Source organism: Thermus kawarayensis JCM 12314 (assembly GCF_055393575.1).
Genome location: NZ_AP043757.1, coordinates 57672 through 112171 on the forward strand (window position 1 = coordinate 57672; position 54500 = coordinate 112171).

The 54500-nt window shown below is 68.5% G+C and carries 54 protein-coding genes, 5 pseudogenes, 2 CRISPR repeat arrays and 1 riboswitch (2 of these 62 cut by a window edge); of the genes and pseudogenes, 23 read left to right on the forward strand and 36 right to left on the reverse strand.

Annotated elements, in window-relative coordinates; translation table 11 throughout:
• The 4 genes in view from csm3 to cas2 are tightly spaced (each overlapping or abutting the next) and all read right to left on the reverse strand, a layout consistent with a single transcriptional unit that may run on beyond the window.
• On the reverse strand, window positions 1-685 hold the 5' portion of the coding sequence (gene csm3 / locus ACZ5RK_RS11520) for a type III-A CRISPR-associated RAMP protein Csm3 (RefSeq protein WP_464910143.1). Its footprint begins 41 nt before the window's first position; the window shows 685 of its 726 coding nt (coding positions 1-685); its start codon is at window positions 683-685; its stop codon lies off the left edge, out of view.
• Window positions 682-1098 (reverse strand): type III-A CRISPR-associated protein Csm2, encoded by a 417-nt coding sequence (gene csm2, locus ACZ5RK_RS11525; protein WP_054647607.1) that lies wholly within the window; start codon window positions 1096-1098, stop codon window positions 682-684. Before csm2 ends, csm3 begins: the two co-directional genes overlap by 4 nt.
• Entirely contained in the window at window positions 1099-2169 is a 1071-nt protein-coding gene (cas10, locus tag ACZ5RK_RS11530) for a type III-A CRISPR-associated protein Cas10/Csm1 (RefSeq protein WP_464910144.1), read from the reverse strand.
• Window positions 2166-2438 carry a CRISPR-associated endonuclease Cas2 gene (cas2, locus tag ACZ5RK_RS11535; RefSeq protein ID WP_054647608.1) on the reverse strand — a complete coding sequence of 91 codons (273 nt, stop codon included), beginning with the start codon at window positions 2436-2438 and terminating at the stop codon, window positions 2166-2168. The genes cas10 and cas2 overlap by 4 nt, the downstream gene beginning before the upstream one ends.
• A gap of 28 nt (window positions 2439-2466) precedes the next feature.
• Window positions 2467-3106: direct repeats of the CRISPR family, unit length 37 nt; unit sequence AGTCGCAATCCCCTTACGGGGCTAAGTGGTTTGCAAC.
• A 51-nt stretch (window positions 3107-3157) separates the two neighbouring features.
• On the opposite strand from cas2, the gene ACZ5RK_RS11540 reads away from it, so the two are divergent.
• Window positions 3158-3457 (forward strand): hypothetical protein, encoded by a 300-nt coding sequence (locus tag ACZ5RK_RS11540; RefSeq protein ID WP_464910145.1) that lies wholly within the window; start codon window positions 3158-3160, stop codon window positions 3455-3457.
• Between the two features lie 78 nt (window positions 3458-3535).
• On the opposite strand, the pseudogene cas6 reads toward ACZ5RK_RS11540, so the two are convergent.
• Window positions 3536-4280, reverse strand: a pseudogene (gene cas6, locus ACZ5RK_RS11545) (CRISPR system precrRNA processing endoribonuclease RAMP protein Cas6).
• The gene (locus ACZ5RK_RS11550; RefSeq protein WP_464910146.1) at window positions 4280-5701 is read right to left on the reverse strand and encodes a TIGR02710 family CRISPR-associated CARF protein; all 1422 of its coding nucleotides are present in this window, start codon (window positions 5699-5701) and stop codon (window positions 4280-4282) included. Before ACZ5RK_RS11550 ends, cas6 begins: the two are co-directional and overlap by 1 nt.
• A gap of 454 nt (window positions 5702-6155) precedes the next feature.
• On the opposite strand from ACZ5RK_RS11550, the gene ACZ5RK_RS11555 reads away from it, so the two are divergent.
• The 4 genes and pseudogenes from ACZ5RK_RS11555 (at window position 6156) to ACZ5RK_RS11570 (ending at window position 9843) form a co-directional block, all read left to right on the forward strand.
• The gene (locus ACZ5RK_RS11555; RefSeq protein WP_464910147.1) at window positions 6156-7274 is read left to right on the forward strand and encodes a metallophosphoesterase family protein; all 1119 of its coding nucleotides are present in this window, start codon (window positions 6156-6158) and stop codon (window positions 7272-7274) included.
• Window positions 7255-7632, forward strand: coding sequence for an AAA family ATPase (locus tag ACZ5RK_RS11560; RefSeq protein WP_464910148.1), 378 nt, complete (start codon window positions 7255-7257; stop codon window positions 7630-7632). The genes ACZ5RK_RS11555 and ACZ5RK_RS11560 overlap by 20 nt, the downstream gene beginning before the upstream one ends.
• A gap of 27 nt (window positions 7633-7659) precedes the next feature.
• A pseudogene (locus tag ACZ5RK_RS11565) lies at window positions 7660-8312 on the forward strand (IS607 family transposase).
• Window positions 8284-9843 carry an IS200/IS605 family accessory protein TnpB-related protein gene (locus ACZ5RK_RS11570; RefSeq protein WP_464910149.1) on the forward strand — a complete coding sequence of 520 codons (1560 nt, stop codon included), beginning with the start codon at window positions 8284-8286 and terminating at the stop codon, window positions 9841-9843. The pseudogene ACZ5RK_RS11565 and the gene ACZ5RK_RS11570 overlap by 29 nt, the downstream one beginning before the upstream one ends.
• Window positions 9844-9974: 131 nt before the next feature.
• Here the strand turns inward: ACZ5RK_RS11570 and ACZ5RK_RS11575 are convergent.
• The 3 genes and pseudogenes from ACZ5RK_RS11575 to ACZ5RK_RS11585 form a co-directional block, all read right to left on the reverse strand.
• A pseudogene (locus ACZ5RK_RS11575) lies at window positions 9975-10295 on the reverse strand (helix-turn-helix domain-containing protein); the annotation flags it as partial.
• A gap of 43 nt (window positions 10296-10338) precedes the next feature.
• Complete coding sequence (locus ACZ5RK_RS11580; protein WP_054647661.1) at window positions 10339-10686, reverse strand: DUF5615 family PIN-like protein; 348 nt, start codon at window positions 10684-10686, stop codon at window positions 10339-10341.
• Window positions 10683-10988: a DUF433 domain-containing protein gene (locus ACZ5RK_RS11585; RefSeq protein WP_464910150.1), complete on the reverse strand. Its 306-nt coding sequence runs from the start codon at window positions 10986-10988 to the stop codon at window positions 10683-10685. Before ACZ5RK_RS11585 ends, ACZ5RK_RS11580 begins: the two co-directional genes overlap by 4 nt.
• Before the next feature lie 146 nt (window positions 10989-11134).
• On the opposite strand from ACZ5RK_RS11585, the gene ACZ5RK_RS11590 reads away from it, so the two are divergent.
• The 5 genes from ACZ5RK_RS11590 (at window position 11135) to ACZ5RK_RS11610 (ending at window position 13783) form a co-directional block, all read left to right on the forward strand.
• Complete coding sequence (locus ACZ5RK_RS11590) at window positions 11135-11287, forward strand: hypothetical protein (protein ID WP_464910151.1); 153 nt, start codon at window positions 11135-11137, stop codon at window positions 11285-11287.
• Between the two features lie 125 nt (window positions 11288-11412).
• Window positions 11413-11664 carry an AbrB/MazE/SpoVT family DNA-binding domain-containing protein gene (locus ACZ5RK_RS11595; RefSeq protein WP_054647660.1) on the forward strand — a complete coding sequence of 84 codons (252 nt, stop codon included), beginning with the start codon at window positions 11413-11415 and terminating at the stop codon, window positions 11662-11664.
• Between the two features lie 8 nt (window positions 11665-11672).
• The gene (locus ACZ5RK_RS11600) at window positions 11673-12056 is read left to right on the forward strand and encodes a PIN domain-containing protein (RefSeq protein WP_464910152.1); all 384 of its coding nucleotides are present in this window, start codon (window positions 11673-11675) and stop codon (window positions 12054-12056) included.
• A gap of 158 nt (window positions 12057-12214) precedes the next feature.
• On the forward strand, window positions 12215-12769 hold the full coding sequence (locus ACZ5RK_RS11605; RefSeq protein WP_464910153.1) for a CAP domain-containing protein: 555 nt from the start codon (window positions 12215-12217) through the stop codon (window positions 12767-12769).
• Window positions 12770-13078: 309 nt separating this feature from the next.
• Window positions 13079-13783 carry a hypothetical protein gene (locus ACZ5RK_RS11610; protein ID WP_464910154.1) on the forward strand — a complete coding sequence of 235 codons (705 nt, stop codon included), beginning with the start codon at window positions 13079-13081 and terminating at the stop codon, window positions 13781-13783.
• A gap of 577 nt (window positions 13784-14360) precedes the next feature.
• Here the strand turns inward: ACZ5RK_RS11610 and ACZ5RK_RS11615 are convergent.
• A complete protein-coding gene (locus ACZ5RK_RS11615) occupies window positions 14361-15584 on the reverse strand; it encodes an ATP-binding protein (protein ID WP_464910155.1) in 1224 nt (407 codons plus the stop codon).
• A 105-nt stretch (window positions 15585-15689) separates the two neighbouring features.
• On the opposite strand from ACZ5RK_RS11615, the gene ACZ5RK_RS11620 reads away from it, so the two are divergent.
• Together ACZ5RK_RS11620 and ACZ5RK_RS11625 are read left to right on the forward strand one after the other, a co-directional pair.
• A complete protein-coding gene (locus tag ACZ5RK_RS11620) occupies window positions 15690-16286 on the forward strand; it encodes a PD-(D/E)XK nuclease family protein (protein WP_464910156.1) in 597 nt (198 codons plus the stop codon).
• Window positions 16283-16906 (forward strand): hypothetical protein, encoded by a 624-nt coding sequence (locus ACZ5RK_RS11625; protein ID WP_464910157.1) that lies wholly within the window; start codon window positions 16283-16285, stop codon window positions 16904-16906. The genes ACZ5RK_RS11620 and ACZ5RK_RS11625 overlap by 4 nt, the downstream gene beginning before the upstream one ends.
• Before the next feature lie 232 nt (window positions 16907-17138).
• Window positions 17139-19614: a CRISPR direct-repeat array (repeat unit 29 nt; unit sequence CGGTCCATCCCCACGTGCGTGGGGACTAC).
• A 60-nt stretch (window positions 19615-19674) separates the two neighbouring features.
• On the opposite strand, the gene cas2e is transcribed toward ACZ5RK_RS11625, so the two are convergent.
• The 23 genes and pseudogenes from cas2e to ACZ5RK_RS11740 all read right to left on the reverse strand — a co-directional run bounded on the left by cas2e (window position 19675) and on the right by ACZ5RK_RS11740 (window position 41982).
• Window positions 19675-20052: a type I-E CRISPR-associated endoribonuclease Cas2e gene (gene cas2e, locus ACZ5RK_RS11630; RefSeq protein ID WP_464910158.1), complete on the reverse strand. Its 378-nt coding sequence runs from the start codon at window positions 20050-20052 to the stop codon at window positions 19675-19677.
• Window positions 20012-20983 carry a type I-E CRISPR-associated endonuclease Cas1e gene (gene cas1e / locus ACZ5RK_RS11635; protein ID WP_054647151.1) on the reverse strand — a complete coding sequence of 324 codons (972 nt, stop codon included), beginning with the start codon at window positions 20981-20983 and terminating at the stop codon, window positions 20012-20014. The genes cas2e and cas1e overlap by 41 nt, the downstream gene beginning before the upstream one ends.
• 8 nt (window positions 20984-20991) lie before the next feature.
• A complete protein-coding gene (gene cas6e, locus ACZ5RK_RS11640; protein ID WP_054647152.1) occupies window positions 20992-21627 on the reverse strand; it encodes a type I-E CRISPR-associated protein Cas6/Cse3/CasE in 636 nt (211 codons plus the stop codon).
• The gene (gene cas5e, locus ACZ5RK_RS11645) at window positions 21617-22288 is read right to left on the reverse strand and encodes a type I-E CRISPR-associated protein Cas5/CasD (RefSeq protein ID WP_464910159.1); all 672 of its coding nucleotides are present in this window, start codon (window positions 22286-22288) and stop codon (window positions 21617-21619) included. The genes cas6e and cas5e overlap by 11 nt, the downstream gene beginning before the upstream one ends.
• 1 nt (window position 22289) lies before the next feature.
• Window positions 22290-23405: a type I-E CRISPR-associated protein Cas7/Cse4/CasC gene (cas7e, locus tag ACZ5RK_RS11650; RefSeq protein ID WP_464910160.1), complete on the reverse strand. Its 1116-nt coding sequence runs from the start codon at window positions 23403-23405 to the stop codon at window positions 22290-22292.
• Window positions 23402-23902 (reverse strand): type I-E CRISPR-associated protein Cse2/CasB, encoded by a 501-nt coding sequence (gene casB, locus ACZ5RK_RS11655; protein ID WP_054647153.1) that lies wholly within the window; start codon window positions 23900-23902, stop codon window positions 23402-23404. The genes cas7e and casB overlap by 4 nt, the downstream gene beginning before the upstream one ends.
• Window positions 23899-25383: a type I-E CRISPR-associated protein Cse1/CasA gene (gene casA, locus ACZ5RK_RS11660; protein WP_464910161.1), complete on the reverse strand. Its 1485-nt coding sequence runs from the start codon at window positions 25381-25383 to the stop codon at window positions 23899-23901. The genes casB and casA overlap by 4 nt, the downstream gene beginning before the upstream one ends.
• Window positions 25384-25432: 49 nt before the next feature.
• Window positions 25433-28228 (reverse strand): CRISPR-associated helicase Cas3', encoded by a 2796-nt coding sequence (gene cas3 / locus ACZ5RK_RS11665; protein WP_464910162.1) that lies wholly within the window; start codon window positions 28226-28228, stop codon window positions 25433-25435.
• Window positions 28225-29214: a helix-turn-helix transcriptional regulator gene (locus ACZ5RK_RS11670; RefSeq protein ID WP_464910163.1), complete on the reverse strand. Its 990-nt coding sequence runs from the start codon at window positions 29212-29214 to the stop codon at window positions 28225-28227. The genes cas3 and ACZ5RK_RS11670 overlap by 4 nt, the downstream gene beginning before the upstream one ends.
• Window positions 29215-29947: 733 nt before the next feature.
• Window positions 29948-30190 (reverse strand): AbrB/MazE/SpoVT family DNA-binding domain-containing protein, encoded by a 243-nt coding sequence (locus ACZ5RK_RS11675; RefSeq protein WP_054647449.1) that lies wholly within the window; start codon window positions 30188-30190, stop codon window positions 29948-29950.
• A gap of 94 nt (window positions 30191-30284) precedes the next feature.
• Window positions 30285-30698, reverse strand: a complete 414-nt coding sequence (locus ACZ5RK_RS11680) for a type II toxin-antitoxin system VapC family toxin (RefSeq protein WP_464910164.1) — start codon at window positions 30696-30698, stop codon at window positions 30285-30287.
• On the reverse strand, window positions 30695-30910 hold the full coding sequence (locus ACZ5RK_RS11685; protein ID WP_464910165.1) for a ribbon-helix-helix protein, CopG family: 216 nt from the start codon (window positions 30908-30910) through the stop codon (window positions 30695-30697). The genes ACZ5RK_RS11680 and ACZ5RK_RS11685 overlap by 4 nt, the downstream gene beginning before the upstream one ends.
• Before the next feature lie 230 nt (window positions 30911-31140).
• Complete coding sequence (locus ACZ5RK_RS11690) at window positions 31141-32610, reverse strand: MFS transporter (RefSeq protein WP_464910166.1); 1470 nt, start codon at window positions 32608-32610, stop codon at window positions 31141-31143.
• Window positions 32607-33182, reverse strand: coding sequence for a LolA family protein (locus ACZ5RK_RS11695; protein WP_464910167.1), 576 nt, complete (start codon window positions 33180-33182; stop codon window positions 32607-32609). The genes ACZ5RK_RS11690 and ACZ5RK_RS11695 overlap by 4 nt, the downstream gene beginning before the upstream one ends.
• Window positions 33179-33721, reverse strand: coding sequence for a TetR/AcrR family transcriptional regulator (locus tag ACZ5RK_RS11700; RefSeq protein ID WP_464910168.1), 543 nt, complete (start codon window positions 33719-33721; stop codon window positions 33179-33181). Before ACZ5RK_RS11700 ends, ACZ5RK_RS11695 begins: the two co-directional genes overlap by 4 nt.
• Window positions 33722-34036: 315 nt before the next feature.
• Window positions 34037-34911 (reverse strand): annotated as a pseudogene (locus tag ACZ5RK_RS11705) (IS110 family transposase).
• Between the two features lie 421 nt (window positions 34912-35332).
• The gene (locus ACZ5RK_RS11710; protein ID WP_464910169.1) at window positions 35333-36487 is read right to left on the reverse strand and encodes a hypothetical protein; all 1155 of its coding nucleotides are present in this window, start codon (window positions 36485-36487) and stop codon (window positions 35333-35335) included.
• Between the two features lie 136 nt (window positions 36488-36623).
• Window positions 36624-37400: an ABC transporter ATP-binding protein gene (locus ACZ5RK_RS11715; RefSeq protein WP_464910170.1), complete on the reverse strand. Its 777-nt coding sequence runs from the start codon at window positions 37398-37400 to the stop codon at window positions 36624-36626.
• The gene (locus ACZ5RK_RS11720) at window positions 37393-38418 is read right to left on the reverse strand and encodes a FecCD family ABC transporter permease (protein WP_464910171.1); all 1026 of its coding nucleotides are present in this window, start codon (window positions 38416-38418) and stop codon (window positions 37393-37395) included. Before ACZ5RK_RS11720 ends, ACZ5RK_RS11715 begins: the two co-directional genes overlap by 8 nt.
• A 103-nt stretch (window positions 38419-38521) precedes the next feature.
• Window positions 38522-39427, reverse strand: coding sequence for a heme/hemin ABC transporter substrate-binding protein (locus tag ACZ5RK_RS11725; RefSeq protein ID WP_464910172.1), 906 nt, complete (start codon window positions 39425-39427; stop codon window positions 38522-38524).
• On the reverse strand, window positions 39424-40044 hold the full coding sequence (locus ACZ5RK_RS11730; protein WP_464910173.1) for a DUF3386 family protein: 621 nt from the start codon (window positions 40042-40044) through the stop codon (window positions 39424-39426). The genes ACZ5RK_RS11725 and ACZ5RK_RS11730 overlap by 4 nt, the downstream gene beginning before the upstream one ends.
• Window positions 40037-40357 (reverse strand): antibiotic biosynthesis monooxygenase family protein, encoded by a 321-nt coding sequence (locus ACZ5RK_RS11735; RefSeq protein ID WP_054647666.1) that lies wholly within the window; start codon window positions 40355-40357, stop codon window positions 40037-40039. The genes ACZ5RK_RS11730 and ACZ5RK_RS11735 overlap by 8 nt, the downstream gene beginning before the upstream one ends.
• Before the next feature lie 170 nt (window positions 40358-40527).
• Window positions 40528-41982 (reverse strand): hypothetical protein, encoded by a 1455-nt coding sequence (locus ACZ5RK_RS11740; RefSeq protein WP_464910174.1) that lies wholly within the window; start codon window positions 41980-41982, stop codon window positions 40528-40530.
• A gap of 218 nt (window positions 41983-42200) precedes the next feature.
• Window positions 42201-42318, forward strand: a riboswitch (cobalamin riboswitch).
• Window positions 42319-42470: 152 nt separating this feature from the next.
• On the opposite strand from ACZ5RK_RS11740, the gene ACZ5RK_RS11745 reads away from it, so the two are divergent.
• The 9 genes from ACZ5RK_RS11745 to ACZ5RK_RS11785 all read left to right on the forward strand — a co-directional run bounded on the left by ACZ5RK_RS11745 (window position 42471) and on the right by ACZ5RK_RS11785 (window position 50687).
• Window positions 42471-42872: an acyl-CoA thioesterase gene (locus ACZ5RK_RS11745; protein ID WP_464910175.1), complete on the forward strand. Its 402-nt coding sequence runs from the start codon at window positions 42471-42473 to the stop codon at window positions 42870-42872.
• Complete coding sequence (locus ACZ5RK_RS11750) at window positions 42853-43827, forward strand: ribonucleotide-diphosphate reductase subunit beta (RefSeq protein WP_054647513.1); 975 nt, start codon at window positions 42853-42855, stop codon at window positions 43825-43827. Before ACZ5RK_RS11745 ends, ACZ5RK_RS11750 begins: the two co-directional genes overlap by 20 nt.
• Window positions 43828-43836: 9 nt before the next feature.
• Complete coding sequence (locus ACZ5RK_RS11755; RefSeq protein WP_464910176.1) at window positions 43837-45516, forward strand: ribonucleoside-diphosphate reductase subunit alpha; 1680 nt, start codon at window positions 43837-43839, stop codon at window positions 45514-45516.
• Window positions 45517-45602: 86 nt separating this feature from the next.
• A complete protein-coding gene (locus ACZ5RK_RS11760; protein WP_054647512.1) occupies window positions 45603-46793 on the forward strand; it encodes a YncE family protein in 1191 nt (396 codons plus the stop codon).
• Entirely contained in the window at window positions 46790-47218 is a 429-nt protein-coding gene (locus tag ACZ5RK_RS11765) for a hypothetical protein (RefSeq protein WP_464910177.1), read from the forward strand. The genes ACZ5RK_RS11760 and ACZ5RK_RS11765 overlap by 4 nt, the downstream gene beginning before the upstream one ends.
• On the forward strand, window positions 47215-48087 hold the full coding sequence (locus ACZ5RK_RS11770; RefSeq protein ID WP_464910178.1) for a metal ABC transporter substrate-binding protein: 873 nt from the start codon (window positions 47215-47217) through the stop codon (window positions 48085-48087). Before ACZ5RK_RS11765 ends, ACZ5RK_RS11770 begins: the two co-directional genes overlap by 4 nt.
• Before the next feature lie 5 nt (window positions 48088-48092).
• Window positions 48093-49262: a hypothetical protein gene (locus tag ACZ5RK_RS11775; protein ID WP_464910179.1), complete on the forward strand. Its 1170-nt coding sequence runs from the start codon at window positions 48093-48095 to the stop codon at window positions 49260-49262.
• 84 nt (window positions 49263-49346) lie between these two features.
• On the forward strand, window positions 49347-49748 hold the full coding sequence (locus ACZ5RK_RS11780; protein WP_464910180.1) for a SaoD/DsrE family protein: 402 nt from the start codon (window positions 49347-49349) through the stop codon (window positions 49746-49748).
• 12 nt (window positions 49749-49760) lie between these two features.
• Window positions 49761-50687, forward strand: a complete 927-nt coding sequence (locus ACZ5RK_RS11785) for a CobW family GTP-binding protein (protein WP_464910181.1) — start codon at window positions 49761-49763, stop codon at window positions 50685-50687.
• Here the strand turns inward: ACZ5RK_RS11785 and ACZ5RK_RS11790 are convergent.
• On the reverse strand, window positions 50668-52227 hold the full coding sequence (locus tag ACZ5RK_RS11790) for an IS200/IS605 family accessory protein TnpB-related protein (RefSeq protein WP_464910182.1): 1560 nt from the start codon (window positions 52225-52227) through the stop codon (window positions 50668-50670). The two genes, ACZ5RK_RS11785 and ACZ5RK_RS11790, sit on opposite strands and share 20 nt — an antisense overlap.
• A pseudogene (locus tag ACZ5RK_RS11795) lies at window positions 52199-52605 on the reverse strand (IS607 family transposase). The gene ACZ5RK_RS11790 and the pseudogene ACZ5RK_RS11795 overlap by 29 nt, the downstream one beginning before the upstream one ends.
• Window positions 52606-52647: 42 nt before the next feature.
• Here ACZ5RK_RS11795 and ACZ5RK_RS11800 point away from each other — a divergent pair.
• A complete protein-coding gene (locus ACZ5RK_RS11800; protein WP_464910183.1) occupies window positions 52648-53277 on the forward strand; it encodes a CobW family GTP-binding protein in 630 nt (209 codons plus the stop codon).
• Entirely contained in the window at window positions 53274-53738 is a 465-nt protein-coding gene (gene mog / locus ACZ5RK_RS11805; RefSeq protein WP_464910184.1) for a molybdopterin adenylyltransferase, read from the forward strand. The genes ACZ5RK_RS11800 and mog overlap by 4 nt, the downstream gene beginning before the upstream one ends.
• A 120-nt stretch (window positions 53739-53858) precedes the next feature.
• Here mog and ACZ5RK_RS11810 read toward each other — a convergent pair whose 3' ends face one another.
• Window positions 53859-54500, reverse strand: partial view of a hypothetical protein gene (locus tag ACZ5RK_RS11810; RefSeq protein ID WP_464910185.1) — the 3' portion only. 540 nt of this gene lie beyond the right edge of the window; 642 of the gene's 1182 nt are visible here — the last part of the coding sequence; its start codon lies off the right edge, out of view; its stop codon occupies window positions 53859-53861.

A 54500-nucleotide genomic window follows, 5' to 3' on the forward strand; every position in this document is an offset into this window, starting at 1 on the left:
GCAGACCCTCCTGGTCCTCCCCGAGCCTGTCCGGGTGGAGGAAGTAGACCTGGCCGTACCCCCGGCTGACGTGCCCGCCCAGGCCGTCCAGCTCCAGAAGCTCCAGGGCCCGGAGGAGGTACTTCCCGAAGTACTGCTCGTCCAGCTCGTCCAGCACCCGGTAGGTCATCTCCACCAGGAAGTGGGCCCCGGCGGGGACCCTTTCCGTGGTGCGGGGGTTGGCGTTCCCCCCCAGGCGGGGGATGAAGACCTCCTGCTTGATCTCGGTGTAGAGGCCGCCCCGGGCCGTGGCCCGCTCCAACCCCCGCTTGGACTCCTCGGTGAGGTAGGCGTCCCGCACGAGAAGCCGGGTGGGGCCCCGCTCCCGGGCCACCTTTAGGGAGGCCTCGTCGTTCTCCGGGGCGAGGCCGAAGATGCGGGCCACGGGGTCTTGGGGGTCGGGGGAGGCGTAGACGTGCTTCTCCTTGGCCTTCAGGATGTAGTCCCCCCCAAGGCTCCACTCCAGGAGGTAGCGGAGCTTCCCCTTGAGGCTGGAGCCCGGGATGTAGGGCTCGTCGGTGAGGGGGTTGCGGACCACGGGGTTGTCCAGGTCGCCGATGGCCATCTGGTCCCGGCTCATGCCGATCCTGAGGCCCGTCTTGGCCAGGAGCACCGAGCGGATGCGGATCAGCTTCCTAAGCCTCATCTCCGTCCTCCCGCTTCTCCAAAGGCGTAGAAGTAGGCCAGCACCGCCTCCACGTACTTCATCATGGCTTCAAAGTCCTTGGGGCTCCGCTTGCCCGCCTCGAGGGCCTCCTCCATGAAGGCCACAAACTCCTTCGCGTCCTTTAAGGGGCCCTGGGGGCGGGTGTTGTAGAAGAGCTTGGCCTTGAGGAGCTCCAGCTGGGGCACGAGCCGGGCGAAGGCCAGACCCTCATCTTCCTTGCGCTCCCGCTCAAAGCGGTTCTCCAGGGCCCTGAGCTCGGCGAAGTAGTTGCGGAACTGGCTGGACTTGAGCTTGCCCCTGGCGAGCCCCTCCGCCACCTCCCGCGCCCGCTCGAAGACCCTGGGGTCCAGGACCCCCCGCTCCCTGTCCTTGAAAAACTCCAAAACCGGCATTCACGCCCTCCTTTCCCGGTAAAGCGCCCACTGGACCCAGACCGGGAGGTAGGTCCAGGCCGGGTCCTGGTGGTCAAGAAGCCTCAGGTACCTTTTCCACGCCCCCTCGTCCCGCTCCCGCACGCGCCTCAGGGCGTAGGCCAGAAGGGGCTTGTAGCCCACCTTCTCCCCCGGGTCTTCCAGGAGGAAGAACCTGCGCCAGAGGAAGAGCCAGCGGTAGGCCTGAGCCCGGGAGACCTTCCCCTGGCGCAGGTCCTGGACGAGGCCCTCGGCCCAGCCCCTAAGCGCGGCCAGGCCCTCCCAGGGCACGGCCAGGCCGAAGAGGGAAAGCCTGCCCCGTCCCGCCTCCTTGGCCTTCTTCTCCGCTTCCCCCAGGACTCGAGCCAGCTCCGGCACGGGCAGGCTTGGCCCCGAAAGGACGAAGCCCCCGGAGAGGGTGAGGGCCTCGTGGCCGGTGAAGAGGCGGTAGAGCCTTTCCAGGTCCAGGGCGAAGTCCAAGAGCGCGTCCCACGGACCGATGAGGAAAAGGTCGTCGCCCCCGGAGTAGACGCTGTAGAGGAGAGGGTAGCGGCCCTGCTTCCTCTGGGCCTCGAGGTCATCCCACCCGAGCCTCGTCCGGTAGCGCTCGGGGGTCTCTATGAGGGAAAGGACCTCGGTGGAGAAGAAGACCTCCAGGGTGCGGGAGAGGGCGGCCATGCGGCTCGGGGTGGCGAGGTCCCGCCCTCCCTGCCGGTACCCCGTGGCGAAGGCCTCCCCCATGCGGTCGGCGTCCAGCAGGAGGGCCCCCAGGTAGGGGGCCCCCTCCGAGAGGGCGGCGAGCTCGGCGAAGGTGAGCACCTTCCCGGGGTGGGCCTCCTCCTCCTCCTCCAAAAGCCCCTCCTCCCCCGCCCAGGCCCGGTAGTCCTCCAGGACCCACCCCTTGGCCCGCAGGGCGTGCTCCACCAGGGGCAGGTGGCCCAGGAGGGGCTTGGCCTCGGAGGGGGTCTCCCAGGGAGAAAAATGGAGCCGGGCCCGGTAGAGAGCATAAAGGGGCCCACCCGGGGCCCGTGTGAAGTATGCACACCGGCTCAAACCACCCGCACCTCCCGAAGCTCCGGCAAAGGCCCCAGCCCCAGGACCTCCACCCGGCCCGCCACGGGGTAGATGCGCAGGGCGTCCTGGCTTAGGTCCAGGAGCCTGCGGGCCCTCCGGCGCAGGTCTTCCAGCAGGTCCTCGTCCAGGTAGCACTCAAACACGGAGAGCTGGACCCGCTCCCCGTAGCTTTTCAGGAGATTAGCCAGCTTCACGCGGCGGGTGTCGTCCGGGATGTCGTACACCACGGCGTAAAGGCGCTTTCCCATGGGAAGAGCTTAGCGAAGGGACCAGGGGCTTGGCAATCCCCTTACGGGGCTAAGTGGTTTGCAACCTGGTTACCGGGGTGTCACCCGGTGGGACCCGCTCGAGTCGCAATCCCCTTACGGGGCTAAGTGGTTTGCAACCGGGATAGGCCCACCATCATCTTCGCGGCCGGCGTTGAGCAGTCGCAATCCCCTTACGGGGCTAAGTGGTTTGCAACTTCCCCATTTGGGGGGCCGCGGCGGTCATTCATGCGATGTCGCAATCCCCTTACGGGGCTAAGTGGTTTGCAACTGGAAAGTCTTTGAGGAAACAGGAGAAAAGTTGGAGGTCGCAATCCCCTTACGGGGCTAAGTGGTTTGCAACTTCCAATCCATCTCTAGGCTGGTTCGGGCGCATCGTCCAGAGTCGCAATCCCCTTACGGGGCTAAGTGGTTTGCAACAGGAACGGGGGCATAATTGCCCCTGGGGACCTCCCCGCGTCGCAATCCCCTTACGGGGCTAAGTGGTTTGCAACACGGGGAGGTGGGGGAAGCTCTGGCGGCCCGGATAGACCTGGTCGCAATCCCCTTACGGGGCTAAGTGGTTTGCAACGCCCCCTCTTCTGGGTCATATGGATGGGGCGGTTTGAGTGGCGGTCGCAATCCCCTTACGGGGCTAAGTGGTTTGCAACTCTACCCCCCTGAGAACTCCGTCCTGGACGGTGCCCTCAGAGGGGGGGTTTGTGAGAAAGATGAAGTCTGGAATATGCATGGGGCGAATAACGGGGGTTTTTGGGGGTTTCTGCCGTCCAGAACTCACAGCAAAAGGGGTGATGAGAAGGAGAAAACGCATACTGCCCATCCCCAAGGGAAGAACTGGCTTTCAAGGTCCCCACCTGGAGGCCCAGGTCAGGGGAAGTATAGCACACACAGCAACCTTGGAGCGGGTCAAAGTTTATAGGAAGAACGCCGTCCAGGAGATAGCTATGCTTTTCAAAGCTCAAGGAATGGCTTTTGCGCCGCAATTTTGCGCACAGGTATAGCGTGGCCTATCGCCAGAGGTAGAAGGGCGTGTACTCCCCCCTCCCCAGAAGGGCCGCCCTCGGGCCCCGGGCCTGGACCTACTGGCCCTCCTCCGGCGCAGGGTCTTGGGGAAGCGCCCTGGCCCGCCCGTAGCCCAGGGCGGTCTTGGCCCCCACGCCGCCAAAAAAGGCGAAGCGGCCCAGGGCGGAAAGCCAGAAGGGCCTCCTCCTCCGTGGCCCGGGGAAGGTGGTAGACCACCCGCCCCACGAAGCCCACGGTGTCCACCTCGGTCTCCGCCCTCTCCGTGCGCCCGGAGAGGAAGCGCACCGTGGTCCTCTCCAGAAGGGCCTCCCGCACCCCCTCGGGAGCCCGCAGGGGGCCGAAGGCCTCCAGGCGCCGGAGGAGGCTTTCCAGCACCAGCCTGGGCTCAGGGACCGGGTAGTGGACGCCCTTCCTGCGGAAGAAGGTGGGGGCGTAGAAGCGCAAGGGAAGGTCGCGGCTCACCGGCCCCTGGAAGAGGCGGGGGTAGGTGCTGACCCCGGCCCAGGGGTGCCCCTCCTGGAGCACGGCCCGCACCCGGAAGGGCCTCCCCAGGCGCACTTCCTTCCCCTCCAGGGCGAAAAGCCTGGGGGCGAGGCGGGCGTAGAGGTCCTCCCGGAGGAGGCTCACCCGGGCCCAGTAGGCCCCCTCCCTGCCCCCGAACCCCAGGGCGAAGGGGTTTTCCCCCTGGTCGTGCACCTCGGGGGCCACCTCCTGGAGGAGGGCGTAAAAGAAGCCCCTGAGGCCCAGGGGCTCCGGAGGAGCCTCCCCCTCCAGGAGGAGCACCAGGGCGGCCAGGACCATCAGAACCCCAGGGGGACGGGGTCCAGGGAAACCTCCCGGACCCCGGAGCGGGCCTCGAGGTCCCGGAGGAGGCGCCCGGCCAGGCCATGCATCTGGCCCACCTCCTTCCCCGTGGGCACCCGGAACCCGTGGACGAGAAGGGCCTCGTTCCTGGCCTTCAGGACCCCCGCGAGGCCCTGGAGTTCGGCCAGGGGGAAGCCCCCCACCAAGGGGTCCCCCTGCGCCCGGAGGAAGGCCAGGAGGTCCAGAAGGCCCAGCTTAGCCCCCACCCGGGCCTCCCCGGGGGAAAGGCGGAGGATGCGGGCCAGCTCCTCCCGGGTGGCGGCCTCCTCCTCCGGGGAAAGGCCCGGGGCCTCGGCCCTGCGCCCCAGAAGGACAAGCCTCTCCTGCAAAAGGAGTTCCAGGGCCCGGTAGGCGTAGAGGGCGGCGAGGACCGGCTGGGCCTCCCCCGCCTCCTGGGAGAGGCGGAGGAGGGTCTGGGCCAGGCCGTAGACCCCCTCCTTTTCCCCGAAGTCCCGCTCTTTAAGGAAGCGCTCCATCTTTTCCAGGAGGGCCACCTGGGCCTCGAGGGCCCTCCTCTGCCCGTTCAGGGGGTGGGTGAGCCAAACGTTCTCCGAAAGCCTACCGAGAAGCGCCCTCCCCTGCCTCACCGCCTGGGAAGCGTCCAGGGCGCGCCAGGCGTGGTACATATCGGCCAGCATCTTGTAGAGGACGTACCTCTGGTCCCCGGTCCTCCCCACCATCCCGTGGAAGTAGCCCGCCGCCCTCCCGAACTCCCCCTTCCCGTAGAGCTCCTTGGCGAAGAGGGCGTCCACCTCCGCCAGGGCCTCGTGGGGGTTGGGGAGGACCACCAGCCTCTCCGTGCCCGCCCGGGGGCGGCGGAGCTCGGGGTCGTAGTCCTCGTTGTCCACGTAGACCACCCGCACCTGGGGGAAGAAGCGCTGGAAGAAGAAGCCCGCCGCCGCGAGCCCCGCGCTCATGGCCTTGGTGCCGCTGGTGAGGTCCAGGGCCACGGGGACGTCCGGGTACCTCTCCAGAAGCCGCTTCACCTCCCGGTAGATGGCGGCCACGTCGCTCTTGCCGATCTCTATGGGATACAGGTCCTTCCCCGTGTCCTCCCGCAGGCGGGAGAGGAGGCGGGCGGTCTCCGCGGTGTGGAGGACGTACACCTGCTCCGCCCCCGCTCCCAGGACGGCCAGGGCCGTGGCCTCGGGGCTCGTGCCCAGGGTGTGGACGGACACGGCGAAGGCCTGGCGGGTGGGGTAGACGCTGGGCTCCCGCCGCCACCGGGCGAGGAGGGCGGGCCAGACCATCTCCTGGTAGAGGGCCTGGGGGTTGCCCCCGGCCCTCACCGCCTCCTTGTAGCGAAGCCAGAGGTCCTCCAAAGGTTCACCGGCGCCATTCAAGGGGTTCTCGCCCATGGGAAGAGTATAACCGCAGGGGCCTCGAGGGAGGGGTCGCGATCCCCTCACGGGGCTACGTGGTTTGCAACTTTCAAGGAAGGCCCATTCCCGTGGTGTCAAGCGCCCCGGAGCGGGGGCGGGGCCATCCTCTCCCGGAGGGCCTCCCCCAGCCCGGTCAGCCCGTTTTCGGCCACCCGCCGCGCGTGGCGCCGGGCCATCCCCGGGCAGGCCGCCCACACCTCCCGATCCAGACCCCCGGCTCGCCGGGCACGAGCCGGACCGCTAAGGTCCGGGCCCGACTCCGGCCTTACCCTGGGTTCCGAGTGAAACTGGAGAAGCCGGGGAGGTAAAATGCCCCCCAGGTCCGGCCCTCACACGGAGAGCCCGAGCCGGCCGGGAAGAACTTAGAGCCCGCGCAGGGAGGGTCAAGGGGCGGCCGTATCCAGGCCCGGCTGCCCCTGGAGGAGGGAGTATGGAAAAGCCTCTACGAATCTTGCACACGGCGGACTGGCACCTGGGCAAGACCCTCAAGGGCAGGGACCGCACCCCGGAGGTGGCGGAGGCCCTGGAGAAAGTGGCCGAGCTGGCCAGGAAGGAGCGGGTGGACCTGGTCCTGGCGGCGGGGGACCTTCTGGACCACCCCCAGCCCTCGGCGGAGGCCGAGGGGATCCTGGTGGAGTTCCTACTCCGCTTGCGGAAGGAGCGGATCCACTGCTTCCTGGTGGCGGGAAACCACGACTCCCCCGAACGGTTTGAGCGGCTCTACCGCCCCCTCCTGGAGCCCGAGGTGGAGGTCCGGGGGCGGCTGGCCCTGGCGGACGAGGGGGGCCTGGTGGAGTTCCGGGGCCTCCGCTTCGGCCTGGTGCCCTTCGTCCCGGAGCGGCTTCTCGCGAAGACCCTGGAGGCGGCCCCCGAGGAGCGGCGCATGGCCTACGGGGAGCGCATGGGCCGCCTCCTGAGCCACTACCAGGCGGACATCCTCCTGGGTCACATGACCGTGTCCGGAAGCCGGCCGGGGGGCGGGGAGTACGCCCTCTACCTGGCGGACCACTACGCCGTGCCCACGGGGCTCCTCCCCCCCGCCCGCTACATCGCCCTGGGGCACATCCATCGGATGCAAGCGGTGGCGGACAACGCCCACTATCCCGGTAGCCTGATTGCCCTGGACTTCGGAGCGGAGGAGGCGGAGCGAGGGGTGCTCCTGGTGGAGGTGCCCCCGGAGCGCCACCGGCCCGTGCGGGTGCACCCGGTGGTGGAGCGGTGGGGCAGGCCCCTCCGGACCTTCCGCTTCTCCGCCCGGGAGGCCCAAGCCCGCCAGGAAGAGGTCCGGCGGTTCGGGGGGTGGGCCAGGGTAATCCTGGAGGGGCCGGTGGAGCCCAGTCTGCGGGACGTCTTCCTGGCCATGGATCAAGTCCTGGAGGTGTCCGTAACGGGGTCCCGGGACGCCACGAACGGAGCGGAGGAGGTGCCCGGGACCCTCGAGGAGGCCTACGCGCTGTATCTGGAGGAGAAGGGAGAGAAGAGGGAGGAACGCATCCGAGCGTTCCAAGAGTTGCGCCAGGAGGTGCGGCATGCGTCCCCTGAGGATTGAGCTGGAAGGCTTCGGCCCCTACCTCAAACGGCAGGAGATCCCCCTGGACGGCGTGGACCTCTTCGTCGTCACGGGCCCCACCGGAAGCGGTAAGAGCACCCTGCTGGAGGCCATGACCTTCGCCCTCTTCGGGGCCGTCCCCCGGCTGGGCAAACGGGGCCTGGAGGAGACCCTCCACCCGGAGGCCTCCCGGGCCTGGGTCGCCCTCACCTTCCACCTGGAAGGGAAGGTGTACAGGGTGGAGAGGGAGCTCCCGCGAAAAGGAGCGGGGGAGGCCTCCCTGGCGGAGTTGAGGGAAGGCAGGCCCCACCCCCTCGCCTCCAGGGGAATGCGGGAGGTGCAAACAGTTGAAAAATAGCGAACGCTAAGCTATACTACCTTTTAGATGGACCCACTTCTCTTTACAGCACAACAGATCCAGGAGCGTTACGGTCTGCACCGTAACACCCTGTACAAGTGGGAGAAGCAGGGTCTTCTGCACCCCGTCCGCACCCCCGGCGGTCGTAGAAGGTACCGCCGGGAGGAGATCGAGCGGCTTCTCTCCCTCGGACTGGAGACTCCCCAGGCGAAGCCGAAGCCCACCACCGTCCACAAGATACGCTTCGCGTGACCTACGCCCGGGTGAGCACCAAAAAGCAGGAAGCTTTTCTCAGAAACCAGATCGCTCGGCTGGAAGCCTTTGCCAGGGAGCGGGGTTGGGAATACGAGGTCATCGCCGAAGTCGCCAGCGGGGTCAACGAGAACAGGCGGGGCCTCGTCAAGCTCCTGAACCGGGCCAAGAACGGGGAGCTGGAGCGGGTGGTGGTGGAGTACGAGGACCGCCTAGCCCGGTTCGGCCTGGGCTACATCCGCCGCTTCCTGGAGGCCTTTGGCGTGGAGCTGGTGGTCCTGAACGGGAAGGAGAGTCAGGAGGCGCACGAGGAGCTGGCCCAGGACCTGGTGGCCATCGTTTCCAGCTTCGCGGCGCGGATTTACGGGAAGCGGGGCTCGCGCTCTGGGAGGAAGAGGGATGCCCAAGCGGGGAAGGCGGAAGGGTGAGTTTCAGGGAGCCCAGGCCCTCCTGGTCTTCCTTTCTGGAGAAGACCAAAAGTCCACCCTGGACCTCATGCGCCGCTTCTCCGCCGCCGCGCGCTACGCCTACAACCGCCTTCTGGAGGGAAAGGACCGGGAGGAACTCAAACGACAGGACGGCCCCCTCTGTGTCTTCTTCCGCCTCAACACCCGCCACGCGGACGACGCTATCTTGAAGGCCGGGGCCATCCTGGACTCCACCAGGGAGAGAGGAGAAGACCCCCGCAAAGTCGTCTTCGGGGGAAGGAAGCTCTTTGAGCAACTGAAGCGGAAGCACCTCTCCGGTAAGCCCCTGAAGAGAATCAAGCAAGAGTGGCGGGAAAGGCGTCAGGGCCTTCTCTACTCCCGGGGAGACAGGACCAAGGGGGGCAACCTCAACCTGAGGCTCCTCGTCAAGGACGGGAGCTTGTGGCTGCGGATCAACCTGGGGGACGGGAGCCACGCCCACGCCCTGGTGAAGACGGGCCACCCGAACCTTAACGCCCTCCTCCAGAGGGTGTACGCCTCGCTTCCCTACAACGTGGAGCTCACCCTCAAGGGGGGCAAGGTCTACGCCACCTTCACCTGGGAGGAGGAGCCCGCGCCCCTCGTGGCCACGAAGGAGAACGGCGTCCTCGCCCTGGACGTGAACTCGGACCCTTACCATCTCGCCTTGGCCCTCGTCTCCCCTGACGGGAACCTGAGGCGCCACCTCACCCTCTCCCTGGAGGAGGTGGACCGGGCAGAGAACAGGGGGGCGAAGGAACTGGTCCTGTGGAAGGTGGCCCACCAGGTGGTCTCCCTGGCCGAGGAGCACGGGGTGGCCATCGCCACCGAGCGCCTGAAGCACCTCCCTAAGGGAAGGAGAGGGGACGGCTCTGGAAGAGCTTTCCGCAAGAAGCAACACTGTTTCGCCTACGCTTCCCTTCTCCGGAAGGTCCACTCCCTGGCCAGGAAGAGGGGCGTTCAGGTGGTGGAGGTGAACCCCCAGGACACCTCCACGATAGGGATGCTCAAGTACGCCCCGCAACTCCATCTCTCCAAGGACGTGGCCGCCGCCCTTGTCATCGGTAGGCGTGCCTTGGGATTCCAGGAGAGGCTTCCTAAGGGCTACCAGCGGCTTCTCCAGGACGAGAGCTTCAGGAGCCACGCCCAGGACTTCTACACCTCCAGGGTCGGGGAACTCGGGGCCAGGCACGGGGCTGAGCGCAACCCCTACCTCAAGAGGAGGCTTTCTCGTGAGCTGAGAAAGGCCCGTACTTTTCTCTCCTTGCTTTCAAGCCTTCAGGGCTCACCGGGGAGCCAAGAGGGGGCAACCGAGGGAAGGAACCCCGTTGGCGCTAATCCTTGGAGAGTCCTGAAGGCAGGCCTCTTCCTTCCCCTCCTCGGGCAAGAGGTACCGAGAGATCTCTCTCCCCTCAAGCCCATCCTCTTCGGGGGATCGTGGGAGGGGTGGAAGGGAAGCCAAGGTCCTCATCCTGGTGGAGGGCCGGAGTGCACTAATGTGCACTTTGGTTGACCAGGCCTGAGCGAGGATGTCTCTTGCCAAACCCACCCTGGGTGCGGGAGGGAACGAGGCCCGGCTCGCGGAGGGGGGAACCCTCGAGGCCTTTCCCCGGAAGGGGGGCGGCCACCAGAGCTTGGTGCCTGCCGTCCTCCGCAGTCACAGGCCCGGGGCACCCCCTTGGCCTCCCCCCTCCGACCCCAGGCGTAGGTAGGGGGAAGGGTCGGGGAATACCCGCTCTCAGCAAGGTGTTTCCCTGGCGGGAAAGTAGCGGCCAGCCTTTCCTCCACGAAGACGGCCATCTCCGGGGTGAACTTCCTGGGGGCTCCCGGGGGTTTGCGGTAGGCAAGGCCCTGGAGGCCCTGATCCAGGAAGCGCCTGAGGACGGGGTAGACCGTGGTGCGGTCCTTGTGGAAGTGCCGGGCGATCCTTGAGGCGGTCCAGTCCTCGGCTACCAGGCGGACCATTTCGAGCCCACCATTGTGGACGCCGCGTAAGTCCAGCCCAAACTCACAGAGGCAGGTACAGGATGGCGTTCTCTAGCTCCCCGGGCCGCGCGGTAGCCAGGAGGAGCTCCAGGTCCTCTAGGATCCGGCCCACGCCAACCCCCCGGCGCAAGAGGATAAGTCCCGGCATAGGCTTGCCCCCCTCTATGCGCCGCACGGCCTCGGCGCTCAGGGTAGCGTGGTCCCTGGACACCAGCACCCGCCCTTCCCGGGCGGCCCACTCCAGGACTTCAGCGTCTGATTTCCCCCCAAGGCCCACATCCACCACCCGCACCGCGTCTAGCCCGGGGTAGCGCCGTTTCAGGCCCAGGAAGAGGGCTTTTTCCACGTTCTCGTCCAGAAGGAGCTTCACGCCCTACCCAGCCGAGCTAGAAGGGCCTTAGGAAGGTGGGCCCTGGCCCGCTCCTCCGCCTCCCGGGCCTCCCTCTTTACCCTCTCCCGGTAGACGGCCACCTCCTCCGGGTGGCGCAGGGCCCAGGCCAGGATGGCGTACACGTCCGCGAGGTTCAGGCTGGGGTAGGCCAAGACCATCTCCTCGGGGGAGAGGCCCCCCTCGTAGGCCTCTAGAAGGTCTTCTAGGTAGACCCGGGTGCCCTCTACCCGGAGGCCTCCGGCTTCCTCCGCCACCAGGGGGATCCGCTCGGTCAGAACCATGCGCCTCTCAGTATACTCGGGGGCAGTCTACGCCAATAAGCCTGGTCGCCCTTGTCGCATCGCTACGTGAGGCCCTTAGGAACAAGAAAGCTGGTACCCCTAGACAATCTTACCCCAGCGACCTGAAGGATGAGGAATGGGCCATCTTGGAGCCTTTGCTGGGGATGGACCCTTCCCTCTGGCCCCGGGTGCGGAAGCTCTTTGTGGACTGGGAGTACCGGGGCCTGGAGGGGCTGGCCTCCTCCCTGGGGCTGGAGCTGGAGGTGGAGCGGGGGCTCTCCAGCAAAACCCCCGGGTGAGCCAGGCCTGGGTGTACTTGGGCATGCTACGCCCGTCCGTGAAGCGGCTGGTCAGGGCCGCATAGCTTCCGTGGATGGCTTTTACGACAGCCTCTTGAGTTATACTTGAGAAAGGAGGTTGTACTATGGCCTACCTGGTAGGCCCCAAGGGGCAGGTGGTCATCGCCAAGGAGATCCGGGAGCGCCTGGGAATCGGCCCGGGCTGGCGGGTGGTTCAGCGCCTGGTGGGGGACCACGTGGAGCTCTACTTCCTCCCCCCGCCCCACAAGGCCTCCCTCAAGGGCCTCCTCCGGGACCGGATCCGCACCGCCGTTCCCGAAGACGCCTGGGCGGAGGCAAGGGAGAGGGCCTGGAGGGCCGTCTGGGAGGAGTCGTAAGAGCTCTTGTGGACACCAGCCTCCTGGTGCGCTACCTCACCGGGGACCCACCGGAGTTGGCGGAGAAGGCCGCCCAGGTCTTGGACGGGGAGGAGCCCCTGGGTCTCACCGAGGTGGCCCTGGTGGAAACGGCCTACGTGCTGGAGTCGGTCTACGGGGTTCCCCGGAAGGACGTGGTGGACGCCCTCCTGGCCCTCCTCCAGAAGGAGAACCTCAAAGCGGTGGGCGGGGACAAGGACCTGTGGGCCCGCGCCCTTTTCCTTTGCCGTCCGTCCCGAAGGATCTCCTTCGGAGACGCCCTGATCTGGGCGGCGGCCCTGGCCTCCGGGGTGAGGCGGGTGTACACCCTAGACGGGCGCTTTCCCAGAGAAGAGATTGAAGTGGGGCCCTAGGAAAGCTGGCTAAAGGTTAAAATCGTACCGAGATTGGAAAGGCCAGGCCCCTCCTCCCCCTTCTCGCCGCCCTCCTGGCGGCCTGCGGCCACCTGACCCTCCCCGGCCTCACGCCCAAGCCCTTCGCGGGCTCCCTGGGCGTCCAGCCCCTCCAGACCGTGGCCCCCGGGGGCCAGGTCCAGGTCCCGGTGCGGGTCACCTTCAACGACCCCAAGGTGGACTCCGTGGCCCTCACCGTGCGCCTGGCCGACCCCTGCGCCAAGGGCACCTCCACCTGCCCGGGCTGGGACGCGAGCCGCTACCCCGGGGTCACGCACCCTGCGGATAACCTCACCCTGACCCCCGCCAGCCCCACCGCCACCCTCACCTTCCAGGTGGACACAGGAGCCCCGCCCCAGGGGCCCTTCAAGTACGAGCTCGTCCTCTCCGGGCGGGACGCCTCGGGGAGGGCGGTGGAGGAGGTGGTGCCCTTCTACCTGAAGGTCCTGAACCCTGGCGAGCGCTCGGGGATGGAGGCCTGGAACTTCTGGCGGGACTACATGGGCCTCCCCCGGGTGAAGGAGGACCCCGAGTGGAGCTTCCGGGCTTGGCTCCACAGCCGCTACATCGCCATGAACTATCCCAACTACTTCCCAGGAGTTTTCACCTCGTATGCATTTCCGATGAGGAACGGACCTCCTGACCGGCCCCCTTGCCAGAAGGCCGGTCAGTAAGGTATCCGTGCGAGGTGTCCAATCCCGCATCCACCAGTCTAACCCACTTCACCCAGGCCTACATCTCCGGCCTTCTCCTCAGCCAAAGGAAAACCCCCCACGCCATGTGGGAAGAAGGCCTCCTCCCCTTCACCCCAAGCCGCGCCAGCCCCCTCCCCCCACACCGGCCCCCAAATCCAGGGCCTGGGCCAGGTCTACCACACGGGCCGCAAGGCCCCCGTCTGGGGCCACCTCTTCCTCTCCCTCACCCTGGTCTACCCTCACGGGGACCCCTACCCCCTGGCCCTCAAGCCCTTCCCCACCCCCGGCATGGGGACGCCCCTCTACCCCCAGAAGACCCCCTCCGAGGCCCTGCTGGATGAGGTCTTTGACCTCCTGGCCCTGGAGCCCGGCCTGAACCTCAAGGCGGTGGTGGCCGACGCCCAGTTCAGCGGAGGACTTACCCTGAGGTCCCTCCTCCGGGCTGGGGTTCCCTTCGTGGGCCGGATGCGGAGCCGGGTGAAGGTCCGGCCCCTGGACCCGGAGGCGGGGGAGGTCCTTCCGGTGGGGGAGCTTCTCCTGGCCTACCCTCCCGGGAGGGCCCGCTACTACCGGCGCTTTGGGGCCTACGCCAAGCGGGTGCGGGTGGAGTGGCCCCAGGTGGGGCCGGTGGACCTGGTGCTGGTCTGGGTGGGGCGTGGGGCTGGGTGGCGGGGCTTTGCCCTGGTCTCCACCCTGGCGGGGGGTGTGCAGGAGGTGCTGGGGGCGTGGTTTTGCCGTTGGAAGGCGGAGGTGGTGCATAGGCTTTACAAGCAGAACCTGGGGCAGGGGAGGAGCCAGGCGCGTTCCTTTGCGGCGCAGCTCATGCACGCGGAGCTGGTGGTACGGGCCTTTCACGCCATGAGGGAGGTGCGGCTGGCCTTTCCGGGGATGGCGTGGCGCCACGCGCGGAGGGTAGCTGGGGAGAGGCTACTGACCGAGATAAAAGCCACCTCGCCCCCAAGGAGGAAGCTCGGGAAGGGGGGTGAGAGGTAGGGTGAAAACTCCTGTTCAATGAATCTCCAAACGGGGCCTGGTGTGCGTTCTATAAGCTCTGCGAAGCGCTCCATTTCCTCTAGGGCGCTCTCGAGCTCCTCTGGTTCCAGACGGCCTTCGTAACGGTCGTGAAAGATAAGGCCCAGGGCCACCACCTTGCCTCGCTCTTTGGCGCTGAGCTCCTTAAACCGCTTAAGAACCCCCTCCTGAACCCTCACCTGTACCGGTTCGCTGGCCTCTCCCGGCCCTAGGGGCTCCTGGCCCAGCCGCCGGGCCCGCTCCTCCCGGGGGATCCGCTGCAGGTGCCTACCACGTGGCATAGTTCCAGTATACTTGGGTGGCAGAGTTCTGCCAATAAGGCCTAGGCTGTATATAATCCGCTATCACCCCCACCTCAAATAGGCCTTCCGCTACCCCGCCGCCCTTGTGAAAGCCATCGCTAGGCCGCATGGACCTCATCCTGGACATGCTTGGCAGAGCTCTGCCAGCTGTGACAGGAAGGGGGGGTGGGAAAAGGGCATCTCCGCTGCGTCAGAGACGCACTTGGCAGGGGTCTGCCATTTTTCTACCTACCCTCTCAGAGCCGCCAGAGGGCCTCGAGAGGGAGGGCGTGGAGGTCCTTGGCGAAGGGCACGGTCTCCCGCCCCAGGTAGAGGACCACGCCCCGGTGGAAGCGGGGGCCCAGGGCCTGGGCCAGGGACCTTAGGCCCCGCAGGTCCTCCGGGCGGAGGCTCCCCCGGGCTTTGACCTCCACCCCCACCACCCTTCCCCCCGGTCCCTCCAGCACCAGGTCCACCTCCTCCCCGGAGTGGCTCCGGTAGTGGAAGACCCCCACCGGGACCCCGGCGTAGCCCGCCTGCTTCACCACCTCCATGGCCACGAAGGCCTCCAGGTACTTCCCCAGGAGGGTGGGGTCCCCCTCGAGGCGCGCCCCGTCAAGCCCCGCGGCGTGGAGGGCGAGGCCCGGGTCCGTGGGCAGGACCTTGGGGCTTTTGGCCAGCCGCTTGCCCAGGTTGGCCTGCCAGGGGGGCAGGGTCCGCACCAGGTAGAGGGCCTCCAGCAGGGCGAAGTAGCGCTTGAGGGTGGTGGCGGGGAGGCCTAAGGTGCGGGAAAGCTCGGCCCAGTTGAGGAGCTGGGCGGGCCTCGAGGCCAGGAGGGCGTAGAGCCTGGGCAGCTCGGCGAGCCGCTCCACCTGGCTCAGCTCCCGCACCTCGCGGGCCAGGACCGCAGCCAGGTAGTCGCGGAACCAGGCGCCGCGCCTTTCGGGGGAAAGGAGGACCGCCTCGGGATAGCCTCCCCGGAGGAGCCGCTCCAGGGGCAAAACCCCCTCCCCCTGCACGGGCGGCACCTCCTCGGCGAAGAGGGCGGGCAGGAACCCCTCCTTCCGGCCCTCCATCTCCCCCTGGGAGAGGGGCCAGAGGGTGAAGAGGGCCATGCGGCCCACCAGGTACTCGGCGGTCCTGGGCAGGGCGAGGACGTTGGCGGAGCCCGTGAGGAGGAAGCGCCCGGGGCGCCGCTCCCGGTCCACCAAGGCCTTCAGGGGGAGGAAGAGGCCCGGGGCCCGCTGCACCTCGTCCAGGACCACCCGGCCCCGGAGGCCCGAAAGGAACCCCTGGGGGTCCAGCTGGGCGGCGGAGAGGAAGGTCAGGTCGTCCAGGGTGAGGTAGCGGTCCAAGCGTCCTTCCGCCACCAGGGCCTGGGCTAGGGTGGACTTCCCCACCTGCCTCCCCCCGAGGAGGAGGACCACGGGGCGGTCCTCGAGGGCCTGCTTGACGGAGTCGGCCAGGTGCCTGGGAAACACGGCCCATTTTAGCCGAGCCTCGGTTGAAAATCAACCATGCCACGGTTGAAATTCCACCATGCCACGGAGGCCGGCCTCCCGCCTGGGTAAGGGGAGGTGATAAGGGTGAAGGCGAAACCCACCCTCATCCACGTGGCCCAGGCTCTTGCGGGCTACTGTCCCAGGCGGCTTCTTCAGGGCCTGTTGCGCGAGGCGGAAGGAGCGAAAGACCCGGGCCCCGGCGAGAACCGGGGGGAGGCCCACCACCGGGAGGTGGACCGCCTCCTCGCTCTCTACCGCGAGCGGGGATACTGGGTCAGGGCCCGGGTGAGCGTGGCCTTCCTGGAAACCCCTCTCCTCCTCACGGCCGAGCTGGACCTGGTGGTGGCGGACGGGGGAAGAGCGGCGGTGGTGGAGGTGAAAACGGGGGGGCTTCGCCTAGAGCACTTCTTCCAGGCTCTCCTGGGAGCCACCGCCTGGGCCCGGTTGGAGAGCCGGGTGGGCCTTAAGCGGAAAACCTTCGCCGTCCTCTGGCACCCAGACCTGGGCTTTCCCCTTTACCTGAAGGCCCCCGACCCCGAACTCCTGTTGGCCCGGGCCGGGGAAGCCCTGGAGGCCCTCCTCGCCGCGAGGCCCAGGGTGGGCCCGGGGTGCGGGGGCTGCCCCCTGGCCCGGGAGGGGAGTTGCCCAGAGGGCCGGGCCTACCTTGGGGGTGGGGCGTGAGCTCCCTTGACCCCTTGGGCCTCGGCGCCCCCTGGGGCCTCCCCTCGGGGGTCCACTTCTTCGCCCTCTCCCAGGTCCTCGCGGTCCTCCGGGGGGCGTGCCCCGCCCGGGTCTTGGAGGAGGCCCGCCGGGCCAAGAAGGGGCCCCGCTCCCGGACCTCCCCCCAGGGCAAGGGGGACTCCCTCCGGTCCCAGGCCCTAAAGGCGGTCCTCGCCCGGTTCCCCGGGGACTACCGCCTGCGCTTTAGGGCCCGGCTGGAGCTCTACTTCCCCCAGGCCGTGGTTCGGGCCCAGCTGGACGGGCTCCTCCTGGGCCGGGGCGAGGCGGTGGGGCTCAAGTGGGCGGGAACGGCGAACCTCAAGAGGGACGCCCTCGAGGCCCTGGGGTTTGGCCTCCACAGCTTCGCCCAGAGGAACGGCCTCCGCTCCCTCCTTCTCCTGGTCACGCCTCACCGTGCCCTTCCCCACTCCCTGGCCCCCGTGGGTAGCCCCGCCTACCGGCGGACGGGGAAAGCCCTTGGGCGGGCGGTGGAAGCCCTACGCCAAGGCGCCCCGGTGGCCGGCCGGGGGTGCGGGGGCTGCCCCCTCCGCCACGGGTGTCCTGCTCGGGCCATCCGCTAGGCGGGGAGGCTGGGGCGGGGGTGAAACCGGTTCCCTGCCCCAGTCCATCCCCATGCGAAACCCTTCGCTCAAAAGCGAGTCCAGTGTGCGTCACGTTTGGTAAGCTCCCAGTGGGAGAAGCAGGGGATCTTCCACCCCATTCGCACCCCGGAGGGTGGGAAAAAGGCTGGGTCTTTCGCTTGCGGTTCCGGTGCCCGTTCAGGCCCGGTTAAGGGGGAGTCCATTATCTTGCCGGTCCATCCCCACGTGCGTGGGGACTACGATTTCCCAAAGCCCACGCACGCCCCACCCCTCGGTCCATCCCCACGTGCGTGGGGACTACTCCTCCAGCAGCATCTCGACGATGCGCCCCGCGGTCCATCCCCACGTGCGTGGGGACCACGCTCAGCCCGCTGGATGGCCCCACGCAGGGCGAGCGGTCCATCCCCACGTGCGTGGGGACTACCGTGGAGCCCCCTAGGGGCCGCGCGGCCTTCGCGGTCCATCCCCACGTGCGTGGGGACTACGCTTGAAGACCTCGTCGGAGGTCTCGGGGTCGTCCGGTCCATCCCCACGTGCGTGGGGACTACGAGATGCGCAAGTGGATAGCGGTAAGCGAATACGGTCCATCCCCACGTGCGTGGGGACTACATGGCCCGCACGATCTGCCGGGCCAAGGTACTCGGTCCATCCCCACGTGCGTGGGGACTACTTCTACCACCTTCTTCTCCGCTCCGATCTTCTCGGTCCATCCCCACGTGCGTGGGGACTACGCGAACCTGAAGGCTAGCGCTTACAACGTCCTCGGTCCATCCCCACGTGCGTGGGGACTACGCGTGGGCCCAGGCCTACGGGGAGGATGACGGCGGTCCATCCCCACGTGCGTGGGGACTACGGTTGCCTTTCTGCTAGCCACATCCTGTTCGGAGGTCCATCCCCACGTGCGTGGGGACTACCTCTTCACCTACCTCTACGCCACCCCCGAGGTCGGTCCATCCCCACGTGCGTGGGGACTACCGTAGGCCAGCTGCCAGAAGAGGTAGCCCGCCGCCGGTCCATCCCCACGTGCGTGGGGACTACTCTACCAACTGGCCGCTGCGGGGTTCACCCAACTGGTCCATCCCCACGTGCGTGGGGACTACGAACGGCTTTGATCACGTTGTCCAAGTCCCTCCGGTCCATCCCCACGTGCGTGGGGACTACAAGTTCCCACAGTGGATGCGGTCCTCCATCTAGGTCCATCCCCACGTGCGTGGGGACTACTTGCTCATGGGCCGCCCCTCGCCGATGCCGACGGTCCATCCCCACGTGCGTGGGGACTACGCCCTGCGGGGGGCGGGCTTTCCTCTCAACGACGGTCCATCCCCACGTGCGTGGGGACTACGCACTCCCCACAGGGCTGCGGTTCTCCAGGACCGGTCCATCCCCACGTGCGTGGGGACTACGCCTAACGGGGTACTCCGCAAAGTCCAGTACCCCGGTCCATCCCCACGTGCGTGGGGACTACTAGTAGGTGGTGACATTCCCCTCCTCTTCTACCGGTCCATCCCCACGTGCGTGGGGACTACGCCGGCGCGGCCCGCCCCGGCGGCGGTCCAGGCGGTCCATCCCCACGTGCGTGGGGACTACACTATGTCTGAGCGAGTGACTTTCACACTCCCGGTCCATCCCCACGTGCGTGGGGACTACCCAAAGCCCACTGTGGAGGCTGTGAAGACCCCGGTCCATCCCCACGTGCGTGGGGACTACCCAGTCACCAGTACAGCCCAGAACGTCTTGGACGGTCCATCCCCACGTGCGTGGGGACTACGGCAATCGCTCAGGAGCTCGGCGTAACTGAGCACCGGTCCATCCCCACGTGCGTGGGGACTACCGGTAGGTTGGAGATTCGGCCTCTTGACGGTTCGGTCCATCCCCACGTGCGTGGGGACTACTGTGGGGGAGTACATCCTCAAGCGTCTGAAGCACGGTCCATCCCCACGTGCGTGGGGACTACAGACCCTCGGGCCCCCTTCCTGGCCCACCTGCACGGTCCATCCCCACGTGCGTGGGGACTACGTAGCGAAGCCCGTCTCCATGTTCTCCAGAAGCCGGTCCATCCCCACGTGCGTGGGGACTACGTGATGCGGGACGCCGCCCGGCACGGGGACACCGGTCCATCCCCACGTGCGTGGGGACTACGCGTCTAGCGTGGCGTTATAGATGGATTCCTTCGGTCCATCCCCACGTGCGTGGGGACTACGTTTAGATTGCAAAACACGGCGGACCGCTCACAGGTCCATCCCCACGTGCGTGGGGACTACTGGTGAACGCCAAAAGAACGTACTCTGCCAGCGGTCCATCCCCACGTGCGTGGGGACTACCCCTGTTTTCGTTTGTCGAGTTCTTCTATCCTCGGTCCATCCCCACGTGCGTGGGGACTACGCTTGGTAGTCTTTGGGCGAGACCACTAGGAACGGTCCATCCCCACGTGCGTGGGGACTACGCCGCCTTTGCCGTCACACTCCGGACAAGTCTCGGTCCATCCCCACGTGCGTGGGGACTACGCTCGGATAGCGTACGCCGCCTCGCTGATGCCCGGTCCATCCCCACGTGCGTGGGGACTACATCCGGGTGGGGGGCGTGCGCGTGGAGCCCCCCGGTCCATCCCCACGTGCGTGGGGACTACGCCTTTTCCGCCTGCAGGGCCCCCGCCACCGACGGTCCATCCCCACGTGCGTGGGGACTACACATGACCAGGACGGCAAAAACGCCCGCTCACCCCCCTTTATGTGTCTTTTTGGGAAGATTTACGGGATTGTGCTGTCAAGATCCCCTTCGGAATCCTCGGCGAGGCGCTTTTTGTATCTCTCTACCTGCTTAGTTAGTTTCTCTGCCTTCCGCCCCGCCTCGGCGTTCCGAACACTCACCAGCACTATACCATCAAAGTCCCGCAGGAAGCGGTCCGGGTAGCCGTGAAGCCGAAGGGCGAAGCCCTGCTCGGTGTTGGTGCGGTAGGCCATGGCTACCCGTCCCCCGCCTGCCTTCTCCACCGCCTTCTCCCAGAGCAAATCCCGGACCAGGGCACTCACCCGCCCCACGAAGACTCCCGTGTCCACCTCTACCAGGAAGCGGGTGAGGTCGCCCCTAAGGCTCCTCGGAACCTTCTCCAGGATCATCACCACCATAAGCCACTCCGCCCTCCACCTCGCCCTCGAGGTCCCAAAGCCCCCCTGGGCGGGAGGGGTCCTCCTCCACGGGGTCCTCGTCCTCGGGGAGGCCGAGGCCCCGGAAGAGGTTGAGAAGGTCTTCCGCCATGCGCTCCAAAAGCCTCCCCTCCTGGATGGCCTCCCGCAGGGCCCGGCGCACCCTGCGCTCCACACCTTCCTCGGACTCCGCCACGGTGCGGAAAGCGGCCGGCACCAGGTAGTCCGCCTTGTAGAGGTCGGCGATGTCGTAGACAAAGGAGAGGAGCTTCCCGGTGTGGATGAAGCCCAGGGCAGGGCTAAAGCCCATGGAGACAATCGCGGCGTGGGCTAGGCCGTAAAGGTAGCTGGCCCCGGCGGAAAGGGCTCGGTTCACAGGGTCCGCCGCCCGCCAGTTGCCCCGGTCGTAGCTCCGGCCGTACCAGGGCACGCCCGTTTCCCGGCTCCAGCGGGCGTAGTTCTCCCGCACCCGCACCCCCTCGAGGCCCCGCACCTGCTCCAGGGTGAGCCCCTCGGGCAGGGGCTCGGGAAAGCGCATGCGGTAAAGGCGAAGCACCACTTCCAAGTGGAGGGCGGGGTCGGCCCAGGCCCGGGCCTGGCGGTGGAGCCTTGCGGCGCTCCGGGTGTCCCCGAGGCCCTGGGCATAGAAGCGGGCTATCCCCTCCCCCACCCAGGCCACAGTACAGCCGTTCTCGGCAAGGAGGCGGATGGCGGCGTGGGTGATGCGGGTGCCGGGGCCCAGGAAGAGGACGCCCAGACCCGCCACCGGGGCCAGGGTGAGACCTTCCTGGTCGTAGATCCCGATGCCCCCCGCCTCCCGCTCCACCACGGCGTGCTCCACGTAAAGGTAGGAAAGCCCATCCCGGAACTTGGGGAGCTCCTTGAGGTTCCTGGCGCTGGGGACGGGCGGCATACCATCTCCTAGGGCGCCACGGAAAGGAGGCCGAGGCCCAAGGCCTTCCCCGGGCCCACGCCCCGCTCCAGGGTGGCCCGGGCCCGCTTTGCGTCCCCCACCTCGAGGCGCCCCTCAAAGAGCACCGCCTGCACCTGCACGAGCCTCCCTTCGCCCTCCTCCCCTTTCCTGCGGCGGACCTCCAGAAACGCGTCCTGGAGGATGCGAACCAGGGGCCCTTCCTCCCCCTCAAGAAGCCGGAAACCCCCTTCCAGAAGCCGTCTTTCCAGCCAGCCGATCTTCTCCAGAGGGGTCTTCAGGGCCACCCGCTTCCCCGTGGCGGCGAGGCGCTTGGCGGGGTTCGCCCGCAAGCGGAAGCGGAGGCGTTGGCCGGGCTTAAGGGCGGGGTCAAAGGGCTTGGGCGGGAAGACCTGGGCGTACCCCTCTTCCAGCACGCTCCAGTCGGGCTCGGTGAGGGTCTGCACCAGGACCACAGGGGGCTCCAGACCCCGGGCGGGCTCGAGGCGCCAGAGAAGCCGCTCCCGCCCTTCCTTAAGGGCCTCGGACACCGCCTTGCAGAGGGTGCGGTGCATCTCGTAGGGGTTCGCCAGGTCCCGGCGGGCGGCCCGGGAAGCCGGGTTCAGCACCAGCTTGCTAACCCACACGGCCTACCTCCCAAGCCGGAGGACCCTCCGGCACCTCTTCCTTCCGAAGCACCTCCTCCCGCACGTGCCGCGCGGCGAAGCGCCGCTCGCTGAAGGGGCCCGCGGGCTGGTCGTAGACCAGACGCCCCTCCTCGGCTTCCAGGACGAGGAGCAGGTCCTCCCGGGGAACCTTGCCCACCAGGTACGGGTAACCCTTTAAGGCCTCCTCCAGGGGAACTTCCACGAGGCCGTCGTGGAGGTAAGGAGGGGGGCTCGGGACGTAGCTCTTGCGGCCCAGGTAGAGGGGGAAGCGGGGGTTCTTCAGGGCCCGGTGGAGGGCTTCCAGGAGGGCTCTTTCCCCCTCGAGGCCCACCAGGAAGGCCGCGTCAGAGAGGAAGTAGCGCCAGCTCTGCACGTCCCGCTTGGCCTTGAGGTCGGCGGCAAGGACGTTCTGGGCCGTCTGGTAGTCCACCTTGAGCACCCCCTTCCGGTCCACCCTAACCCCCATGCGGAGGGCAGCCAAATCGGAGACGTCCTCCCCCCGGTCCCGGCCCAGGGCGGCGGCCAGAAGGCCCACCACCCCGCTTTTCGTGGGGTAGGGCCAGGTGTCCCGGTGGTCAAAGCGGCTCCGCGTGCCCCAGGACTGCAGGGGGCCTTGGAGCCTCAGGAGGAGGGTGGGCACGCTACACCCCCAGAAGGGCCTTCACGGCCTCCGCCGCCTTCTCCTTGAGGGCCTTCAGGTCCTCCAGTCTGGGAAAGCCGTCCCCTTCCGCCCCGGTGAGGTCCAAGACGCCCCTCCACTCCGGCTCCAGGGGCCCGTAGACCCGGTCAAACTTCGCCCACTCCTTAAGGAGGGCGTCAGCGGAAAGCCGGGAGAGGGGGACTTCCTCCTTAGGCCGTAGGGGAGCCTCAAAGGCCGTGGCCAGGTTGCGGGGCATCCCCTCCCCCGCCCGGAAGGCCACGAAGAGGGGCGGGTTGTGGGCGGCGAAGCTGTTCTGCTTCCCCGAGGGCAGGGTGAGGGCGAAGGCCTCGAGGAAGGCCAAGACCCCCTTGAGGGCGAGCTCCTTGTCCCCCTGAAGGTTTTCCACGAGCCTGTCCAGGTCCACCACGGCGTAGCGGTAGAGGGTGGCGGAGTAGAACTCCACGTCCCCCATCATCCCCGCCCCCGTGTCCTCCTTGGGGTTCAGGTCGTCCACGGCGGTGTAGAAGTCAAACTCCCGGTCCACCTTGTGGGTGCTTAGGGCGTGGGCCACCTGGGCCGCGGCGTCCACCCCGAGCTCGGGCCGGTCGGCCAGCATCCTGCCGAAGAGGGCCAGGTCCACGGCCTTGCCCCCGTCCAGGACCCGCTCCAGGGCCTTCTTGAGCTCGGGGGGCACCTCCGCTTTCTTCTTCCCCTTCACCTCGCCCGAGAGGGCCTCGAGGTTCTCCCGGATGCCCTGGGCCAGGGCGTCAAGCTCGCGGTTTCCCAGGAAGAGGAGGTACTCCGTCCGCCCCTCCTTCACCCCGAAGCCCAAGGCGTTCAGGGCGTTCTCTATGACGCGGCGGGCGAGTTCCTCCTCCACACCCGCAAGCCTGCGGAGAAGCTCTTCCACGAGCCGCTTCGTCCGCACCGCCCGCTCCTCCTCGGAGAGGAGGGGCCAGTCCCTAAAGGCCACCCGCACCGCCCGCTTCTGGGCCTGGCTGGAGATCCTGGCCCGCCTAAAGCCCCCGAAGAGGGCGTCCTTGGGGCTTCCCGTGTCGTCCCGGTTCAGGTTGCTCGGGGCCACCGTCTGCAGGATGTGCACCTCCAGAAGCCTCATGCCTCCACCTCCTTCTTCTCCTCTACATCCGAAACCTCGGCGCCGTAGAACTCCCTCGCCCAGCGGGCCTGGACGTGCCTTCCGGGAGAAAACCAGCGCAGAAGGTCGTCCAGAAGCCGGGCGAAGTCCATGCCCCCTTCCACCAGAGCCACCGCCTGGCGCAGACGGAAGGCGATCTGGTCCCGGTCTGCTTCCAAAAGGGCCAGGAAACGCTTTTCCACGCTGGCCGAGCCCTGGGCCTTCTCCCGAAGGGCCTGGGCCAGGGTGCGCCCTTTCTGGTGGTCCCCGTCCTTCAGGGCGTAGAGGGCCGCCACCAGGTAGTGGGCCTCCCGCTTCCAGCCCTCTCCCTCCACGAAGGGCTCCACGTAGGGCATCGCCCTAGGATAGGCCCCCGGGGGAAAGGCCAGGCTCCGCCTGAGGGCCGCCCGCGCCGCGGTCCAGGCCTTCTGACCTTGCAGGCGATTCAGCCAGTCCAGAAACCCTTCTCCTTGGCTCACGTCCGCACCTCCTTACCGAGCGCCCCAAGCAGGGGCCCAAACTGCCGCTCCCCTTCCGCCAGGGCCTTCAGGTGCCTCGCCCCCGTGCCCAGGAAGAGGCGGGTGGACTCCCACGCCCCCTGGGCCGCCCGTTTGAGCTCCACCTGCCACCGCTCCAGGGAATCCCCCTCCCCTACCCGGGCGAGAAAGCCGGGGAAGGCCCCGTCCAGGGCGTGCCAGTAGAGGCGCTCCAGGGGGAGGGAGCGGGCGAAGTCCCCGAGCTCCTTGCGGTCCCGCTCCCCCACCACCGCCCGGGCCACCTGAAGGGCAAGGCCCCGTAGACCCTGCCCCAGCTCCTCGGCCATCTTCAAGGCCTTTTCCAGGTTTTCCTCCGCCTTCGGGGTGAGGAGCCCCGAGGGCAAGGGGTAGACCTCCCGGCGGATGTCCAGGACTTTGGCCTGGTCCGAGACCTGGCCCAGCACGCGCAAGGTGATGCGCCCCTCCAAGCCCTCGTCCTCCAGCTCCCCCTGGAGGTTGTGCGCGTGGTCCAGGGTGGCCGCCACCTTGCCCCCCTGCCTGGGAAGCATGGCGGAGAAGTCCCGCCAGAAGCTCCGCTCCTCGGAAAGCCGGAGGACGAGGAGGTTGCCTCTGGCGTCCAGGCGCTGGGCCACCATGGGGTCGCGGTGAGGGGCTTCCAAGGGCTCCACCCCAGGGCCGTAGCCCATGAGGCGCACCCCGTCCCCCTCGTCCAGGAGGCGCACTCCCCGGGCGGGCCAGGTGTAGACCCGGGTCCTGCCGGAGAGGGGCCACCCGGTCTTGCCGCCCTCGAGGTCCCCAAGCCGTAAAGGCGGCACTTCCCAAATGGGGGCGTCGTCCTCTGGAGTGTAAGGGACAAGATTCAAAAGGAGGGTCTCCAGCAGGTTTTGCCCGGTGGGCAGGAAGAGGGCGGGACGGGCCACAGGGGCGTCCTTGGCCGAGCCCACCCCGTAGCGGCGGAGGAGCCCCCCTAGAGCGAAGGCCTGGTGCACCAGAAGCGCCCGGGCGGCCTGGGCGTAGGTGGCCTTGGGGAGGTTCTCCTCGGTGGTGTGGTCAAAGAGGGTGGGGTTGTTGCCGCTCGCCAGCTCGGGGAGGAGCTTGCTCCAGGGAAGGGGGTTCTCCTCCGGAAGGTCCGCCACCTGGAGGAAGGGGGCCTCGGGGTGGAAGAGGAAGAACCTGTCCCGGAAGTGGTCCAGGTAGTCCTGTACAGACCCCTCGGGAAAACGTCCCTCCTCCCACCAGTCCAGCACATCCTCCAGGCGGCGGGGGCCCCTGAGGGCCCGGTGGAGCACCGCCAGGAGGAGGCGGTGGAGGGCCGCTTCCTCCAGAGGGGAAGGGGTCTCTATGCGGGCGATTTCGCGGGCCCGCAAGAGGGCCTCCCGGATCCCCACCTCCACCACCCGCCCGCCCTTCAGGACGGGGATCCAGGGCTCGTCAACGAGGTTGAACTTCCTCAAGCTTCCCACCTCCCTTTGCCCTCAGGCTAAACCCAGGTCCCGACATCCGCTGACGGAATCAAACTGGAAGGTAGACCACCCCGAGCTCCGGGTCCAGCTCCACCCGGAAGGCCCGCTCCCCCGAGCCGAAGACCCGGCCCACCTCCAAGGGGCGGAGGCCCCGGAGGAGGCCGCTTTTCCGCCAGGCGGCGGGGACCTCTTCCTTCAGGAGCTCCTGGGGGATGGGGTGGCGGGAAAGGCGCACTGCCCGCCGGAAGAGGGCCTCGGCCTCCTCCCGGGAGACCTCCCCCTTCAGGGGCGCCCTCCGCTGCCCCTCCCGGTCCAGGTAGAGGCTCTCCCCTACCCGGAAAAGGGGCACCACGGCCACGCTGGGGTCCCCCAGGCGGGTGAGGAGGCGCTGGGTTTCCGCCTTCTCCTCGTCGTCCTCCAGGCGCTCCTGGGCCACCAGGGCCCCTTCGTCCCAGTAGGCGAGAAGGCGGTCCAGATCGCTTAAGGAAAGTTTCTTGGCGGTTTCCGCCTCCCGGCCCCGCCGCTCTTGGAGCCCCTTTAGGCTCCTCCTCGCCCGCTCCCGCAGGTCCTCGGGGAACCTTCCGGGGTCCTCAAGGTGTTCCCCTGACGGGGAAGCAACCGCCTCGTAGACCTCTTCCAGGAGGGCCTCGAGGTCCTGGGGAATGCGGAGGGAAGCCCGTCCCTGGAGGGCCCGCCAGGTGGCGAGGAGGACGTAGTCCTCGTAGACCCGGTCCCAGTAGAGGGGATTTCCGAAGTCCAGGCCCTCCGGTACGCCCAGGAGGAGGCGGGGGCGCGCGTGCTTTGCGGGCCTCGGCCGCTCGTGGCGGTGGAGCCTCCCGGAGCGCTGGAAGAGGAGGTCTATGGGAGCGAGGTCCGTGTAGAGGAGGTCAAAGTCCAGGTCCAGGCTCTGCTCCGCCACCTGGGTGGCCACCAGGATGGCCCGCTCGGGCCTCGGCCCCCCCTTGCCGAAGAGGGCGAGGACCACCCCTTCCCGTAGCGCCCGCTCCTCGGCGGGGAAGCGGGCGTGGAGGAGGAAGACCAGGGTGCCGTCCGGTAGGACCTTTCCCACCACCTCGTCTCCCCTCTCGGGAAGGGCTTTAAGCACCTCCTGCCAAGCCTCATCTCCCCGGTCCCTCCCCAGGAGATTAGCGAGCTCCCCCAGGGTGAGCCGCCTCCCTTCCCCGAGGGCCCGGTAGAGGACCTGGGCCCGGTCCACGGTGTTCACGATGGCCCCCACCGCCCCGGGAAGCGCCTCCTTGAGCCTCTGGGCGAGGGGCTCCACGTCCACCTCCCGCAGGACCTCGAGGGCCACCTCTACCTCCCGGGCCGGGGGCAGGGAGGCGTGGCGCACCGCCCTTTCCTCCACCACAACCACCCGGGGATAGGGGCCGAGGTCCCGCCCTTCCACCCCCTCCCCCGCCCAGGCCTCGAGGAGGGCCCTCCGGCGGGAAGGGGGCAGGGTGGCGGTCATGACGATGGCACTGGAGCCCAGGGCCCTAAGCCAGCGCAGGAGGGCCTGGATGAGGCCCGAGGTGTAAACGTCGTAGGCGTGCACCTCGTCCAGCACCACCACCCGGTTCATGAGCCCCCAGAGGCGGATGAAGTGGTGCTTGACCCTTAGGACCCCCAGGAGGGCCTGGTCCAGGGTGCCCACCCCATGGGGGGCCAGCATGGCCCGCTTGCGGGCGGAGAACCACGCCGAGGCCACCGCGCCCTCCTCCTCCCCCTCGTCCCACACCTGACGGGGTGCGGCCCTCCCCAGGAGTTCGGCGTAGTGGGGATTGAGGAGGGCGGTGCCGTGCTGGAGCTGGAGCTCCACGGGGCTTCCCCCGGTCAGGCGTTCCAAAAAGCCCTTCACCCGGGGGAAGAGGCCGTTGGCCGTGGCCTGGGTGGGCAGGGCCACGTAGAGCCCCCGTTGGCCGAGCCCCGCCTGGAGGAGGTGGTGGGCGTAGAGGGCGGCCTCGGTCTTGCCCATGCCCATGGGGGCCTCCACCAGGAGGAGGACCGGGCTACGCGCACCTTCCAGGAGGGCCGGAACGTTCTCCTGCAGGGCGTTGGGCTCTCGGATGTAGGGGAAAAGTTCCCGGAACTCCCTCCTCTGGGCCTTCGCGAAGGGGGGCCAGCCCAGGCGGTCCAGGGCCTCCCGGGCGAGCTTCAGGGCCTCCTCCAGGTAGTCTTCCCGGCGGGGGTCCCGGCCGTAGGGGAAAAAGGAGGGGTCCGAGGCCACCCAGTCGGCGAAGGAGGCCAGGGCCATGACCCGGAGGACGGCCTCGGGCCTGGCCTCCGCGCCCGCCGGAAGCTTCGGGAGGGGGGCCTCCAGCCTGCGGAATAGCTCGTCCACAAGCCACCTCCGGGCTTCCTCCCAAAGGGGGTCTTCCCCCTCTAGGTGGCGCCGGGCCGCCTCCTTCTCCTCGGCGCTCGCTGGAAAGCCGTGGTGGGCCCCGAGGGCGGCGGCGAGGTCGTTGGCCGCCCGCCTGGCGAGACCCCTCTCCTTGAGGAGCCGCCTCAAAAAGAGTTCGGTGAAGACCCCGTGGGCCACCCAGTCCAGAAGCTCGCCGAAGGGGAGGCCTGCCCTTTGGACCCGCTCCTTGCCCTCCTCCCAGGCCGCCTGGAAGACAGGGCTCGCCTTGCCCAGGTCGTGGAGGCCCACCAGGAGGGCCACCCAGCGGACCGCCTCCTCCACGGTGAGGCCCCAGTCCCGGGCGTAGAGGGCAAGGGTCCGGGAAGGCTCGCGGAAGAGCACCGCCTGGGCCACCGCCGCCGTGTCCAGCATGTGGGCGAGGAGGGGGTGGAAGGGGTCCCCGCTTTTAGCCCACAGGGCTAGGGCCGCCTTTTCCGCGCTCATGCGCCCACCTTAAGCGAGGTTCCCGACGCCTCCTGTCGGGTTCCGTAAAGCTCCAAGAGCCGCCTCGCCTCCTCCAGCCAGCGGTGCCGGAGTTCCAGGGGGCCAAGCACTTCCACCCTGGGGCCGAAGCTCTGGATCCAGGCCAGCACCTCGTAGGGCACCCCGTCCTTGAAGGGGGCGGCCTCGAGGCGGGCGAGGACGCTCCCGTCCTCCAGCTCCCTCTCCACCCGAAGCCCGGGGTAATCCCCCTCCAGGACCCGCCAGGCCGCCTCGGGGGCGAAGCGGAGGCGCACCTCCACGCCCTTCTCCCGCACCCCCACCACCCCCCAGGCCCGGCGCAGGTAGGCGCTTGGGTCAAAGCCCTCCGGGACCTCGTAGGTCTCCTCCAGGAGGCAGACGTTGCGCATTCGGGAAAGCTTGAAGGTGTGGACCGCCTTGTGGAAGGAGCGCTCGTAGCCGATGGCGTAGAGGCCGAGGTTGGCCCGGTTGGCCTCCAGGAAGTAGACCAGGAGCTCCTTGGGGCGCCAGTTCTTGGACCCGCCCGAGCGGTACTCAAAGGCCAGCACCCGCCTCTCCAGAAGGGCCCGGGCCACCAGCTCCAGGGCGCGGCTGTCCCCGTTGCGGGCCTCCAGACCCTCCGTGCTCTTCAGAAGGAGCTCCCGAAGCGGTGTGGGCAGGGTGCGGGCGAGCTTTTCCAAAGCGGTGCGGTACTGGCGGGTCGGGGCCTGGTGGTAGATGAGCCTTCCGGCGGCGAAGAGGGCCAGGGCCTCCACGGGGTGGAGGGGAGGGGGGTGGTCCGGGATGGCGTAGAGCCCCCGGCGGAGGCGTTTTACGGGGTGGCCGAGCTTCTTCAGGGCCTCGAGGTCCCGCTCCACGGTGCGTTCGCTCACGCCAAAGCGGCGGGAAAGCTCCCCCACCCGCATAGGCCTGAGCCTCAGCGCCTCGGCCATTTGTAACAGACGGGTGCTCTTCGCTTCCTGCCCCATGTTAAGAGTATAGAACAGCTGCACTTATGCACCCTGGGGATACTCATGCGCCAGGACCACTTGAAAGGGGCCGCCGGGGAGAAGGGGTAAAGGTTTATGCGGGGTATGCGGGCGGTGCAAGTTCTGAGTCAACCCTCCGGGGGCTTGCCTTGCAAAGGCAAGCCCACGCCCACGTCATGGCAAAGACCGGGGGGACACCCAGGCTACGAGACAGAGGGCTTTCTGGAGGGCGCGGCCTACGCTCCCAGGGAAAGCGTGGGCGGCCAGGATGCCTACCCCTCAAGCTACCTTGTGCGGAACCCACGGGTGAGCGAGGCTTGGGTCTATCTGGGCATGCTACGCTTGTCCGTGAAGCGGCTGGCTAGGGCCGCGTAGCTTCTGCGGAAGGCTTTTACGACAGCGAACGCCGAGGAGCGGGAGGCCAGGGCCCGCGCCCTCTACGCCGACCTCTACCGGGCCCTGGCCGAGGCGGAGGAGCGCTACCAGAGGGCCAAGGCGGAGCTGGAGATCGCCCGGGCCTAAAGGGAAGCCCAGCCCCTAGCCGCCTCCCACCCCGGCGTGCTCCTCCGGGCGGCGGAGGCGGCCCTAGCCTATCCCGAGGGGCGGCGGGCCAGCACCCTCATCCTCTGGCTCCCCGAGGTCAGGTCCTGGGCGAAGACCTTCGGGGCAGAGGAGGTAAAGAAAGCCCTCCGGGAGGCGGCCAAGTACGCCCGGGAACCCTTTCCCCCACCATCTAACGGACGAGGGCGGCAAGGCGGACGCACTCCTCCTCGGTGAGGGGGGCTTCGGCCAGGAGCTCTTGAAGGCGTTCTTCCGTGTAGACCGGAAGGGGATAGACCCCGGCGGGGCGCAGGAGAAGGCCCCCCTCGGGGGCGAGCTCCACCGGGAAGTAGGCCTCCCCCTCCACGCCCAAGGCCTTGAGGAGGCGCTTGGGGATGGAGAGTTGGCCCTTGCGGCTGAGCTTGGCCAGCTCCATGGTTTCAGCATGCCAAAAAGTTGGGTTTCTTTGTTCCCCGCCTCAAAAGGGCGAGGAAAGGCCGAAAGGCCCCGGTCATGTCAAAAGAGGCGCATCACGGGGTCCAGAAGCGGAGGGCGGGAAAGGCCCCCAGGTCTCGGTAGTTCAGGGTCCAAACGGGCGCCCCGAGCCGCAGGGCGAGGAAAGCCACGCTCGCGTCCTCCAGGGTGCCCCCCCAGCCGGGAAGCCGGGTGAGGAGGAGCCTGGCCTCCTCCAGGTCCTCCAGGTTGAAGGGGACCACCACCGCGCCCTCCACTACCTTCGCCAAGCCCTTCCGCGCCGCCTTGGGCCCCGCCTGGAAGAGGAGCCACTTGAACACCTCAAAGAGGACGGGCATGGGCAGGAAAAGCCGGGCACCGCCCTCGGCGAGGCGGCGGAAGCCCCTCAACGCCTCCTCGTGGTCCGGGTCGGAGCGGTGGAGGAGGGCGATGAGGGGCCCCGCGTCCAGGACTAACCTCTCCGGGATCACCGCTCCTCGCGGATGAGGGCGTCGTGCTCCCGGGCGGAGAGCTCTGCCCTCTCCACCAGCCCCGCCGCTTCCAGGAGGGCCTCTGGGCGCTTGAGGAGCTCACGCTCCAAGAGCTCCCGCACCAGGGCGGAGAGGCTTAGGCCGGGGCGGGCCTTGCGGTAGGCCTCTATTTCCTGGGCCAGGTGGTCGGGAAGGTAGAGGGTCACCCGCATATCACACATTATCATACCACGCCTCCCCGTCTGAGGTTTGGGGAAGCCAGGTTTACCTACACCAGGCCTTTAGGTTCTCCGCCTGCTCTGGGGAAGTGGAGGCTAGGCCCCCGGCCACGGGAGTGCGCCTCCCGGTGCGCTGCGCCGGGCATCTGAACGTTACAGCTTCCAGGTGCCCTTCTGATGCCATGTATCTTGCCCCGTGGCGAAACCAAGGTGCGGGTGCTTGCTCAGCGGGAGGCTTTCGCTACGGGCTCCCTAGCCCCGGCGGACCGCTCCCGGAGGAAAAAGGCCGCGGCAAAGCCCAGGAGGGCCGCCATGAAGGCGAGCTTCCACCCCTCCAGCACCCCATCCCCTAAGGTGCCCTGAAGGAGGCTCCTCACGAAGGCCGGGGCCTCGGAGAGGTTCCCCGTTCCCCCGCTGAACCCCACGGGGCCCCCGGCGGTGAGGGCCGCCAGCTCCTGGCTCTTGCGGGCTAGGAGGACCCCCGATACGGTGATCCCCGCCGCCGCCCCCAGGCTGCGGGTGAGGGAGACCAGGCTGGACACCTGCCCCTGGCTGCCCTTTGGCGCGAGGCCCAGGGCCAGGTAGGAAAGGGGCCCCTGCACCAGGCCCAGGCCCACTCCCAGGAGGAAAAGCCCGAGGAGGAGGAGCCAGAGGGTGCTCGCCAGGTAGGCCATGGCGAAAAGTCCCAAGGCGGTGAGCCCCATGCCGAGCACCACGAGCCGTTTGCCCCCTACTCGGCCCACCAGGGCCCCCGCCGCCCCGCTCATCCCACCTAGAGCCAGGGCCAGGGCGTTGAGGATGGCCCCGGAGGCGAAAGGGGAAAGGGCGAAGGCCACCTGGCCGTAGAGGGGGGCGAAGACGATGCCCCCCAGGAGGGCGTAGCCCACCAGGGTGGACACCAGCCAAAGGGGCAGGAAGGGAGGGGAAAGGGCCAGGCGCACGTCCAAAAGGGGGACGGGGTGCCGCCTTTCGTAGAGGGCTAGGGCGAGCCCCGAGGCCGCCGCCAGGAGGAAGAGCCCCCCGATGCGCCAGGATAGGAAGCCCAGCTCCTCGAGGCGCTCCAGGCCCTGGATGCCTAACACCAGGCTCCCGAAGGTCAGGGCCACGAGCACTCCCCCCACGAGGTCCAGCCTGGCCTGGCCCGAGGGCCGGGGCAGGGAAGCCCCGGAAAGGAGGAGTACCCCGAGGATTCCGATGGGCACGTTGATCCAGAAGACCCAGTGCCAGGAAGCCCGCTCCACGATGAACCCGCCGAGATTCGGCCCCAGGATGTTTCCCAGGGCAAAGACCCCGAGGATCTGGCCCAGGTAGCTGCCCCGCCGCTCTTCGGGAGCCACCACCCCCACGATGGCCTGGGCCACGGGCAAGAGCCCGCCCGCCCCCACCGCCTGGACCACCCGGGCCAGGACCAGCATCTCCAGGCTTTGGGAAAGGGCGGCCAGGGCGCTGCCCCCGGCGAAGAGGGCCATGGAGAGCCCGTAGATTCTCCCGTAGCCCCAAAGGTCGGAAAGCCTCCCCAAGATGGGCACGGCCACGGCGTAGAAGACGGAGTAAATGGAGAAAGCCAGGGTGATCCGCTCCACGCCCGTTTTCAGGTCCTCGGCGATGGCGGGCAGGGCGGGAGCCAGGATGGCGTTGTCCAGGGCGCCCATGAAGACGCCCAGCATCAGGGCCACAAGCAGCCTTCCGTTCATCGCTTCACCTCAAAGAGGCTTTGGGGGGGCGGGTTCAGGTCCAGCTTCAGGTACTCCACCTGCGAGAGGAGCTTCCCGGAGGGCGAGAGGACTTCCACCCGGAAAGGCAGGTGCCCTTTGGGGTTTAGGGTGATCCGCCAGGCGGCGGGCTGGCGCTCGTCCCGGGGAGGGTTCTTTTTCACCAGGAGGAAGCGCCAAAGGCCCCCTTCCTCTTGGGGGTTCTGCACCGCGTACTCCTGGGCCACCTTGGGGAAGTCGGTGAAGAGGAGCTGCAAGGGGTCATCGGGGGACGTGGCCTTGCCCTCTTGCCAAGGACCTTTGGGACCCCGGCTCCAGGCCCGCTGCCCATCGGAGATCAGAGCGCTTCCCTTCAGGTACTCGGGGCCCTCCAGCCAGTCAATGCGCACCCAGGGGCGGCGGAAGGCCACCTGGTACACCACTGGGCCCTGGCGGGCCTGGGCCAGGTAGCCCTCCACTTTGGCATGGGTCTCCAGGGCTTTCCACACCTCCTCGGGGCTTAGGGCCAGGGCTGAACCTAGGGCCAGCGCGAGGGTCATCCAAACGGTTCTCATACGTTCTCCTTCCTTTGGGGCAGTCCCCTGACGAACACCCGGATCCACTCCCGTAGGAGCTCCTCCGCCCGGTAGCCTCCCAGGTGCTTTTCCAGCATGAAGGCCCCGTGCACCAAGGAACTAAAGAGGCCGGCCAGGGAGCGGCCCTTCCCGGGGAAGTGCTCTTCAAAAAAAGCTTCCAGGTGGGCCATCTCCCGGCGCATGCTCTCTTGGGCGAGGACCTTGGCCTCCTCCTCTCCTCCCCTCCCCCCATGGGCCGTGGCCAGGGCCGAGAGGGGTTCCACCCCTTCCCGGTAGGCCAGGGCGTAGCGGAAGAGGCGCTCCTCCAGGGAGCCGGGCGCCTCCAGGGCCAAGGCGGCCCGGGAGCGGGACTCCTCCAGGAGGGCTTCCAGGAGGGCCCTCTTGCTAGGGAAGTGGTGATAGAAGGCCCCCTTGGTCAGACCCAGCTCCGCGGCCAGCTCGTCCAGGCGGGTGGCGGCGTAGCCGCGCTCGGCTAGGGCTCGCCGGGCCGCCTGGAGGATGCGGGTCCGGGTGTCCATACCTACCAGTAGGTATGAAAGCGAGGGGAAAGACCATGCCTCATCTCACATTCTCCCGGGATGGGCCTCTCTTCCCAGCGATCTGCCGAGGGAGCCGCCCCGAACCTGGCCCTCCTGTTCCAGACCCGGGGCCTGGACCTCCCTGGGTGCGTCCTCTAGGCCTCCTTCTCGGGGTGTCCAAGCCCGACCTCGCCCTTTTGCAGGCCGAACTCCTTACTTGACCTGGGCCCCCATGGTATGAGAGGCTGTCGTAAACGCCTTCCACGAGGGGCCACGCGGCCGGTCGTGTCAAGAACTTTGATACTGTCTTGAGCGTCAAGCCACCTCCTGGGCCCACCGACCGGCGTAGTACTCCCTGAGCCTCCCCATCATCCGCCTGAGGAGCTTGTGGGCCACGGCCACCAAGGCCTGCTTCTTCCTCTTTCCCCGCGAAAGCAGGCGGTGGTAGAAGGCCCGCATCTCCGGGTCGTGCCGCACCGCCACCAGGGCCCCCATGTAAAGCTTCCGCCGCAAGAGAGGAGGCCCTTTCCTGGAGAGCCGGCTCCTCTCCACCCTCTTCCCCGACTCCTCCCGCTCGGGAATGAGCCCCGCGTAGGAGGCCGCCGCCTTCGCCCGGCCCCAGAGCTCCGGGGGCAGGAGGGCCAGCACCGCCGCCGCCACCTGGGGCCCCACCCCGGGCAGGCCCATCAGCACCTCCGCCTCGGGAAGGGTGGCCAGGAGGGCCTGGACCCTGGTCTCCACCTCCCCAAGGAGCCCCCTCACGCAGGCCAGCTCCCTCCGGAGGAGGGCGAGGACCCCCTCGCTCCCCGCCCACTCCACCGCCTCCATCTGGTTCAGGATGGCCCGCTCCCGCCCGGCCAGGTCCTCCCGGTAGCCCACCAGGGCCCTGAGCTCCCGGAGGGTTTCTGGGGGGAGGGTGTAGGCCCGGAGCTCGGCGTGGTAGACCTGGGCGTAGCGGGCGAGGAGGAGGGCGTCGTGGCCGTCCGTCTTGTTGCGTTCTCCCTTAGCCTTGCGGAAGGCGGCCAGGTGGTAGGGGTTGACCAGGGCCACCTGGAGGCCCTTCTCTGCCAGAGGAGGGCTTGGCGGCCTTCAGGGGTGTTGGGGAAGCGGAGGCGGGTGGGCTTGGCGGTGCCGGAGGCCAGGGCCAGGTCCAGGTGGGGTTTGCTGACGTCAATGCCTGCGCAGAGCATGGTCTTTCTCCTTTGGGTAGACTGAGGGAGGTGGCCACCCGACCCTGTGGGCCTTCCATGTGGATGCGGTCTTTCACGACTGGGATACTGTGCGGCGGGGAGGCCAGGGCGGGTGGCTAACCATCAGCCCCGCGGGCGTGGTGGCCCGGTGATCAGAGCGGTAGGGCCTCCCTCAGGAGGCAAGATACATGGCTTGACGCTCTAGACAGTATCAAAACTCTTGACACGACCCAACATGGGATGCCCAAGCCGGGGCTGTGGGGGGATTTTTTTGGAACCCCCACAGCGGCGAAAGCCAAGGTGGGGTAGTTAAGCCGGGTCGCCCTGGCCTAGGGACCTCGCCTTGGAGGGAAGCGGTGATGGCGGAGTTGTTCGGGTTGCTTCAGGGGCTGGGAGGAGCCAAAGTAACGAGAAGGCAGCCTCACCTCTCCTTGACCATCTGACAGTCCTCCACGACGTTGCCCTCGCCGTCAGGCGGACCCCAGCGGGCGTTGTTGGGCGTGCGGACCACCGGGGGCCAAGGGTGCTCCTTGGGAATGGCGATCCGGCAATCCCTCACGGTGTTATAGCGGGTATAACCCCCGTGGAAGTTCACGTCCACCCCCAGGTCCAGGTCGCTCAAGAGATTCCGTGAAGACATCCACTGAATGGTCAGGTGCCTTATCCCCTTCAGGGAGACCCGGGTGAAAAGGCTCTCGTAGGTCTTGGAGACCTGGAAGTACCCGTTCCCCCCGCCCCCCTTGTTCCAGCTGCCCTCTCCTCTGAACCCCTGGACCCTCACATTGAAGCAGAACTCGCAGCTGAAGACGTGCCTCCCCGCCATCTGCACCCGAACCCCTTCCACCACCGCATCGGCCACGTACTTCATCCTTACGGCATCCACCGCATACTGCGGATAGCGGTTCTCATAAACGAACAGCACGCTCCCGGGGTCAGCGCCCGGGACTTCCTGGAAGATGGTCAGGTTCCTGAGGGCCACGTCCCTCACCAAGTTGGGAGCCCACACCTCCGCGCCCGGAGGGTAGTCAATCTCCACCCCCTTGGAAAGAACCACCCGGTCCCCCGCGACCTCCTGCACCTGGTAGATACCATGCCGCAGGTAGGGCTGATCCTGCCTCCACACCTGCGAGTCGATGGCGTTGAAAAAGTCCTCCGTGTTGGGGTACCTCAGGAGCACCCAGCGGAAACCGGAAGTATCCCTTGGAACGCTGGAAAGCCGGAAGGCCCTCTCGCCCCGCCGCAGCGGCTCCACGGTAGACCCCAACCTCCTGCCCTGATCCCCAAGAAAGGAAAAGACCCCCACACCCCCTCCTTTAACGCGGGAGAGAACGAGAACCTCTCCCGTACCCACGATCTCCACCCCGGAGTGCTTGATGGCAATGGGACGGTCAGCCACGTACACGCCATGAGGGAGGCGAATCACCCGCTCGCCCCGGGCCAAAGCCTGCTCCACCACCTCCGTCAGGGAGAATGGGGTCTGTAACGAAGGATCCACCTGCCGTGGGAACTGGCACCCGGCCAGGAAGACTGTCCATAGGGCCACCAAAGCGGTCCTCGCACCGCCGCGAAGGGCCATCGGTTCCAGGATACTATCAGACCCCTACCTTCCACCCCTCTTCCCGGGAGGCGACAGACTTCGCAGTCCTAGATTTGGACCACCTTGCCCAGCAGTTTAACCAGGGCTCCCACCGCCTTTGAACGGGTTAAAGCCCTCAAGGGCCGAGCGCCCCCCGGGGCAGGGGTACCCAGAAGGCGGGCCCCCCGGGGGGCTCCAGGACCCCGAAGGGCACCTCGTAGACCTCTTCCAGCAAGCCGGGGCGGAGGACGGCCTGGGGAGGGCCGTAAGCCATGGGCCTGCCCTCCTTCAGGAGGAGCACCCGGTGGGCGAAGAGGCCCGCCAGGTTCAGGTCGTGGAGCACGGCCACCACCCCCTTTCCCTCGTGGGCCAGGGCCCGGAAGAGGCCGAGGAGCTCGAGGGCGTACCTGGGGTCCAGGTGGTTGGTGGGCTCGTCCAGGAGAAACAGCCGGGCCTCCTGGTTGAGGAGCCTGGCCGCCTCCACCCGCATGGACTCTCCTCCCGAGAGGCTGGGAAAGAAGCGGTCCTTGAAGGGGAGGCCCCGTACCCTTTCCAAGGCCCATAGGGTCTTCTGGTGGTCCAGGGGGCTCTCCCGCCCCCGGAGGTGGGGTAACCTTCCCAGGAAGGCCACCTCGTAGGCGGTGAAGGCGAAGGCCACCTCCCTAACCTGGGAGAGGACGGCCCGGAGGCGGGCAAGGGACCGGGGGTCATAGGCGGAAAGGGGTTTCCCCAGGAGGAGGACCTCCCCTTCCGTGGGCTTAAGCTCCCCGGCAAGGAGCCTTAAGAGGGTGGTCTTGCCGCTACCGTTGGGACCGAGGACGGCCAGGAACTCCCCCGCCTCCAGGGAGAGGTCCACCCCCTTTAGGAGCCAGCGACCGCCCGCCCGGTAGCCCAGACCTCCCGCCCTAAGCACGGTACACCTCCCGCTTGTGCCGCAGGACCAGGTAGAGGAAGAAGGGACCCCCCAGGAGGGCGGTTACCACCCCCACGGGGACCTCCGCCGGGGCCGCCAGGGTGCGGGCCAGGAGGTCGGCCGAAACCGCCAGGCTCGCCCCGAGCAGGGCCGAGCCGGGGAGAAGGTAGCGGTGGTCCGGCCCCGCGAGGAGGCGGAAGAGGTGGGGGGCCACGAGGCCCAAGAACCCCACTCCCCCGGCCAGGGCCACGGCCACGCCCACGCCCAGGGCCGACCCCGCCACCGCCCGGCGCTTTAGGTTCTCCAGGTCCACCCCCAGGTGGAAAGCCTCCCGCTCACCCAGGGCCAGGGCGTTGAGGGGCCGGGCCAAGGGAAGGAGGAGGGCCAGGGCAAGGAGGGCCAGGGGCAGCCCCACCAGGAGGAGGCGCCAGGTGAGGGCGGAAAACCCGCCCAGGGTCCAGAAGGTGAGGCTCCTAAGCTCCTGCTCCGTGGCCAAGAAGGTGAGAAGCCCGATGCCAGCCCCCACCAGGGCGTTCAGGGCGATGCCCGAAAGGAGGAGGACGGAAACCTGCACCCCCCAGGGGTTCCTGGCGATCCGCCAGAGGAGGAGGGTGGCGAGAAGTCCCCCCAGGAAGGCGAAGAGGGGAAGGGCGTAGGTCTCCAGGGCCCCCGCCCCCGGGATCAGGACGATGAAGAGGGCCGCCCCCAGGGCCGCCCCCGAGGAGACCCCGATGAGCCCCGGGTCCACAAGGGGGTTCCGGAAAAGCCCCTGGAGCACCGCCCCCGCCAGGGCCAGAAGCGCCCCCACCAGGGCCGCCCCCAGGACTCGAGGGAAGCGGAGGGCCGTAAGCACCTGGTACTCCACCCCCTCGCCCCTGAGGAGGATCTCCGGGATAGCCAAGGGAGGAATGGGGTAGGCCCCCAGGCCGGCCCCCAGGAGAAGGGCCAGGGGAAGGAGGAGGAAGAAGCCCAGAAGGGCCAGGCGGTAGCGGCGGAAGCGGGGGAGGAGGCCTACCACCTCGCCCCCCGGAAGGCGGCCTCGAGGCTTTCGGGGATCGGCTTGCCCAAGAGGGCAAGCAGCAAGGCCGCCTTGAAAAAGGCCCGCAGGAGAAGAGGGCTCTTCACGGCCCCACCTCCACGAAGCCCTCCCGCAGGTAGGCGGCCCGGAAGAGGTCCAAGGCCGCCCTCCCCGCCCGGGGTCCAAAGCTCCCCAGGTAGAGGTCGTCCATGGCCACCACCTTCCGCTTCTGCCCGGCCGGGGTCTGGGCCACCCCGGGAAGCTTCAGAAGGCCCTCTAAGCCCCCGAGGCTTTCCAGGCCCTTCTTGAAGACCACGATCACATCGGGCCTGGCCGCCACCACGCTCTCCGCGGTCATGGGCTTGCACTCCCGGATGCCCCGGGCGGCGTTTTCCAGGCCCGCGAGGGCCATCATCCCCACGGGGGTGCTCCCCTCCCCGCAGACGAAGGTGGTCCCGGGGCCGCGGAGGTAGAGGAAGAGGGCCCTGAGCCTCCCCTTGGGGGCATGCTGGGCCTGGAAGGCCTTGAGGAGCAGGAGGTCCCGCTCCAGGGCCCGCACCAAGGCCTCTCCCTGCTCCACCCTTCCCAAGGCCTGGGCCACGATGCGGACCTTGGCCTTGGCCCCTTCCACGCTGGGCTCGGTGGGCACCAGGACCACGGCCACCCCCGCCCTCTCCAGCTGCTCCACCACCTCCTTGGGCCGCACGTCCTCCCGCCCCATCGCCAGGGTGGGCCTGAGGGAAAGGATCCCCTCGGCGGAGAGGCGGAACTGGTACCCCACGCTGGGGTGCCTTAGGACCTCTGGGGGGTAGTAGCTGGAGTCGTCCCGCCCCACCACCCTATCCCCTAGGCCCAGGGCGAAGAGGATCTCGGTGGTGATCCCGTCCAGGCTGACGATGCGCTCTATGGAGGGGACCTCCACCGCCTTCCCCCGGGCGTCCACGACCCGGAAGGGTTGGGCCGAGGCCAAGGCGCCGAAGACCCCTAGCAGCAAGAGAAGCCTTCTCATCCCTTCACCTCCACTTCCTCAAGCCCCAGGACCAAGGCCCCCAGGCCTTCCCCTTCCACCACCACCTCCCGCTCCACGGGGAGCCAGTAGGGGCCTATCTCGGCGTACTCGTCCCGGAACCTTTCCACCTTGAGGAGGCGCCCTCCGGGATCCCGGTGGACCAGGAGGAAGCGGTGGGGCAGAAGCTTCTCCCCCACTTCACGCCAGGTCTCCAGGTGGATGCGGAAGGAACCCTCGGGGAGGTGACGCTCAATGAGGGCAAGCCTCCCCCCTTTCACCCAAAGGCGGGACCGGAAGGGGTCCTCGAGGGCGATCCCCGTGCCCAGGGGACCCTCGGCGAAAAGGCGCATGGGGTAGCGCCCCTCCCCCTCCTCAAAGGGAACGGGGCGGCGGTGTCCCAAGAGGGAGGCGAGCTCCCTCTCCGCCCGGGAACCCACGCCCTCGGGAAGGTGAAGGACCCTGGGGACGAAGCCCTCGGCCTCCACGGCCCCCACGTACCAGGCCCCGTCCAGATAGAGGTTCAGGCGGGCCCGGAAGCCGGGGAAGCCTATGGGGAGGGTGTAGACCCGCTCCCGGGCCCGCTTTAGGAGGGCCCAAGCGGGGGGCGCCTCAGCCATCCTCCCCCTCCGAGTCCAAGATGGCCTCAAAGACTTCCAGCTTGTTGGCCCCGAGGAAAGCCTCCTTGGGCAGGGTGCCGCTTCGGGCGTGGCCCTCCTTGAAGGCGGGGCTCTCCGTCCAGGCCCTGAAGGCCGCCTCGCTCTCCCAGAAGGTCAAGACGATGTAGGGATCCCCGGGGTTCTTGGGCCTCAGGACCAGGTTGCGGATGAACCCCGGCATCCGGTCCACCAGCCGGGCCCGGGTGCGGAAAACCTCCTCAAACCGATGGGCGTACTCGGGATTTACGGGGATGCGGTTCATGACCACGAACACGGTGGCACCTCCTGGGCAGGAGGGTAACCCCGGGGAGAGAAAAAGTCAAGTATTCCGGTCGGATTTTGTTAGTATTGGGAACGATAACCTTTAGCAACACCATAGGCCGGGGAAGGGGGGATCTGGCCCCCCGCCCGGGTGGGGCGGAAGGCACCGAGGCGGACCTTGGGCTAACGGCCCGCCTCGAGGCCCCCCACGAAGGCCTCCACCGCCTCCTTCCAGGGCTCCTCTCGCCCGAGGCCCTCCCGTCCGAGGCGCACCCGGTAGACCCCCTCCCCTTCGTGGCGCACCTCGTAAGCGAGCCCCTCGGGAGGAGGACCGAGAAGGGAGAGGAGGAGCCCCACCCCCTCCCTTCCCCTGACGGCGAGGGGAAGGGGGGCGAGGGCGGCGGTCTCCAGGGGTGCGGGGTCCAGAAGCCCCTCCGGCCTCACCCGGAAGCCCACCACCTTCCCCTCGAGGCGGAGGACCTCCCCCCAGGGGAAGGCCTCGGCCTCCGCCCCCTCGAGGGGAGCGAGGGCCACCAGGAGCCCCTCCCCTTCCCGCCTGAAGGCCGTGGAGGGGAAGAAGCGCTTGGCCAGACCCAGGCCGAGCTCCCGTTTGGCCTCGGCGTAGAGGGCGAGGAAGGCGGTGGCCGTTTCCTCGGGGTCGGCCGAGTCCAGGGGCTCGGGCCAGAAGGCCTCGGCGTAGAGCCCCCGCTGGAAGGCCTGGCGGGAGGAGAGGCCCGGGAGGGCCACGAGGGCGAGAGAAGCGTCCCCTCCCCTCTCCCGGAAGTAGACCCTCCGCCCCTCGGGGTCATCGGCCTCCACCTGGAAGGGGGCGGCGAGGGTGAGGATCTCCACCTTCCGGAAGCCCGCCCCCTCCAAGCGCTCCACGAGGTGGTCGTAGCGCCTCCTCAGGAGCTTCCCGAGCTTTTCCGTCCCACTCCACCTGTGGAGGACGGGGAAGCCCCTGGGCAGGACCACCACCTCTTCCCTGGGCAGGACGAGGGTGGCGGGGCCCTCCACGAGGAGGTGCGCCTCGCCCCCCTCCACCCTCCGCACCCGCCCCACCCCGTAGCCCCTCTCGGAGAGGAAGAGGGCCTGCTCCCCGCGCCTCGCCGGGGGGCGCTTCCCCTCCTCCAGGAAGCGGTCCAGGAGGTGGAGGAGGAAGGGCACGAGGGGGGTGTCCAGCTCCAGGACGAGAGAGGGCTCCTCCCCGACCCAGAGGCCCAGGTAACGCCTCCTCAGGCCCAGCCTCCTCAGGGGGTCCCGCTCCTTGGGGAGAGCCCGCTCGAGCTCCTTTAGGGCCCGGAAGAGGGCGAAGAGGCGGGCCTCCCAGAGGGCGGGCTCCCGGAGGGGGTCCTCCAGCTCGAGGCGCGCCCGCTGGCTCGGGGCCATGGGGTCGTTCCCGTCCGCCCTCCCCCCGAGGCGGCGCTCCAGGGCAAAGGCCAGGTGGTACTCCAGGCCCCCCTCGGGAACCCGCAGGGCGAGGGGGCCCAGGGTGAGCTCCACCCCGCCCGGGAGCCCTCCCCGGAAGCCTTCGGGGTCCACGGGGGTTCCCCCCACGAGGAGGCCGAGGCCGAGCTCCCTCGCCCCCCTGAGGTCCAGGGCGGGGAGGGAGGGACCTTTATCGGTCAAGATGAGCATGGCTTCCTCCAAGGGGCGAGCCCCCCTCAAGTCTAGCGCGCCCGAGGCGCGAAAAGGCCCCCGCAGGCCACCTGGCCAGCCTGCGGCGGAGGCCTCCGGGTTGATAGGGCGCCCCTGGAGCCCGGCCAAAGCCCCTTGACGCCTTCCCACAACCCGTAGTAGGGTTTTCGCCAGGACGCCCAAGACCTAGGGTGTCCTGGCCGCGATGCCAGGCCGACAGGTCTGGACGCCGAAAGGCGGTGGGGGAAGTCCGGTGAGAGTCCGGCGCTGTCCCGCAACGGTAACCGGCCCAAGCGTCCCGCCCACCCTCCCGGCCGGAAGCCCGAGTACCCGCTTCGCGGCCCCGCCCCGTAGCCCTCGAGGCAAGGGCAAAGGTGGTGATGCCCGTGGGACCTTAGCTCGCCCATCCCCCCAAAATGAGGACTCGGGCCCGGCGCCCGAGGCGGCCCTTAGGCTTTAGGCGGGTTTTCGCACCCTCAGGAGGTGCCATGCGGGAAACGCGCATGGTCTACCCCGTCTTCCCCGGGGAGACCAACCACTACGGAACCCTATTCGGCGGAACGGTTCTGGCCTGGATGGACCAGGCGGCCTTCGTGGCCGCTACCCGGCACGCGCGCAAAAAGGTGGTGACGGTGCACGCCGACGCCGTGGACTTCAAGCGCCCCGTGCCCCTGGGGGCCATCGTGGAGCTGGTGGCCCGGCTTAAGGAGGTGGGGCGCTCCTCCATGCGGGTGGAGGTGGAGATGTGGGTGGAGCCGCTGAAGGAGGGGGAGGAGGCCTACCTGGCCGCCCGGGGCGGGTTCGTCCTGGTGGCGGTGGACGAGGGGGGCAGGCCGAGCCCGGTGCCTCCCCTGGAAGGGGGTGGGGCCCGTGCCCCTCACGGCGCCTAGGCCCCACTACCGCCCCTACGAGTACCCGGGGCTCCTGCGCTTCCGGGACGCCATCCGGCACAGCTACTGGGTGCACACGGAGTTCGGCTTCCAGTCCGACCTCCAGGACCACGCCCTCTCCGACGAGAAGGAGCGGCACCTGGTGGAGCGGGCCCTCCTCGCCATCTCCCAGGTGGAGCTCTCCGTGAAGCTCTTCTGGGCCCGCCTCTACGACCGCTTCCCCAAGCCCGAGATCGCCGAGGTGGGCATGACCTTCGCCGAGAGCGAGGTGCGGCACGCCAACGCCTACGCCCACCTCCTGGAGCTCCTGGGCCTCGAGGAGGCCTTCCGGGAGGCCCTGGAGGGGGCCACCCCCCTCAAGGAGCGGGCCCGGGCCCTGGAGGCGGTCCTCAGGCGCTCCCGGGAGGCGGGCCTGCGGGAGTACGCCCTGGCCCTCCTCCTCTTCTCCGCCTTCACCGAGCACGTCTCCCTCTTCTCCCAGTTCTACGTCCTCATGGCCCTGAACCGCCGGGGCAACCGCTACAAGGGGATCTCCAACGCCATAGAGGCCACCAGCAAGGAGGAGAACATCCACGGCCTCTTCGGGGCGGAGCTTTTGCGCCTCCTCCGGGAGGAGGACCCCGGCCTCTTCGGGGAGGCCTTCCAGGAGGAGGCCCTGGGCCTGGCCCGCGAGCTCTTCGGGGCGGAGGAGGCCCTCCTGGACTGGCTCTTCGCCCAGGGGGAGCCCTCCTTGGTGGGGCACGGGGAGACCCTGGAGTTCCTGAAGCACCGCTACAACGAGGTCCTCGCCCTCCACGGGCTCCCCGAGGCCTTCCCCGTGGACCGGGGGAGGCTTCGGGACACGGAGTGGTTCGCCCTGGAGCTCCTGGCCGACAAGGAGGTGGACTTCTTCCACAAGCGGAGCGTGGCCTACGCGCGAAGGGTGCAGAGCTTTGAACCGGAAGAGCTTTTCTGAGGAGAAGGCATGACCGAGACCAAGCGGACCTACGAGCCCTGGTACTGGGCCAACGAGCACACCCGCCTCTACATGAGCCGGGGCTACCTGCTCCCCGGGGTGAGCGTGGAGGAGCGGGTGAAGGAGATCGCCCAGCGGGCGGAGGCCCTCACCGGGATCGAGGGCTTCGCCCGCAAGTTCCAGGAGTACGTGGCCCGGGGGTGGTACTCCCTGGCCACCCCGGTCTGGGCCAACTACGGCCTCAGGCGGGGCCTCCCCATCTCCTGCTACGGCACCTACGTGGAGGACGACACCGCCTCCATCCTGCGGGCGGTGGCCGAGGTGGGGATGATGAGCAAGCAGGGGGGCGGCACCTCGGTCTACCTGGGGAGGCTCAGGCCCCGGGGCGCCCCCATCCGGGACAACGGGGAGAGCAACGGCTCCTTCGCCTTCGCCTCCCTCTTTGACCGGGTGATCGAGGTCTTCAACCAGGGGTCCACCCGCAGGGGCCAGTGCGCCGCCTACCTGGACATGGAGCACCCCGACCTGGAGGAGTGGCTCACCATCCAGCGGGAAAACTCCCCCGTCCAGTCCCTCTTCTGGGGGGTGTCCGTGGGCGACCGCTGGCTGGAGGAGATGGTGGCGGGCGACCCCGAGAAGCGGGCCCGCTGGGCCAGGGTCCTGAAGAGCCGGGCCGAGGTGGGCCTCCCCTACCTCTTCTTCCGGGACAACGCCAACCGCAAGGCCCCCGAGGTCTTCCGCGCCTTGGGCAAGACCATCTGGGCCAGCAACCTCTGCACGGAGATCATGCTCCCCTCCTCCCAGGAGGAGAGCTTCGTCTGCTGCCTCTCCTCCCTGAACCTCCTCCACTACGAGGAGTGGAAGGGCACGGACGCCGTGGAGACCCTGACCATCTTCCTGGACTCCGTCCTGGACGACTTCATAGAGAAGGCGGAGGGCGTCCCCTACCTGGAGCGGGCGGTGCGCTTCGCCCGGCGCTACCGGGCCATAGGCCTGGGGGTCCTGGGGTGGCACAGCTACCTCCAGTCCCAGAGGATCCCCCTGGAGAGCCCCGAGGCCTTCCGGAGGAACGCCGAGATCTTCAAGACCATCCGGGAGCGGGCGGAGGAGGCCTCGAGGTGGCTTAGGAAGCGCCACCCCGAGGACGAGCTGGCCGGGGTGGGGGAGCTTGCGGAAAGGCGCAACGCCACCCTCCTGGCCATCGCCCCCACCAAGTCCAGCGCCTTCATCCTGGGCCAGGTCTCCCCCTCCATAGAGCCCTACACCAGCAACTACTACCTGAAAGACCTCCAGAAGGCCAGGGTCCCCTTCAAGAACCCCTTCCTGCAGGAGGTCTTGAGGGAGAAGGGCCGGGACGAGGAGAGGGTGTGGCGGAGCATCCTGGAGCACAACGGCTCCGTGCAGCACCTGGACTTCCTCACGGAGGAGGAGAAGGAGGTCTTCAAGACCTTCGCCGAGGTCTCCCAGATGACCCTGGTGAACCTGGCAGCCTCGAGGCAGAAGCACATAGACCAGGGCCAGTCCCTGAACCTGGTGGTCCACCCGGAGGCCCCGCCCAAGGACGTGAACGCCCTGGTCCTCCACGCCTGGCGCTCGGGCCTCAAGGCCCTCTACTACCAGTTCAGCCAGAGCATGGCCCAGGCTTACAGCCGGGACCTCCTCCTCTCCTGCCGGGCCTGCGAGAGCTGAGGACCGCGCCGCGGCGGAGGCCGCGGTGCACCCCCTCTTGACTTAACGAAAACGCTATTGCAATATCATTTCCCTGAGGTGGGAGCATGCGCAGAACCCTCCAAACCCTCATCCTGCCCCTGCTGGCCCTGGGCTTCCTGCCCGCCCTGACCCACGGCGCGGTGCCGGAGCGGGAGGAGGCCTTCCCGGCAGAGGCGCGGCTATTCGCCCTGGACAACGGCAAGGATTCAAGCCGCCTCCTGGCCATAGACCTGCCCCGGGGGGAGGTGGTGGCCAGGCTCTCCCTGCCCCCCAGGGGGATGAGCCTGGTGGCCGCCCCCTCCGGGCGGTACCTCCTGGTCTCCCGGGGCAGGGACACGGACCGGCAGTGGCTCACCGTGGTCTGGACGGGGAAGGAGGAGGGGCGCTGGAGCCTGCCCGTGGTGGCCAAGAGCCTCCTCCTGGGCAGGGGCTGGAACATCGGCCACGGGAGCGAGCCCTACGCCCTCGGGGGACGCCTCCTGGCCTTCTCCGAACGCACCGGGGAGGCCCTCCTCTTTGACGAGGAGGCCCTTCGCCCCGAGGCCCCCTTCCTCCACCAGCGGCTCCGCCTCCCGAACCCCGACCACTACCACATCGTGGAGGCCCCAGAGGGCACCTACCTCGCCCTCCTGGCCCGGGGGCAGGTGGTCCTCTACCCCAAGGGGCTGGGCGGGGAGGAGGGAGGGCGGTTCTCCTGCCCCATGGAGCACGGGGAGGCCTTCCACCGGGAGACGGGGCGGAGCTTCTTCGCCTGCGCCCGGGACGTCCTGGTGCTGCAGGGGGGGAGGGAGGCCGCCCGGCTTCCCTACCCCGTGGCGGGGGAGCGCATCGGGGCCTTCCTGGAAGGGGACGGGGCCTTCTTCGGGTACTCCGACGGGGTAAGGCACCTCCTCCGCCTGGACCCCGGGGCACCCGGCCTCACCCCCATCCCCCTGGGAGGGGTCTTCCTCCGGGGGGCCTCCGATGGGGAGCGGCTTTACGTCCTCCTCACGGACGGTACCCTGCAGATCAGGGAGGCCAAGGAGGGGCGGCTCCTCCGGCAGGTCCGGGTCTCCCCCAGGCCCTTCCCCGAGATGGACGAGGACACGGGCGGGGCCATCTACCCGGACCTCGCCCCCTGGCCCGCCCGGGGTCTGGTCTACGCCAGCCTGCCCCACCTGGGCCTGGTGGCGGAGGTGGACGTGGCCAAGGGCCGGGTGGTGCGGTACCTCCGCACGGGGGGAAGCCCCACCCGTCTGGTCCTGGTGGTGCCATGAACCCCATGCCCGTGGTGATGTACCTCATGGGCCTGGACGCGGCCCACGGCCTCCTGGAGGAGCTGGGCCTGGCCAAGAGGCCCCACCCCCAGGGGGTGGGCTCCAGCCTCTACCTGGGGGAGGAGCTGGTGCTCCACTCCACGGGGATCTGGTACCGGGGGGTCCTCTACCACCGGCCCAAGGAGCGCTTCTACCAGGCCCCCCTGCCCCCCTACCCCCCGGAGGTCCACCCCGGGGCAAGACCCCTCCCCTTCCCCGAGGGCCTCGCCCACCTCCTGCCCTTCCTCCGGGAGTACGAGGCCCGGGTGGCGGCCCTGCGGGGGGAGGGGCGGGGGCGCTTCCTGAGGCGGCTTCCCCCCGCGGCCAGGAGGCACCTGAAGGACTGGAGGGAGGTTCTGGCGGGGGGGGAAGGGGGTGAGGCATGAGGCTGGCGGCGCTGGCCCTGGCGGCCCTTTGGGGGTTGGCCTGGGCCCAGGCCCCGGTGGTGGCCACCACCCCCATCCTGGCCAGCCTGGCCCAGGAGGTGGCGGGAAGCCGCCTCAGGGTGGCCAGCGTGGTGCCCCCGGGGGCGGACCCCCACGCCTTTGACCTGAGGCCCTCCACCGCCTTGGAGGTCTCCCGGGCCAGGCTTCTCCTGGCCAACGGGCTGGGCCTCGAGCCCTACCTGCCCAAGCTCAGGGCCCTCCTGCCCCCGGGGGCCCAGGTGGTGGAGCTGGCCCCCGGAATGCCCGACCTCATCTGCGGCCTCCTGGGGCTCAGGGAAAAGGGGGTCCACCTCCACGGGGACTGCGACCCCCACCTGTGGCTGGACCCCACCTACGGGGTGCGCTACGCCGGGCGGATGGCCGAGGAGCTCTCCCGGCTCTTCCCGGAATACCGGGAGGATTTCCAGAGAAACCTGGACCGCTTCCGGGAGAAGGCCCTGGCGGAGGACGAGGCCCTCCGGGCCTGCCTCGCTGGGCGGAGGCCCAGGGCGGTGGTGGCCCACCTCTCCCTCTCCTACCTGGCCCGCAGGTACGGCCTGGAGGTGGTGGGGGTCCTGCGGGACACCCTGGGCCAGGACCTGGGGGTCCGCGGCCGCATCGCCCTCCTCAAGGAAGCCGAGCTTGGAGGGGTGGACCTGGTGGTGGCCGAGCCCCAGTACAACCCCGCTCCCCTAAAGGAGCTGGCCGAGGAACTGGGGGCGAGGCTCGTGGTCCTCTACACGGACACCCTGGACCGAAGGGTGCCCACCTACCTGGACCTCCTCCGTTGGAACAGGGAGAGGCTTTGCCAAGCGGTGGAAAGGCGGTGATGGGGATGAAAAAGGTTTGGTGGCTTCTTGCGGCGCCCCTTCTCGCGGCCCTGGCCCAAGCCCCGGGGGAGCACCCCCACGGGCCCGAGGGGGAAAAGGTGCACACCCGGGTAGCGGTGGCCGACGGCGAGCGGCCCCTGGTTCTGGTCCTGGAGGAGGAGGGGAAGGAGCTCGGGCGCTTCACCGTGCCCTCCCCCGCCTCCCTCTACCCCCTCCCCGGGGGGCAGTACGTCCTCATGGTCCACCGGGAGGGGAACGCCGTGGGCTTCCTCTACGGCGGGCTCGCCCTGGAGGACCACGGGGAGCACCAGGACGTGAAGCCGGAAAACCCCTACGTGGCCGCCACCCTGCGCACCGGGCCCAGGCCCACCCACCCCTTCGCCCAAGGCTCCTGGCTCGCGGTCTTCCACGATGGGGACGGGTCCGTGGCCCTCTTTGACCTCAGGCGGCTTGGGGTGGACTTCACCCCCAGGCTCATCCCCACCGGGGGGGCGGACCACGGGGCGGTGACCCTCCTGGGGGAGACCCTCCTGGTGGGGGGCCTGGAACGGGGGGTGGTGGAGGCCTACACCCTGGGGGGAACCCGGGTCCTCACCCTCCCCCAGGCCTGCCCCCGGCTCCACGGGGAGGCGGTGCTGGGGGAGGTGGCCGCCTTCGGGTGCGCCGACGGGGTCCTCCTGGTGGAGAAGAGGGGCCAGGGCCTCCTGGGCCGGAAGCTCCCCTACCCCTCCGGGAGCCCCCAGGGGGCCCGGGTGGGCGCCCTCCAGTCCCACCCCCGCCACCCCTTCCTGGTGGGGAACTTCGGCCAGGGGCTTCTTTTGGTCTTCCCCAAGGAGGGCCGCCTCCAGCCCCTCCCCCTCCCCGCAAGGCCCCTCCGCTTCGCCTTTGACCCCGAAGGGGAGGCCCTCTACGCCCTCACCGCCGACGGCAGGCTCCACCGCCTGGACCTGGAGGGGAAGCGGGTGGTGGCGAGCCTCGAGGCGGTGGCCCCCCTGGCGGAGGGCGCCCCCACCCCCGGCCTGGCGGTGGGCCACGGGGCGGCCTTCCTGGCGGACCCCGCCAGGGGAGAGGTGGTCCGGGTGGACCTGGAGGGCTTCCGGATTTCCCACCGTTTCCCCGTGGGGGGCAAGCCCAGGAGCATCGCCCTCTTCCAGGTGGTGGGGGTGGAGCACTAAGGCCCGGGGCGGCCCAAGGGCCGCCCTCCTTCTTGACCGAAAAATGAAAATGCGTTATCGTTTTTCTTACAAAGGAGGTGGAGCGTGCGCGTGGCCTACATCCTGAGCAGCCCGAGGGCGGCCAGCCACAAGCTGGGCCAGATGATCCTGCCCCAGCTGGAGGCGGGCACCCACGGGGTGGAGGTGGTGGGGATCTTCTTCTTCGACGACAACACCATGGTCCTGCAGAAGGGGAACCCCATAGGAGAGAGGCTCGCCAGGGTGGCCCGGGAGAAGGGAATCCTCCTCATGATGTGCGACCTCTGCGCCCTGGAGAGGGGGCTGGCCGAGGGGGAACCCCGGTGGTGCACCCCGGAAGGGGAAGTCCGGACCACCCCCGGGGAGTGCCGCGTGGCGGCCCACGTGGTGGAGGGGGTGGAGGTGGGGTGCTTCCCCGACCTGTACCGGGCCCTGGCGGGCAGGGTGGACCAGGTGGTCACCCTCTAGGGGGTGAGGAGGATGGGCGCTCCCATTCCCGTAACCGTCCTCGTGGGCTTCCTGGGGGCGGGTAAGACCACCTTGATCAACCACCTCCTGCGCACCGGGCTGGAAGGGAAGCGGGTGGCGGTCCTGGTGAACGACCTGGCGGAGGTGAACGTGGACGCCCGCCTGGTGGTGCGCACGGCGGAGCGGGTGGTGGAGTTCTCCAACGGGTGCATCTGCTGCACCCTCCGGGAAGACCTGCTCCAGGAGCTGGAGCGCCTCGCCCGGGAGGAGGCCCCCGACCACATCCTGGTGGAGTCCACGGGCATCGGGGAACCCCTGCCCATCGCCCAGACCTTCTACATGGGAACTCTCCCGGAAAAGGTGCGCCTGGACGCCATCGTCACCGTGGTGGACGCCAGCGCCTTCTTCCGCCAGTGGGAGGAGGTGGGGGTGGTGGAGGATGCCGAGGGCAACCCCGTGGAGGAGCCCTTAGCCCCCCTCCTCGCCGCCCAGGTGGAGTTCAGCAACATCCTCGTCCTCAACAAGACCGACCTGGTGGCGGAGGCGGAGGTGGACCGCCTCGAGGCCTTCCTCCGGGCCCTGAACCCCAAGGCCCGCGTCCTCCGGAGCGTGCGGGGGGAGGTGGACCCCGCCCTGCTCCTGGGGACGGGGCTTTACGACTACGAGACCGGGATGGAGCACCCCGACTGGGCCAAGGAGTGGGAGGCCCCCACCAAGGAAACGGAGGAGTACGGGTTCCAAAGCTTCGTCTACCGCAGGGAGAGGCCCTTCCGCTTCCAGGACTTCTGGGGGTTCCTCGAGTCCTGGCCCCCCTACGTCCTCCGGGCCAAGGGCTTCGTCCGCTTCGCCGACAGGCCCTCGGGCCTCCTCCTGGAGACCTCGGGCCTGGCCCACCCCGGCCCCATCCTCCAGGTCCTGGTCAACCAAAGTGCACATTAGTGCACTCCGGCCCTCCACCAGGAGGAGGACCTAGGCTTCCCTTCCACCCCTCCCACGATCCCCCGAAGAGGATGGGCTTGAGGGGAGAGAGATCTCTCGGTACCTCTTGCCCGAGGAGGGGAAGGAAAGTGCCTGCCCTCAGGACCCTCCAGGGATTGGCGCCATAGAGGTTCCTTCCATGGGTTGACCCCTTCTGACTCCCTGGAGAACCCTGAAGGCTTGAAAGCAAGGACAGGGAAGCGCGGGCCTTTCTCAGCTCGCAAACAAGCCTCCTCTTGAGGTAGGGGTTGCGCTCAGCCCCGTGCCTGGCCCCGAGTTCCCCGACCCTGGAGGCGTAGAAGTCCTGAACGTGAGCCCGAAAGGTTCCGTCCTGGATAAGGGCTTGGTAGCCCCTGGGCAACTTCTCCCGGAATCCCAGAGCCCTTCTCCCGATGACAAGGGCGGCGGCCACGTCCTTGGAGAGGGAAAGCAGAGGGGCGTACTTGAGCATCCCTATCGTGGAGGTGTCCTGGGGGTTCACCTCCAACACCTCCACGCCCCTCTTGCGGGCTAAGGAGTGAATCTTCCGGAGAAGGGAGGTGTAGGCGAAGCGGTGCTGTTTTCTGCGGAAGAAGCGGCCAGAGCCATCGCCCCTTCTGGACTTTCTTAGATGCTTGAGCCTCTCCGTGGCGAGGGCGACGCCGTGTTCTTCGGCTACCGCCACCACCTGGTGGGCCACCTTCCAGAGGACCAGTTCCTTCGCCCCCCTGTTCTCTGCCCGGTCCACCTCCTCCAGGGAGAGGGTGAGGTGGCGCCTCAGGTTCCCGTCAGGGGAGACGAGGGCCAAGGCAAGATGGTAAGGGTCCGAGTTCACGTCCAGGGCAAGGACCCCGTTTTCCTTCGTGATCGTGAGAGGAGCGGGCTCCTCCTCCCAGGTAAAGGTGGCGTAGACCTTGCCCCCCTTGAGGGTGAGCCCCACGTTGTAGGGGAGGGAGGCGTACACCCTCTGGAGGAGGGCGTTAAGGTTCGGGTGGCCCGTCTTCACCAGGGCGTGGGCGTGGCTCCCGTCCCCCAGGTTGATCCGGAGCCACAAGCTCCCGTCCTTGACGAGGAGCCTCAGGTTGAGGTTGCCCCCCTTGGTCCTGTCCCCGCGGGAGTAGAGAAGGCCCTGACGCCTTTCCCGCCACTCCCGTTTGAGTTTCTTGAGGGCTTCGCCGGAGAGGTGCCCCCGCTTCAGTCGCTCAAAGAGCTTCCTTCCCCCGAAGACGACTTTGCGGGGGTCTTCTCCTCTCTCTCTGGTGGAGTCTAAGGTAGCCTGGGCTTTCAAGATGGCGTCGTCCGCGTGGCGGGTGTTGAGGCGGAAGAGGGTACAGAGGGGGCCGTCCTGTCGTTTGAGCTCTTCCCGGTCCTTTCCCTCTAGAAGGCGGTTGTAGGCGTAGCGCACGGCGGCGGAGAAGCGGCGCATGAGGTCCAGAAGAAGGTGAAAGTCCTCTGCGAAGGGGAAGACAAGGAGGGCCTGGACTCCCTGAAACTCACCCTTCCGCCTTCCCCGCTTGGGCATCCCTCTTCCTCCCGGAACGCGAGCCCCGCTTCCCGTAAATCCGTGCCGCAAAGCTGGAAACGATGGCCACCAGGTCCTCGGCCAGCTCCTCGTGCACTTCCTGACTCTCCTTCCCGTTTAGGACCACCAGCTCCACCCCGAAGGCTTCCAGGAAGCGCCGGATGTAGCCGAGGCCGAACCGCACCAGGCGGTCTTCGCCTGGGGAGTCTCCAGTCCGAGGGAGAGAAACCGCTCGATCTCCTCCCGGCGGTACCTTCTACGACCGCCGGGGGTGCGGACGGGGTGCAGAAGACCCTGCTTCTCCCACTTGTACAGGGTGTTGCGGTGCAGACCGTAACGCTCCTGGATCTGTTGTGCTGTAAGGAGAAGTGGGTCCATCTAAAAGGTAGTATAGCTTAGCGTTCGCTATTTTTCAACTGTTTGCGCCTCCTCTCCCCCGGGGTGCGGGAGGCCTACCGCCTGGCGGGGGTGGTGACCCTGGTGGACCCCCTGCACCTGCCCCACTACCTCGCCTTCCCCGAGGCCGAGGCCCAGGTGATCTACGCGGACCTCCTGCTCCTCACCAAGGCCGACCTCGCCCCGGAGGAGGAGGTGCGGGAGGCGGAGCGGACCCTCCGGCGCCTGAACCCCTTGGCCCCCCTCCACCGGAGCGTCCGGGGGGAGGGGGTCGGGGCGGAAACGGTCCTCTTCCCCAGGAAGGCCCAGGGGTTCCGCCCCCCTCCCCCTCCCGTCCACGCCCACCGGGAGGGGCTTGGGAGCGTCTCCCTCCTCCGGGAGGGGGAGGTGGACCTGAGGGGCCTCGAGGCGTTCCTGGAGGCCATGGTCTTCGGCAGGGGGCCCTTCCGAAGGGGGCGGCTGGTGCGGGCGAAGGGGGAGGTGAACCTCAGGGGCTCCCACCGCTCCCTGCGCTTCCACGGGGTCTACGCCCTCCTGGACTTTGAAAAGGGACCCCCCTGGCCCCCCGGGCCCCGGGCCAACCGGATGGTCTTCATCGGGGAGGACCTGGACCGGGAGGGGATAGAGGAGGCCTTCGCGCAGCTGGTTTCATGAAGGCTGCGGTGATCACCGTATCCGACCGGGCTTCCAAGGGGGTCTACGAGGACCGCTCCGGCCCGGAGGCGGAGGCGTTCCTCCGGGAAAGGCTTCGGGAGGTGGAGGTGCGGCGGGCCCTGGTCCCCGACGAGGAGGAGGCCATCCGGGAAGCCCTGGCGCAGGCCCTGGCCTGGGGGGCCCGCCTGGTCCTCCTCACCGGCGGGACCGGGCCCGCCCCAAGGGACGTGACCCCGGAGGCCCTGGCCCCCCTGTGGCGGAAGGAGCTTCCTGGCTTCGGGGAGGCCATGCGCCTGGCCTCCCTGCGGGAAACCCCCACGGCCATCCTCTCCCGGGCCACGGGCGGGGTGGTGGGGGAGGCCCTGGTCCTCCTCCTTCCCGGGAACCCCAGGGCCATCCGGGTCTGCCTGGAGGCCGTCTGGCCCGCGGTGCCCACGGCCCTCGCCCTCCTCGCCCCCTAGCGGGAGAAGGCCGGGCCCCAAGCGCCCGCCCCCACCCGAGGGCCCAGGAAAGCCCTTATTTTGGGGGCCCCGTCGCGGCGCAACGGGGCCCCCAGGAACCTTAAAACCAGGGGGTGGGGGCTAGAGGCTCCGCAGGGTCACGTAGATGCCCAGGGCGAAGTAGAAGAGGAACCAGCCCACGAGGAGCTTCACCCCCAGGTCGCCAAAGCCCTCCACCCGGGGGGAGGGGTCCTCCCCTTGGGGCCTGTTGCCCGAGGCATAGAGCACCTGGGCCAGGTAGACGATGACGGGCACGGCCGCCACGGCGGTGACCACGAAGTAGAGGATGGACCCCCAGTCCCACACGAAGGGGTACGCCCAGACGCTATACCCCAGGCGCCCCCAGACGCCCGCCCGCAAGGCCTCCCGCGCCACCCCCACCAGGAGGAGGGCCCCCAGGTAAAGGCCCAGGGTGCCCAAGGCCCCCTCCTTGGTGGCCCGGGCGGCGTGGAAGTAGAAAAGCCCCCCCACCACCAAGGCCACCAGGGCCAGGAGGGGGGCGAAGCCCAGCTCCCTTCCCTGGGTGAGGGCCCAAAGCAGGCCGAAGCCCGCGAAGAGGACGCCCCCGAGGCGCAGGGCCCCCTGGCCCAGGCGCTCCACGAAGGCGAGGAAGTCGGCGGGCACGTCCTCCCGCCTGCGGAAGTACCAGGCGAAGAGGTGGAGCATCACCCCCAGGGAGAGGGCGGCCTGGCCGAAGAGGAGGGCGACGAAGCGGGGGAGGTC

Bases quoted from the DNA above. Each gene is read 5' to 3' on its own strand.
- ACZ5RK_RS11550 (WP_464910146.1), bottom strand. From the start codon at position 5,701: ATGGGCGAGAACCCCTTGAATGGCGCCGGTGAACCTTTGGAGGACCTC.
- ACZ5RK_RS11675 (WP_054647449.1), bottom strand. From the start codon at position 30,190: ATGGAGCTGGCCAAGCTCAGCCGCAAGGGCCAACTCTCCATCCCCAAG.
- ACZ5RK_RS11560 (WP_464910148.1), top strand. From the start codon at position 7,255: ATGCGTCCCCTGAGGATTGAGCTGGAAGGCTTCGGCCCCTACCTCAAA.
- ACZ5RK_RS11695 (WP_464910167.1), bottom strand. From the start codon at position 33,182: ATGAGAACCGTTTGGATGACCCTCGCGCTGGCCCTAGGTTCAGCCCTG.
- ACZ5RK_RS11775 (WP_464910179.1), top strand. From the start codon at position 48,093: ATGAAAAAGGTTTGGTGGCTTCTTGCGGCGCCCCTTCTCGCGGCCCTG.
- cas3 (WP_464910162.1), bottom strand. From the start codon at position 28,228: ATGAGCGCGGAAAAGGCGGCCCTAGCCCTGTGGGCTAAAAGCGGGGAC.
- ACZ5RK_RS11790 (WP_464910182.1), bottom strand. From the start codon at position 52,227: ATGCCCAAGCGGGGAAGGCGGAAGGGTGAGTTTCAGGGAGTCCAGGCC.
- cas1e (WP_054647151.1), bottom strand. From the start codon at position 20,983: ATGCCGCCCGTCCCCAGCGCCAGGAACCTCAAGGAGCTCCCCAAGTTC.
- csm2 (WP_054647607.1), bottom strand. From the start codon at position 1,098: ATGCCGGTTTTGGAGTTTTTCAAGGACAGGGAGCGGGGGGTCCTGGAC.
- ACZ5RK_RS11755 (WP_464910176.1), top strand. From the start codon at position 43,837: ATGACCGAGACCAAGCGGACCTACGAGCCCTGGTACTGGGCCAACGAG.
- ACZ5RK_RS11740 (WP_464910174.1), bottom strand. From the start codon at position 41,982: ATGCTCATCTTGACCGATAAAGGTCCCTCCCTCCCCGCCCTGGACCTC.
- ACZ5RK_RS11725 (WP_464910172.1), bottom strand. From the start codon at position 39,427: ATGAGAAGGCTTCTCTTGCTGCTAGGGGTCTTCGGCGCCTTGGCCTCG.
- ACZ5RK_RS11765 (WP_464910177.1), top strand. From the start codon at position 46,790: ATGAACCCCATGCCCGTGGTGATGTACCTCATGGGCCTGGACGCGGCC.
- ACZ5RK_RS11760 (WP_054647512.1), top strand. From the start codon at position 45,603: ATGCGCAGAACCCTCCAAACCCTCATCCTGCCCCTGCTGGCCCTGGGC.
- ACZ5RK_RS11570 (WP_464910149.1), top strand. From the start codon at position 8,284: ATGCCCAAGCGGGGAAGGCGGAAGGGTGAGTTTCAGGGAGCCCAGGCC.
- ACZ5RK_RS11745 (WP_464910175.1), top strand. From the start codon at position 42,471: ATGCGGGAAACGCGCATGGTCTACCCCGTCTTCCCCGGGGAGACCAAC.
- cas2 (WP_054647608.1), bottom strand. From the start codon at position 2,438: ATGGGAAAGCGCCTTTACGCCGTGGTGTACGACATCCCGGACGACACC.
- ACZ5RK_RS11730 (WP_464910173.1), bottom strand. From the start codon at position 40,044: ATGGCTGAGGCGCCCCCCGCTTGGGCCCTCCTAAAGCGGGCCCGGGAG.
- ACZ5RK_RS11555 (WP_464910147.1), top strand. From the start codon at position 6,156: ATGGAAAAGCCTCTACGAATCTTGCACACGGCGGACTGGCACCTGGGC.
- ACZ5RK_RS11785 (WP_464910181.1), top strand. From the start codon at position 49,761: ATGGGCGCTCCCATTCCCGTAACCGTCCTCGTGGGCTTCCTGGGGGCG.
- ACZ5RK_RS11595 (WP_054647660.1), top strand. From the start codon at position 11,413: ATGGCCTACCTGGTAGGCCCCAAGGGGCAGGTGGTCATCGCCAAGGAG.
- ACZ5RK_RS11710 (WP_464910169.1), bottom strand. From the start codon at position 36,487: ATGGCCCTTCGCGGCGGTGCGAGGACCGCTTTGGTGGCCCTATGGACA.
- ACZ5RK_RS11685 (WP_464910165.1), bottom strand. From the start codon at position 30,910: ATGCGGGTGACCCTCTACCTTCCCGACCACCTGGCCCAGGAAATAGAG.
- cas2e (WP_464910158.1), bottom strand. From the start codon at position 20,052: ATGGTGGTGATGATCCTGGAGAAGGTTCCGAGGAGCCTTAGGGGCGAC.
- ACZ5RK_RS11585 (WP_464910150.1), bottom strand. From the start codon at position 10,988: ATGGTTCTGACCGAGCGGATCCCCCTGGTGGCGGAGGAAGCCGGAGGC.
- mog (WP_464910184.1), top strand. From the start codon at position 53,274: ATGAAGGCTGCGGTGATCACCGTATCCGACCGGGCTTCCAAGGGGGTC.
- cas7e (WP_464910160.1), bottom strand. From the start codon at position 23,405: ATGAGGCTTCTGGAGGTGCACATCCTGCAGACGGTGGCCCCGAGCAAC.
- ACZ5RK_RS11770 (WP_464910178.1), top strand. From the start codon at position 47,215: ATGAGGCTGGCGGCGCTGGCCCTGGCGGCCCTTTGGGGGTTGGCCTGG.
- ACZ5RK_RS11610 (WP_464910154.1), top strand. From the start codon at position 13,079: ATGGGGACGCCCCTCTACCCCCAGAAGACCCCCTCCGAGGCCCTGCTG.
- ACZ5RK_RS11670 (WP_464910163.1), bottom strand. From the start codon at position 29,214: ATGGGGCAGGAAGCGAAGAGCACCCGTCTGTTACAAATGGCCGAGGCG.
- ACZ5RK_RS11700 (WP_464910168.1), bottom strand. From the start codon at position 33,721: ATGGACACCCGGACCCGCATCCTCCAGGCGGCCCGGCGAGCCCTAGCC.
- ACZ5RK_RS11690 (WP_464910166.1), bottom strand. From the start codon at position 32,610: ATGAACGGAAGGCTGCTTGTGGCCCTGATGCTGGGCGTCTTCATGGGC.